Source organism: Micromonospora sp. NPDC049175, assembly GCF_043197345.1.
GTDB lineage: Bacteria > Actinomycetota > Actinomycetes > Mycobacteriales > Micromonosporaceae > Micromonospora.
The window spans coordinates 112,994-166,943 of sequence record NZ_JBICSY010000010.1; the positions used below are offsets into that span (position 1 = coordinate 112,994).

General features: G+C 71.4%; 60 protein-coding genes and 1 tRNA gene (2 of these 61 cut by a window edge). 30 read left to right on the forward strand and 31 right to left on the reverse strand.

The features are described 5' to 3' along the window. A tRNA-Arg gene (locus ACGFH8_RS30325) sits at positions 1-42 on the forward strand (it extends 34 nt beyond the left edge of the window). Between the two features lie 91 nt (positions 43-133). Here ACGFH8_RS30325 and ACGFH8_RS30330 read toward each other — a convergent pair. The 3 genes from ACGFH8_RS30330 to ACGFH8_RS30340 form a co-directional block, all read right to left on the reverse strand. Next, positions 134-625 carry a hypothetical protein gene (locus ACGFH8_RS30330; protein ID WP_393373812.1) on the reverse strand — a complete coding sequence of 164 codons (492 nt, stop codon included), beginning with the start codon at positions 623-625 and terminating at the stop codon, positions 134-136. Positions 626-711: 86 nt separating this feature from the next. Continuing rightward, a complete protein-coding gene (locus ACGFH8_RS30335; protein WP_393373814.1) occupies positions 712-1,209 on the reverse strand; it encodes a DUF4304 domain-containing protein in 498 nt (165 codons plus the stop codon). Positions 1,210-1,318: 109 nt separating this feature from the next. After that, complete coding sequence (locus ACGFH8_RS30340; RefSeq protein WP_393373817.1) at positions 1,319-1,846, reverse strand: hypothetical protein; 528 nt, start codon at positions 1,844-1,846, stop codon at positions 1,319-1,321. Positions 1,847-2,019: 173 nt separating this feature from the next. Here ACGFH8_RS30340 and ACGFH8_RS30345 point away from each other — a divergent pair, with 173 nt between their 5' ends. Then, a complete protein-coding gene (locus ACGFH8_RS30345; protein WP_393373819.1) occupies positions 2,020-3,105 on the forward strand; it encodes a GTPase in 1,086 nt (361 codons plus the stop codon). A 131-nt stretch (positions 3,106-3,236) separates the two neighbouring features. Here ACGFH8_RS30345 and ACGFH8_RS30350 read toward each other — a convergent pair whose 3' ends face one another. Then, positions 3,237-3,521: a MerR family transcriptional regulator gene (locus ACGFH8_RS30350; protein ID WP_393374035.1), complete on the reverse strand. Its 285-nt coding sequence runs from the start codon at positions 3,519-3,521 to the stop codon at positions 3,237-3,239. A gap of 707 nt (positions 3,522-4,228) precedes the next feature. On the opposite strand from ACGFH8_RS30350, the gene ACGFH8_RS30355 reads away from it, so the two are divergent. Beyond that, on the forward strand, positions 4,229-4,726 hold the full coding sequence (locus ACGFH8_RS30355; RefSeq protein ID WP_393373822.1) for a SigE family RNA polymerase sigma factor: 498 nt from the start codon (positions 4,229-4,231) through the stop codon (positions 4,724-4,726). Next, a complete protein-coding gene (locus ACGFH8_RS30360; protein ID WP_393373824.1) occupies positions 4,726-5,775 on the forward strand; it encodes a hypothetical protein in 1,050 nt (349 codons plus the stop codon). Before ACGFH8_RS30355 ends, ACGFH8_RS30360 begins: the two co-directional genes overlap by 1 nt. A 25-nt stretch (positions 5,776-5,800) precedes the next feature. Here the strand turns inward: ACGFH8_RS30360 and ACGFH8_RS30365 are convergent, their stop codons facing one another. Together ACGFH8_RS30365 and ACGFH8_RS30370 are read right to left on the reverse strand one after the other, a co-directional pair. Then, entirely contained in the window at positions 5,801-6,124 is a 324-nt protein-coding gene (locus ACGFH8_RS30365; RefSeq protein WP_393373827.1) for an STAS domain-containing protein, read from the reverse strand. 308 nt (positions 6,125-6,432) lie between these two features. Beyond that, positions 6,433-7,179, reverse strand: coding sequence for a GAF and ANTAR domain-containing protein (locus tag ACGFH8_RS30370; protein ID WP_393373829.1), 747 nt, complete (start codon positions 7,177-7,179; stop codon positions 6,433-6,435). Positions 7,180-7,610: 431 nt separating this feature from the next. Between ACGFH8_RS30370 and ACGFH8_RS30375 the strand changes: the two genes are divergently transcribed. Further along, the gene (locus tag ACGFH8_RS30375; RefSeq protein WP_393373832.1) at positions 7,611-7,934 is read left to right on the forward strand and encodes a plasmid stabilization protein; all 324 of its coding nucleotides are present in this window, start codon (positions 7,611-7,613) and stop codon (positions 7,932-7,934) included. 65 nt (positions 7,935-7,999) lie between these two features. Here the strand turns inward: ACGFH8_RS30375 and ACGFH8_RS30380 are convergent, their stop codons facing one another. Further along, positions 8,000-8,713 carry a GAF and ANTAR domain-containing protein gene (locus tag ACGFH8_RS30380; protein WP_393374038.1) on the reverse strand — a complete coding sequence of 238 codons (714 nt, stop codon included), beginning with the start codon at positions 8,711-8,713 and terminating at the stop codon, positions 8,000-8,002. A 264-nt stretch (positions 8,714-8,977) separates the two neighbouring features. Then, positions 8,978-9,979 (reverse strand): hypothetical protein, encoded by a 1,002-nt coding sequence (locus ACGFH8_RS30385; protein WP_393373834.1) that lies wholly within the window; start codon positions 9,977-9,979, stop codon positions 8,978-8,980. Positions 9,980-10,133: 154 nt separating this feature from the next. Between ACGFH8_RS30385 and ACGFH8_RS30390 the strand changes: the two genes are divergently transcribed. The 5 genes from ACGFH8_RS30390 (at position 10,134) to ACGFH8_RS30410 (ending at position 14,501) form a co-directional block, all read left to right on the forward strand. After that, the gene (locus tag ACGFH8_RS30390; protein WP_393373836.1) at positions 10,134-10,529 is read left to right on the forward strand and encodes a VOC family protein; all 396 of its coding nucleotides are present in this window, start codon (positions 10,134-10,136) and stop codon (positions 10,527-10,529) included. Between the two features lie 117 nt (positions 10,530-10,646). Further along, positions 10,647-11,822 carry a sensor histidine kinase gene (locus ACGFH8_RS30395; RefSeq protein ID WP_393373839.1) on the forward strand — a complete coding sequence of 392 codons (1,176 nt, stop codon included), beginning with the start codon at positions 10,647-10,649 and terminating at the stop codon, positions 11,820-11,822. Then, positions 11,812-13,020, forward strand: a complete 1,209-nt coding sequence (locus ACGFH8_RS30400; RefSeq protein WP_393373841.1) for a hypothetical protein — start codon at positions 11,812-11,814, stop codon at positions 13,018-13,020. Before ACGFH8_RS30395 ends, ACGFH8_RS30400 begins: the two co-directional genes overlap by 11 nt. Beyond that, a complete protein-coding gene (locus ACGFH8_RS30405) occupies positions 12,993-13,706 on the forward strand; it encodes a response regulator (protein ID WP_393373843.1) in 714 nt (237 codons plus the stop codon). Before ACGFH8_RS30400 ends, ACGFH8_RS30405 begins: the two co-directional genes overlap by 28 nt. A 72-nt stretch (positions 13,707-13,778) precedes the next feature. Continuing rightward, positions 13,779-14,501: a hypothetical protein gene (locus tag ACGFH8_RS30410; RefSeq protein WP_393373846.1), complete on the forward strand. Its 723-nt coding sequence runs from the start codon at positions 13,779-13,781 to the stop codon at positions 14,499-14,501. A 30-nt stretch (positions 14,502-14,531) separates the two neighbouring features. Here the strand turns inward: ACGFH8_RS30410 and ACGFH8_RS30415 are convergent, their stop codons facing one another. The 5 genes from ACGFH8_RS30415 to ACGFH8_RS30435 form a co-directional block, all read right to left on the reverse strand. Next, positions 14,532-15,287 (reverse strand): lysophospholipid acyltransferase family protein, encoded by a 756-nt coding sequence (locus ACGFH8_RS30415; RefSeq protein WP_393373848.1) that lies wholly within the window; start codon positions 15,285-15,287, stop codon positions 14,532-14,534. Between the two features lie 84 nt (positions 15,288-15,371). Continuing rightward, entirely contained in the window at positions 15,372-17,432 is a 2,061-nt protein-coding gene (locus ACGFH8_RS30420) for a glycogen debranching N-terminal domain-containing protein (RefSeq protein ID WP_393373851.1), read from the reverse strand. Further along, positions 17,432-17,803, reverse strand: a complete 372-nt coding sequence (locus tag ACGFH8_RS30425) for an SCP2 sterol-binding domain-containing protein (protein WP_393373853.1) — start codon at positions 17,801-17,803, stop codon at positions 17,432-17,434. The genes ACGFH8_RS30420 and ACGFH8_RS30425 overlap by 1 nt, the downstream gene beginning before the upstream one ends. A gap of 206 nt (positions 17,804-18,009) precedes the next feature. After that, positions 18,010-18,426, reverse strand: a complete 417-nt coding sequence (locus ACGFH8_RS30430; RefSeq protein WP_357067067.1) for a CBS domain-containing protein — start codon at positions 18,424-18,426, stop codon at positions 18,010-18,012. Between the two features lie 72 nt (positions 18,427-18,498). After that, entirely contained in the window at positions 18,499-19,221 is a 723-nt protein-coding gene (locus ACGFH8_RS30435) for a TMEM175 family protein (RefSeq protein ID WP_393373856.1), read from the reverse strand. 234 nt (positions 19,222-19,455) lie between these two features. Here ACGFH8_RS30435 and ACGFH8_RS30440 point away from each other — a divergent pair, with 234 nt between their 5' ends. Beyond that, complete coding sequence (locus tag ACGFH8_RS30440) at positions 19,456-20,037, forward strand: nucleotidyltransferase family protein (protein ID WP_393373859.1); 582 nt, start codon at positions 19,456-19,458, stop codon at positions 20,035-20,037. 163 nt (positions 20,038-20,200) lie between these two features. On the opposite strand, the gene ACGFH8_RS30445 is transcribed toward ACGFH8_RS30440, so the two are convergent. The 4 genes from ACGFH8_RS30445 to ACGFH8_RS30460 form a co-directional block, all read right to left on the reverse strand. Beyond that, positions 20,201-20,641, reverse strand: a complete 441-nt coding sequence (locus ACGFH8_RS30445; protein ID WP_393373860.1) for a PPOX class F420-dependent oxidoreductase — start codon at positions 20,639-20,641, stop codon at positions 20,201-20,203. Positions 20,642-20,759: 118 nt separating this feature from the next. Then, positions 20,760-21,785 carry an aspartate-semialdehyde dehydrogenase gene (locus tag ACGFH8_RS30450; protein WP_393373862.1) on the reverse strand — a complete coding sequence of 342 codons (1,026 nt, stop codon included), beginning with the start codon at positions 21,783-21,785 and terminating at the stop codon, positions 20,760-20,762. Positions 21,786-22,043: 258 nt separating this feature from the next. Beyond that, complete coding sequence (locus tag ACGFH8_RS30455; protein ID WP_393373865.1) at positions 22,044-23,381, reverse strand: M16 family metallopeptidase; 1,338 nt, start codon at positions 23,379-23,381, stop codon at positions 22,044-22,046. Continuing rightward, complete coding sequence (locus ACGFH8_RS30460) at positions 23,378-24,667, reverse strand: M16 family metallopeptidase (protein ID WP_393373867.1); 1,290 nt, start codon at positions 24,665-24,667, stop codon at positions 23,378-23,380. The genes ACGFH8_RS30455 and ACGFH8_RS30460 overlap by 4 nt, the downstream gene beginning before the upstream one ends. Before the next feature lie 101 nt (positions 24,668-24,768). On the opposite strand from ACGFH8_RS30460, the gene ACGFH8_RS30465 reads away from it, so the two are divergent. Next, complete coding sequence (locus tag ACGFH8_RS30465; protein WP_393373869.1) at positions 24,769-25,506, forward strand: phosphodiesterase; 738 nt, start codon at positions 24,769-24,771, stop codon at positions 25,504-25,506. Here the strand turns inward: ACGFH8_RS30465 and ACGFH8_RS30470 are convergent. Further along, positions 25,473-25,691 carry a hypothetical protein gene (locus ACGFH8_RS30470; RefSeq protein WP_393373872.1) on the reverse strand — a complete coding sequence of 73 codons (219 nt, stop codon included), beginning with the start codon at positions 25,689-25,691 and terminating at the stop codon, positions 25,473-25,475. The genes ACGFH8_RS30465 and ACGFH8_RS30470 overlap by 34 nt on opposite strands. Positions 25,692-25,965: 274 nt before the next feature. Here ACGFH8_RS30470 and ACGFH8_RS30475 point away from each other — a divergent pair, with 274 nt between their 5' ends. The 3 genes from ACGFH8_RS30475 to ACGFH8_RS30485 all read left to right on the forward strand — a co-directional run bounded on the left by ACGFH8_RS30475 (position 25,966) and on the right by ACGFH8_RS30485 (position 27,926). Next, positions 25,966-27,060, forward strand: coding sequence for a 3-deoxy-7-phosphoheptulonate synthase (locus ACGFH8_RS30475; protein ID WP_393373875.1), 1,095 nt, complete (start codon positions 25,966-25,968; stop codon positions 27,058-27,060). A gap of 414 nt (positions 27,061-27,474) precedes the next feature. Continuing rightward, a complete protein-coding gene (locus tag ACGFH8_RS30480; protein WP_393374041.1) occupies positions 27,475-27,708 on the forward strand; it encodes a hypothetical protein in 234 nt (77 codons plus the stop codon). Between the two features lie 23 nt (positions 27,709-27,731). Next, positions 27,732-27,926 carry a hypothetical protein gene (locus ACGFH8_RS30485; protein ID WP_393373878.1) on the forward strand — a complete coding sequence of 65 codons (195 nt, stop codon included), beginning with the start codon at positions 27,732-27,734 and terminating at the stop codon, positions 27,924-27,926. Positions 27,927-27,981: 55 nt separating this feature from the next. On the opposite strand, the gene ACGFH8_RS30490 is transcribed toward ACGFH8_RS30485, so the two are convergent. From ACGFH8_RS30490 to ACGFH8_RS30500, 3 genes are read right to left on the reverse strand one after another with little or no spacing between them, the layout of a single operon-like run. After that, positions 27,982-28,524 carry a DUF1360 domain-containing protein gene (locus ACGFH8_RS30490; protein WP_393373881.1) on the reverse strand — a complete coding sequence of 181 codons (543 nt, stop codon included), beginning with the start codon at positions 28,522-28,524 and terminating at the stop codon, positions 27,982-27,984. Between the two features lie 53 nt (positions 28,525-28,577). Continuing rightward, on the reverse strand, positions 28,578-28,910 hold the full coding sequence (locus ACGFH8_RS30495; protein WP_393373884.1) for a hypothetical protein: 333 nt from the start codon (positions 28,908-28,910) through the stop codon (positions 28,578-28,580). Then, positions 28,910-29,245, reverse strand: a complete 336-nt coding sequence (locus ACGFH8_RS30500) for a DUF6158 family protein (RefSeq protein ID WP_393373887.1) — start codon at positions 29,243-29,245, stop codon at positions 28,910-28,912. The genes ACGFH8_RS30495 and ACGFH8_RS30500 overlap by 1 nt, the downstream gene beginning before the upstream one ends. Before the next feature lie 131 nt (positions 29,246-29,376). On the opposite strand from ACGFH8_RS30500, the gene ACGFH8_RS30505 reads away from it, so the two are divergent. Together ACGFH8_RS30505 and ACGFH8_RS30510 are read left to right on the forward strand one after the other, a co-directional pair. Beyond that, the gene (locus tag ACGFH8_RS30505; protein WP_393373889.1) at positions 29,377-29,799 is read left to right on the forward strand and encodes a hypothetical protein; all 423 of its coding nucleotides are present in this window, start codon (positions 29,377-29,379) and stop codon (positions 29,797-29,799) included. Positions 29,800-29,824: 25 nt separating this feature from the next. Further along, positions 29,825-30,154 carry a DUF3817 domain-containing protein gene (locus ACGFH8_RS30510; RefSeq protein ID WP_355028951.1) on the forward strand — a complete coding sequence of 110 codons (330 nt, stop codon included), beginning with the start codon at positions 29,825-29,827 and terminating at the stop codon, positions 30,152-30,154. A gap of 124 nt (positions 30,155-30,278) precedes the next feature. Here ACGFH8_RS30510 and ACGFH8_RS30515 read toward each other — a convergent pair whose 3' ends face one another. Further along, the gene (locus ACGFH8_RS30515; RefSeq protein ID WP_393373892.1) at positions 30,279-30,779 is read right to left on the reverse strand and encodes a DUF6232 family protein; all 501 of its coding nucleotides are present in this window, start codon (positions 30,777-30,779) and stop codon (positions 30,279-30,281) included. A gap of 509 nt (positions 30,780-31,288) precedes the next feature. Between ACGFH8_RS30515 and ACGFH8_RS30520 the strand changes: the two genes are divergently transcribed. Continuing rightward, positions 31,289-32,266, forward strand: coding sequence for an NlpC/P60 family protein (locus ACGFH8_RS30520; RefSeq protein ID WP_393373895.1), 978 nt, complete (start codon positions 31,289-31,291; stop codon positions 32,264-32,266). A gap of 71 nt (positions 32,267-32,337) precedes the next feature. Here ACGFH8_RS30520 and ACGFH8_RS30525 read toward each other — a convergent pair whose 3' ends face one another. The 4 genes from ACGFH8_RS30525 to ACGFH8_RS30540 all read right to left on the reverse strand — a co-directional run bounded on the left by ACGFH8_RS30525 (position 32,338) and on the right by ACGFH8_RS30540 (position 36,691). Beyond that, the gene (locus tag ACGFH8_RS30525) at positions 32,338-33,333 is read right to left on the reverse strand and encodes an RNA polymerase sigma factor RpoD/SigA (protein WP_393373898.1); all 996 of its coding nucleotides are present in this window, start codon (positions 33,331-33,333) and stop codon (positions 32,338-32,340) included. A gap of 397 nt (positions 33,334-33,730) precedes the next feature. Then, positions 33,731-34,687, reverse strand: coding sequence for an N-acetylmuramic acid 6-phosphate etherase (gene murQ / locus ACGFH8_RS30530; RefSeq protein WP_393373901.1), 957 nt, complete (start codon positions 34,685-34,687; stop codon positions 33,731-33,733). Then, positions 34,684-35,598: a MurR/RpiR family transcriptional regulator gene (locus ACGFH8_RS30535; RefSeq protein WP_393373903.1), complete on the reverse strand. Its 915-nt coding sequence runs from the start codon at positions 35,596-35,598 to the stop codon at positions 34,684-34,686. The genes murQ and ACGFH8_RS30535 overlap by 4 nt, the downstream gene beginning before the upstream one ends. 76 nt (positions 35,599-35,674) lie before the next feature. Continuing rightward, positions 35,675-36,691 carry an NAD-dependent epimerase/dehydratase family protein gene (locus tag ACGFH8_RS30540; protein ID WP_393373906.1) on the reverse strand — a complete coding sequence of 339 codons (1,017 nt, stop codon included), beginning with the start codon at positions 36,689-36,691 and terminating at the stop codon, positions 35,675-35,677. A 173-nt stretch (positions 36,692-36,864) separates the two neighbouring features. Between ACGFH8_RS30540 and ACGFH8_RS30545 the strand changes: the two genes are divergently transcribed. Then, positions 36,865-37,557 (forward strand): SDR family NAD(P)-dependent oxidoreductase, encoded by a 693-nt coding sequence (locus ACGFH8_RS30545; protein WP_393373909.1) that lies wholly within the window; start codon positions 36,865-36,867, stop codon positions 37,555-37,557. On the opposite strand, the gene ACGFH8_RS30550 is transcribed toward ACGFH8_RS30545, so the two are convergent. Beyond that, positions 37,542-38,213: a thymidylate kinase gene (locus tag ACGFH8_RS30550; protein ID WP_393374043.1), complete on the reverse strand. Its 672-nt coding sequence runs from the start codon at positions 38,211-38,213 to the stop codon at positions 37,542-37,544. The two genes, ACGFH8_RS30545 and ACGFH8_RS30550, sit on opposite strands and share 16 nt — an antisense overlap. Before the next feature lie 183 nt (positions 38,214-38,396). Here ACGFH8_RS30550 and ACGFH8_RS30555 point away from each other — a divergent pair, with 183 nt between their 5' ends. The 5 genes from ACGFH8_RS30555 to ACGFH8_RS30575 all read left to right on the forward strand — a co-directional run bounded on the left by ACGFH8_RS30555 (position 38,397) and on the right by ACGFH8_RS30575 (position 40,829). Next, complete coding sequence (locus ACGFH8_RS30555; RefSeq protein ID WP_393373912.1) at positions 38,397-38,981, forward strand: nucleotidyltransferase; 585 nt, start codon at positions 38,397-38,399, stop codon at positions 38,979-38,981. Continuing rightward, positions 38,978-39,253, forward strand: coding sequence for a hypothetical protein (locus tag ACGFH8_RS30560; protein ID WP_393373915.1), 276 nt, complete (start codon positions 38,978-38,980; stop codon positions 39,251-39,253). Before ACGFH8_RS30555 ends, ACGFH8_RS30560 begins: the two co-directional genes overlap by 4 nt. A gap of 10 nt (positions 39,254-39,263) precedes the next feature. Then, positions 39,264-40,040: a metallophosphoesterase gene (locus ACGFH8_RS30565; protein WP_393373917.1), complete on the forward strand. Its 777-nt coding sequence runs from the start codon at positions 39,264-39,266 to the stop codon at positions 40,038-40,040. Then, entirely contained in the window at positions 40,031-40,174 is a 144-nt protein-coding gene (locus tag ACGFH8_RS30570; protein WP_007464364.1) for a GPGG-motif small membrane protein, read from the forward strand. The genes ACGFH8_RS30565 and ACGFH8_RS30570 overlap by 10 nt, the downstream gene beginning before the upstream one ends. A 160-nt stretch (positions 40,175-40,334) precedes the next feature. Then, positions 40,335-40,829 carry a TspO/MBR family protein gene (locus tag ACGFH8_RS30575; protein ID WP_393373920.1) on the forward strand — a complete coding sequence of 165 codons (495 nt, stop codon included), beginning with the start codon at positions 40,335-40,337 and terminating at the stop codon, positions 40,827-40,829. A gap of 49 nt (positions 40,830-40,878) precedes the next feature. Here ACGFH8_RS30575 and ACGFH8_RS30580 read toward each other — a convergent pair whose 3' ends face one another. Then, on the reverse strand, positions 40,879-41,652 hold the full coding sequence (locus tag ACGFH8_RS30580) for a peptidoglycan DD-metalloendopeptidase family protein (RefSeq protein ID WP_393373923.1): 774 nt from the start codon (positions 41,650-41,652) through the stop codon (positions 40,879-40,881). A 250-nt stretch (positions 41,653-41,902) separates the two neighbouring features. Here ACGFH8_RS30580 and ACGFH8_RS30585 point away from each other — a divergent pair, with 250 nt between their 5' ends. The 5 genes from ACGFH8_RS30585 (at position 41,903) to ACGFH8_RS30605 (ending at position 48,156) form a co-directional block, all read left to right on the forward strand. Then, positions 41,903-43,249 (forward strand): ABC transporter substrate-binding protein, encoded by a 1,347-nt coding sequence (locus tag ACGFH8_RS30585; RefSeq protein WP_393373925.1) that lies wholly within the window; start codon positions 41,903-41,905, stop codon positions 43,247-43,249. A gap of 70 nt (positions 43,250-43,319) precedes the next feature. Next, positions 43,320-44,366: a carbohydrate ABC transporter permease gene (locus ACGFH8_RS30590; RefSeq protein WP_393373928.1), complete on the forward strand. Its 1,047-nt coding sequence runs from the start codon at positions 43,320-43,322 to the stop codon at positions 44,364-44,366. Between the two features lies 1 nt (position 44,367). Next, positions 44,368-45,336, forward strand: coding sequence for a carbohydrate ABC transporter permease (locus ACGFH8_RS30595; protein ID WP_393373931.1), 969 nt, complete (start codon positions 44,368-44,370; stop codon positions 45,334-45,336). Between the two features lie 69 nt (positions 45,337-45,405). Next, positions 45,406-46,452 carry a LacI family DNA-binding transcriptional regulator gene (locus ACGFH8_RS30600; RefSeq protein ID WP_393373933.1) on the forward strand — a complete coding sequence of 349 codons (1,047 nt, stop codon included), beginning with the start codon at positions 45,406-45,408 and terminating at the stop codon, positions 46,450-46,452. Positions 46,453-46,482: 30 nt separating this feature from the next. Then, the gene (locus ACGFH8_RS30605) at positions 46,483-48,156 is read left to right on the forward strand and encodes a glycoside hydrolase family 13 protein (RefSeq protein WP_393374046.1); all 1,674 of its coding nucleotides are present in this window, start codon (positions 46,483-46,485) and stop codon (positions 48,154-48,156) included. Between the two features lie 573 nt (positions 48,157-48,729). On the opposite strand, the gene ACGFH8_RS30610 is transcribed toward ACGFH8_RS30605, so the two are convergent. The 3 genes from ACGFH8_RS30610 to xylA form a co-directional block, all read right to left on the reverse strand. Continuing rightward, positions 48,730-50,184, reverse strand: coding sequence for an MFS transporter (locus tag ACGFH8_RS30610; protein WP_393373935.1), 1,455 nt, complete (start codon positions 50,182-50,184; stop codon positions 48,730-48,732). A 129-nt stretch (positions 50,185-50,313) separates the two neighbouring features. Next, on the reverse strand, positions 50,314-51,741 hold the full coding sequence (xylB, locus tag ACGFH8_RS30615) for a xylulokinase (protein ID WP_393373938.1): 1,428 nt from the start codon (positions 51,739-51,741) through the stop codon (positions 50,314-50,316). 9 nt (positions 51,742-51,750) lie between these two features. Then, positions 51,751-52,938: a xylose isomerase gene (gene xylA / locus ACGFH8_RS30620; RefSeq protein ID WP_393373941.1), complete on the reverse strand. Its 1,188-nt coding sequence runs from the start codon at positions 52,936-52,938 to the stop codon at positions 51,751-51,753. Between the two features lie 78 nt (positions 52,939-53,016). Between xylA and ACGFH8_RS30625 the strand changes: the two genes are divergently transcribed. Continuing rightward, positions 53,017-53,950, forward strand: the 5' portion of a protein-coding gene (locus ACGFH8_RS30625; RefSeq protein WP_393373943.1) for an ROK family protein. Its footprint extends 305 nt past the window's final position; the window shows 934 of its 1,239 coding nt (coding positions 1-934); it begins with the start codon at positions 53,017-53,019; its stop codon lies beyond the right edge, outside the window.

Here is a 53,950-nt window from a genome sequence, read left to right on the forward strand (position 1 = left end):
CTAATCCCAAGGCCGCAGGTTCGAATCCTGCCGGGCGCACCACCCTCACCGCAGGTCAGCGGACCGTGGGACGCCGCCCGCACCCCGCTCGGCGGAGACCTGCCCCCCGGGGAGGCGGATCACCTCGGCGGCGTCAGCGCTGGCCCTGGCGCCTCGCCATCTCGGCGAGGCTCGCGCAGGGACGCTCGGCCCCCTGGTGCCAGGCGCTTCCCGCTACGGCCACGGAATAGCTGACCTCTCTGACCTGCCGGTCGGCGGTCTCGACGGAGAACCGTATCGACAGCGGCTCGCTCCCGAAGGCGAGTGCGCACTCGATGCGCAGCTTGACACTGATCCAGGCGGTGCCGCCGGGGCGCACGAGTCGAGTGTGGCCGGTGTCCTGGACCTGGACACCAGGTCGTTGACCGCTGACCGACTTCACCGTGACGGGCGCGGGGCCGCCGTTGATGACCGCCAGTTGCCCGTCCATCTGGACGACCTCGGTGTCCCCACCCGAACTGCTGCTGGTGGATGCGGGAAACGCCACGAGTGAGACCGTCGCGTTTCGCTGTCGCTCCTCCCGCGACGAACGCAACACACCGACACCGGCACCGCCGAGCACGATGCCGACCGCGAAGGCGGCCACGAGCCGTACGTTCCACGTCCGGCTGGCCGTAGGGCGGGCAGGGCCGGGTCGGTCCGCCGGCTGGCGGTCGGTCTCGACGAGGTCAATTACGTGGTGCTCGGCCGACATTGGGTCAGCCTAGGGCTCTGCGGGACCGGCCGGCCGCCCGTACCTGTTCGAAGGTGTTCGCGGAGAGCGGGAAGGCCGTACGCCTCGATGGCGGTGACGACCTCGCTCGCGACGTCCGCGACCTCAGCGTCCTCGTCGAGGTCCCACCAGACGTCCTCATTCACTGGCATCAGGTGGCCGAGCCGCCAGGACCACACGAAGTCACCGTAGTAGGTGCCCGGCGAGGGCTTCAGGGGTAGCTGGCTCTGCTCACGCCTGCGGGACTCCCAGAGGATCAGGGGTACGGCGCAGAGGTTGACCGTGAACGTCAGGTGCTCTCCGGTGTTGTACCGCGAGGACTGGAAGCCCAGCAGCGCCCAGGACTCCGGGTCCGGCAGGGTGTACCGCGAGCCCGACCCCGTGAGGCCGAGGGCACGCAGAGCGGGAGCGACATCGTCGCGCAGCATCGCTCGATAGGCAGCCTGCACGTCGCCCATGTCCTCACCCGCTCGTGCTCGGAGAGCCGGAACCCGAAGTCAAGCATGGACGACCGGCTAGATCGAGCCGGCGGCCACCGGCAGGTGTCCATCGTCAGGCGCGACCCCTTCAGTCGTCGCACACCGTCTTGGCGTAGCGGGCGAAGCTCCCGAGCGTATGGAACGTCGCGACGTAGCCGCCCTGGTCCTCGCCCTCCCACCGCTTGGTGAGGATCACGGCGGAGCCGGTCCGGCCGCGCAGCTCGCTGATCCGGAACGGGAAGTCTTCCACCGGCCCGCCGTCGCTGTTCCACGAGCGCAGGTCGTAGATCTGGTCGTCGTCCAGCGCGGACGGTGCCAGCTTCGTCTGCCAGCCGTCCGCCGGGTTGAGCAGCACAACTTCCTCTGCCGTGCGGGCGCTGCGGCCGGGATCCCGCTCGAGCTGAATCACCGTGTCGGTGACCCCACCGTCGTCACTGCCGAGAAAGAGGGTGATGTCGTCGGTCCCCTTCTTGCCCTGGCACCAGTCGAACACCCCGACCAGCCGGCCGTCGGCGTCCAGCCGTACCCCGACCGCGCCCTCCTTGACCGGGCTGCAGCCGGTCAGCCCTGCCAGCACCAACGCGCAGATCAGCCCCAGCATCCCCGTCCGTCGCATCCCTTCAGCGTGAGCACCGACGGTCACCAGGTGGTCACGAGGAGAGGACGGCTTGACGGCATCGAGGATCGGCTTCTCGTGGAAGGTGCTGGGGAGGGCGGCACAGCGGCACGCTTGACGTTGTGTGGGACGCTCGCTGTCAGTAGGGATCCGGTTGCACAGACAGGAGTCTGGTGAGCCACAAACCCCCCAAGCAGCGCTCGACCCGGATCCTGGTGGTGGGCCGGACCGGCGTGGGCAAGTCGAGCATCATCAACTCGGTTGTCGGCGCGGCGGTCGCCGAGACCGGAAAATACCGACCGACAACCGCCAAGATCGAGCGGTACGACGCCGAATATCGTGAATCGACGATGGTCCTCATCGACACGCCGGGGTTCGGTGACGCCGGGTGGGACCGGTCCAACGACGAGCGTTATCTGGCGCTGATCGAGCAGGAGGCCGGCGAGATCGATCTTGTCCTGTTCGTCACCAAGCTCGACGACACCCGTGTCGAGCGCAGCGAATACGACACGCTCGGAGCGCTCACCAGAAAATTTGGCCACGGCGTGTGGGACCGTGCCGTCGTCGTGCTCACCCGTGCGGACAAGTTCACCCGCCGCGATTATCCCGAAGAACTGGCCCAGCGGAGCGCGGCGCTGCGCGAAGCGATGGAGAAGGTGGTCGGCGACCGCGCCCACCGGATTCCCTTCGTCCCGGTGACGAACACTCGCGAACGTACCCCTGACCGGTCGCGATGGATGGCAAAGCTCTGGCTCGCCATGTTGGAGCGTGTGAGCGCGCCTGGGTTCGACGCGTTCGTGCTGTCGACCATCTCGCGGGTCACCACCGAGGACGCCTCGGATGAGGGCGACCCTGACCCGCCGCGGAAGCCGACCAAACCCCGACGCGGCAAGGGTGCCGCAGTCGCCCCGGCGCCCACGCCCGCGCCGGCAACCACGCCCACGCCGGCTCCGCGACGGGCGACCACGCCGGATGTCGCGACGCCGGCGGCCGTTGTCCGGCCTGCCGGTCGGCGCCCGACGTCCACCCCACCCACGAAGACCCAGTCGTACGTCTCCGACGGGGTACCCGTTCAACACACGACGATCAACGTGGGGGCTGGTACCGCCAACATCACCGTGAACACTCAGCAGATCAACACCACCGAGTCCGTGATCGCCACGAGAGCGTCGACCGGCCTGTTGGACAAACTGAAGGCTGCCGGCTCCTGGCTTGTCTCTGGAATTGTGGCCGCAGCCGTCAAGTTCCTGGGACAGTAGCGGTCCGCCGCCTTCGATCGATCCGGACCCGACCGAGACCCTCCGGGACGACGAACGGCCCCTGCCCGGGTGGGAGGGACCGCGTGGCGCTCGGCGTCACAGGTGCGGGAGGCCGCATGCGTGGGGTGTGTTCAGCCCTGCTGGTAGCGCTCGTTGCGTCGAAGGGCCTCTTCGAGTTGGTCCTCGAGAATGATGATCCGGCAGGCCGAGGCGATGTCGGTGCCCTGGTCGCACATCTCCCGGGCGCGCGCGGCCAGGCGCAGCTGATAGCGAGAGTAGCGGCGGTGCCCGCCACTGGAGCGCTGGGGGTCGATCAGTTTGGCGTCGCCGAGCCGACGGAGGAAGTCCTGCGAGCAGCCGAGAATTTCGGCGGCGCGACCCATGGTGTAGGCGGGGTAGTCCTCGTCGTCGAGCATGTCGTCGGATTGGGTCAAGAAAACCTCCATCACGAGGGCCCCGGTGCTCGAAAGCACCGGGGCCCAAGGGTTGTGGGTCAGGAACACCATCTGCCGACAGAACGTCGGTTTGTCTTGTCCGCACCGGCCGTCGACGACGGCATCGGGTGCGAGGATCGCATAAGCGTGACCGGAGACCACCTCTCGTTCGATGGAAACTGCGGTGTCCGCATCCAGCCCACGAGTGCGGCTGGCAGCGGGCGATCCAACGGTGTAATGCCCTCCCTTGCCTCTGATTTCCTCTGTCATTCCTCGTGCTGTCCGTCGGTGTCCGAGCCCCACGCGACTTCATGGCCCTGACACGTACGACGAACCTTGCTTACCTCGGGTGAAGCCCTGAACGAGCCTCGGCCTCACCCGCGACTTCTCGTGCGTAAAACCAACTGCGACAGAACCGAGCGGGCCACGAACTTCCTGGCCTAGCTCCTTCGCCCTCGGGTGGGGCGGTCACGTCAGCGTCTTTACGTGCTCCGTCTTCGACCTCAGGAACGTTACCCCACGGCGGCAAGAATATCTAGCGCTTCGCGCAGAGATTTTCTCTGCCGCCGAGAGCAGCCCGTCGGCCGTGCGGAGAAGGGCGACGCCGCCGGGCCGGGCCGACGCCGCGCAGCCGACGGAAAGGCCCGGCGGATGTCTACGGGCCGGCCGAGCTACGGCGTTAATAGGGCGTGACGTTCGAGGAGTACGCGTTCGCTCGCACTTCGGCGCTGATCCGGCTCGCCCGGCTGCTGACCGACGACGAGCACCGAGCCGAGGATCTCGTTCAGGAGGTCCTCGCCAAGGCGTACGCCCGGTGGGGGCGCATCTCCCGGACGGACCGACCGGATGCCTACGTCCGACGGATGCTCGTCAACGCCCACAACTCGTGGTGGCGTCGGCGCAGCAGCCGGGAGGTCTCGGTCGCCGCCGTGACGGACCGGGCGGGCAGTGCGGACGAGGCCGCCGTGGTCGCCGAACGCGACGCGCTGTGGCGGCTCGTCCGTGAGCTGCCGACCCGTCAGCGCACCGTGATCGTTCTGCGCTACTACGAGGATCTGGACGACGTGCTGATCGCCGAGATCCTGGCGTGTTCGGCAGGCACCGTTCGCACCCACGCGAAGCGTGCCCTGGCGACGCTGAGGAAGCGGCAGGAAGCCACGATCCCCGTCCGGACAGGAGGGTTCTGATGTTCAGCGACCTCGATCAGCGGCTCACCGCGACGCTCACGCAGCGCGCGGGTGGCGACATCGACCCGACACCCATCGTGGAACAGGCCCGCCGTCGGGGTCGACGGCTTCGACGGCGTCGCCGTGGGTTCGTCGCCGGGGGTGTGGCGGCGATGTGCGTCGCCCTCACCGCGGCGGTGCTGACGATGCCGATCGACGGGAGCACCGATGACCCGATCGTGCCGGCCTCGGCGCTCATGCTGCCGGAAGCGGCGGGGCAGCTCGGCGCCACCGCACGCCCCGAGGACGTCGGCGCCGATCCTGACACGGTGCACTTCTCGACCGACTCCCTGGTCGACGGCGCCGAGTACGCGACCTGGAGTGCCGGGCGCGGCGTCGAGAGCGTCGAGTTTCGGGGACCGACCGGTCAGGCCCGGTTCGCGTTGGCGCGCACGGTGGCGGCGTTGGACGAGTTGCAGCAGACGTTGTCCTCGGCCGGGCGGCCGCAGGCCCGCACCGACGTGCGAGTCGGTGACCGCCCGGGGGTCGCCTGGTTCGACACGTCCGGTGACCAGAAGCTCTGGTTCGTGCGCTGGCAACCCGGCGACGGGCTCTGGGCCCAACTGGACACGTACGCCGGCAGCCGCGACGAGGCGACAGCCACGGCGAGCCGGGTCCGGTTCGACGCGGCCCACCGCTGTGTCGTGCCGTTCCGCCTGGAGTCGCTGCCTCCCGGCGCACGGGTGCGCGAATGCTCGGTCACGTTCGGCCGGTCGGAGCATGGCAACTTCGTCAAGGGCTCGCTCGTCGTCGGTGACGATGGCGGTCGCTGGCTGACCGTCCGGGCGCAACTCGCCCCCGACGGCGACAAGGCCCGGTCCGGGGATCTCGTCGCGGGCCCCTACCGGGCTCGCCGGCAGGGCAGTGACGTCCTGGAGATGACCGTGAAGCCCTGCGTCGTCGAGGCGTTCCGCAAGGGTTGGGGTCAGGGCTACGGTGAGTCGGACGGCCTGGTGGTCCTCGGCGGTTACCGGCCGACCCGCGACCTGGACCGCCCCGACACCTGGTGACGCCACCGCAGCCGTGGACCCAGCCTCATTCGGGGCCGATGAGCAGAGGCGCCACCCCGGTGATCCGCAGCACCCGCATCGTGACTCCGCTGGCGCCTCGGATCGTGAAGCGGGAACCGACCCGCTCCGCCCGGTCGAGCGCCAGGAGGAGGACGTGCACACCCGCGGCGCTGAAGAAGCCGACGCCGGTCAGGTCGCAGCAGACTTCGGGGTGGCTGTCGACCGCGTTGAACAGTGCCGTCGCCAGGCGTGGCGCGGTGTCCATGTCGACGTATCCGACCGGGGCGACGACCATCCGGTCGGCGGAGATGGTCGCGCTCAGGTCGATGGGCTCGGTGAAGCGAGTCACCTGGAACGACTGCTCAGCGGGGGCAGCAGTCGGGCGGATGCCGAGTGTCCCTGGGGCGGCCCGCCCCGGGCTGATTGCCGCAGGGGGACGGGCGAACTGGGTCGGAAAAAGTGAGCGACGTTCAATCATAGGCTCGCGCCTCCTGTCAAGATCTGTAACAGGATGGGCGCGTGGCTTGACCCGAACTCAACGGTAATAGCAAGGGCCGACGACCGCCAGTCGACTCGTGCACCGGTGCCGAATTCAGCCGGAACCACCCGTGTCCGACCGCCGTGTCGGGGCTGCGCCAGCGGCCCGTCGTCGAGGGTTCACGGCAGGAATCCCGCGTCACCGCGATCACGCTTGGGGCTCGCCGGTCGGGCGGCCCTCTCGACAAGCGCGGCCGCGACGTCGCGCAGCTTGCGGTTGGAGTCCTGGGAGACCTTCGCGAGGACGGCGAACGCCTCGTCCGGGGTACAGCGGCGTTCGCCCATGATGATGCCCTTCGCCTGTTCGATGACGGCGCGGCTCTGCATGGCCGACTGCATCTGCGCGGCCAGGTTGACTGTCGTGTCGTACAGGTGCGCGTTGGCGAGGGCGACGGCGGCGTACCCGGCGAACGTCTGCGCGAGAGTGACCGCCTCGTCGTCGAAGGCGCCCGGTTCGATCCCGTAGATGTTCAGCGCGCCGAGCACGGTCTCCTGGATGGGGAACCCGATCGACAGGGAACTGAGCGCTCCGTCCTGCACGGCCCGGGCCGCCCACTCCGGCCAGCGAGCCTCCTGAGCCATCTCCGGAACCGACACGACGGTGGCCCGTCTGGCCGCCTCCAGACACGGACCCTGGTCGAACTCGTACTGCAGCTCGTCGAGTCGGAGCGCCATCTCGCCGCTGAACGCGGCGGTGTGCGCCCCCTCCTGCTTCAACAACGTCACCGACACCTCCTCCGCGCCGGGGATCGTTCGCCGCGCGAGCCCGGAGACCTGGGTCAACACTCCGGACAGGTCGGTCTCGCCCAATTTGATCTGGCCGAGTTCGACGATCGCCGCATTGGGATCAATGCGCTGCTGTGCCATGACTTCAAAGTCCTCGTGCCCGGGGCGCGTACCGGTTGCAGGAAGGCGACGGCAGCGCGCGTGGTGATGGCGCACCGCGAGCACGGGACGCCGCACAGGCTCGCCAACCGAGCCCGGCGCCCGCTGCTGGACGCTGAGTGGCCGACGCCCAGGCGTCGGCTGCGGCAACAACTATACGACGCCACCTGGGGCGGCGGCGAAGGCGCAGCCCATCGTTCCCAGCGCGGGCACTCCGACGACGGGTTACGTGGACGGCATGCGGCGTACCGATCGGGCCGGAGCCTTCGCGTCAGTCGTTTGAGCACAGTGGCGACTGGGCATGGTGGCCGGAGAAGCGTGAGCGCGACGACCCGGTCTGGGCTGTCTCGAACGCACCTCGGGCGTGCGAGCCGGGTCTCGACCTCACCCGACAGCGGCTGCGGGAGGCACCGATGCCAGCAGGATCAAGCCCCAAGAGGGAGCGGCAGTACGAGCACATCAAGGAGAGCGCGCAGGAGCGCGGCGCCTCCACCGGCCGGGCCAAGGAGATCGCCGCCCGCACGGTGAACAAGGAACGGGCCCGCTCGGGTGAGGCGCGCACGTCGAGCCGGTCGTCGCGAAACGACGTGTCGTCCGGGCATCGCGGCGGTAAGCGCTCACACAGCGGCGCGCAGGGGCGCACCAAGGAGCAGCTCTACAACGAGGCGAAGCAGCGCGGCATCAAGGGGCGCTCCTCGATGTCGAAGTCGGAGTTGGAGCGCGCCCTGTCGAAGTAGCGAGCCTTCGGGGTGGGCGGCGCCGGCGCACGTCGGCTGCCGGCGCCCCACCACGGTCGGGTCCGTCAGGCCTCGGACGTCCCGGCCGCCCGGTCGACGAGGGCCTGGGCGACGTCGCGGACCTTGCGGTTGGAGTCCTGTGAGACCTTCGACAGGATCGCGAACGCGTCGGCCGGGCCACAGCGCCGCTCGCCCATGATGATGCCCTTGGCCTGCTCGATGACCGCCCGGTTGGCCATCGCCTCGCGCATCTGTCGGGCGAGGTTCGCGGTGCTGTCGTAGAGCTGCGCGTTGGACAGGGCAACCGCGGCGTACGAGGCGAACGTCTCCAGCACCGTCACGGTCTCGTCGTCGAAGGCCCCGGGTGTGTGCGCGTAGACGTTCAGCGCTCCGACGACAGCTTCCTGGATCGGCAGGCCGATCGACAGTGAACTGCCCAGGCCCTGCTGCCGCGCGCGGTCGGCCCACTCGGGCCACCGGTCCTCGCCGGCGAGATCGGGGACGGACACGACGTCGCCACTGGCCGCGGCTTCCAGGCAGGGACCCCGCCCCTGGGCGTACTGCCGCTCGTCCATCTCGCGGGCCACCTCGTTGGTGAACGCCGCCGTGTGTCCGACCCCACCGCGGATCAACGTGACCGACGCCTCCACCGGCATGGGCAGGACACGCTTCGCGAGTTCGGCGACCCGCTGCAGGACCTCGTCGAGACTGACCTCGGAGAGCTTGATGCCTCCGAGTTCGGCAAACGCGCCGGCAGGGTCGATCGGCAGGCGGGGCATGTGCACCAGGTCCTCGGGGCCGGCGCGCCCGCCGGGCAGCGGAGCAGGTGGGCGCGCGGATGGCAGCACGCGTGGCGCGCTGCTGCACAGATCCTCGGATAGACCTGGGACTGACGCCGCTTTCTTGACGTCGGCTCGCCTCGCCCCACGGGGGGTGTGGGCTACAGAATTTTCACCCTACCCCCCTGGCCGCCAGGCGTCCCACGACAGCGCCCCGACCGAGGGCGCGGCGGGTGCCACCCGACGGGGGCCCGGCGGGCCGGCTCAGACCGGCCCCAACAGGGCCGCCAGCGCGTCGTCGCCCTGACCGAGTTGCCCGCCACCTGTCGACGCCGTGACCAGGAAACGTCGGCAGCCGTCGAGTTCCACGTACCGGTCGGGGCCGGTGCCGCCGTCCAGTGGGCGCAGCACCGCGAAGCGGGACGCCGGGGTGGCGCAGTCGGCCACCGCCCGGCGATTGGACAGCGCCCGCAGCACACCCGCCTGACGCTCGGCGGGCAGCGGCCCGCCGTACACGAAGTCGCCTGCCGGTTTGCCACCGCCCCGCTGTGCCGGGGGCACCTCGTAGACGCAGAGGCGCAGCGGCCCGGCGGCCGGCGAGGTGGCCGGCGCGGCTGGCCTGGGCCGGCCGTCGCGGGTTTCCACAGACACCAGGTCCGTCCACCGCTGCGCGCACCCGGCGGCCTCGGCGGCCGGGTCTTCGACCTGCTCGACAACCCGGCTGTCCACGGTGGTCGTGGACAGCTCGGCAAGCGCGGCCAGCACCTCCGGGCGTGGCTTGCCGCAGCCGCCCGACGGCAGGTACGGCCGCAGCCAACGGCCCCGGTCGTCGAGCAGGGCCAACCACGGCGGGACGAGCATCTCCAGGCTGCAGGCGGTGTCCCGGCCGGATTCCTGATCGGGCAGACGCAGCGCGGCGACGAGCGAGTCGATCTGCGTGGCGCGTCGCTCGGTGGCGACCTGGTCCCGCCCTCCGCCGGCGCCCGGACGGATCTCCCGCCCGCAGAGCACCGCCGCGACCGGGGTGAACGCGGAATCGATGCGCCCGATCCTCGGTTCGACCCCGGCCGGTGTCGGCGCCCCGGTGGTCGGCACGGACAGGATCGCGCCAGCCTGTGGTGCCGCTTCGGCGCAGGAGGTCCACTTCTCGACGATCTGCGCCGGGCCGGGCCTGTCACCGCCGCCCGGCCCGTTGTCCGTGCCACCGCAGCCACTCAGCGCCACGCCGAGCAGTGCCACCGTCAGTGTCGTTCGACCCGAGCGCATCCGGCTCACCACCTTTCCACCCGGGGATCAGACGAGCGACCGGCGCGCTCGGTTCCGACCACCTGGTCGCGACGGCATGCCGTCGGGCGTGACGCGGGTGACCGGCGGGGACGCCGCCGGGCAGAGGGGTGACGTCCGCCGGCATGATGACCGAATGGCACATCTGGGACTTGTCGCGCTGCTGGTCAGGGAGTACGACGAGGCGATCGACTTCTATGTCGGCGACCTCGGTTTCGAGTTGCTGGAGGACACCGCTCGACCGGACGGTTCCCGCTGGGTGGTGGTGCGCCCGGCGGGCGCCCGGGAGACGGCGTTGCTGCTGGCCCGGCCGAGCACGGCCGAGCAGCGGGCCCGGGTCGGCGACCAGACCGGTGGTCGGGTCGGGCTGTTCCTCTACACCGAGGACTTCGCGCGCGACCACTCCCGGATGGTGGCTGCCGGGGTGCGTTTCCTGGAGGAGCCGCGGCACGAGGCGTACGGCTCGGTGGCGGTCTTCACCGATCTCTACGGCAATCGGTGGGACCTGCTGCAACCCCGCAGCACGCCGTGACGCATCGGCGATATTGCACGTACAGTGGGTTACGCTCCACCTAGCTCGTGCTATTCTCCGATGTCGATTTCTGCCGCGCGGACCCCTACCGGGTCGTTGTCGGAAGGACACTTCCCGATGCCGGCCGTTGCCGCCCCCGCCGTGCCGCCCACGCTGGACAATCCGGCCGGTGGCGCGCTGGGCCTCATCTTCACCACCATCCCGGCGTTGCTGCGCCTGACCTGCGGCGTGATCGGCGGGGCCGTGGCGCTGTCGGTGCAGGCCCCGCCTGTCGATCCGGCCGTGCTGCTGCCCGTGGTGGCCACGCTCACCGGCTGGTCCCTCTGGTACGCCTACCGGGCGATACGCCACGGCATCACCGGGCACCTGGTCGCGGCCGACGTCGCGCTCACCGCGGTGGCCTGCCTTCTCATCCCCGTGCTTGTCGCGCCCGGTGTGCTGCCCGGCGAGGGCAGTTGGATAGCCGTGCTGGCCAGCACCACGGTGATCAACGCACAGGCCGCCGCCCCGGCGCGCTGGTCGATCCCGGCCGGGCTGCTCGTCACCGCCACGTACGCGACGGGCGCGCAGGCGGCCGGTGATCCCACCGAGGCTCGGGCGCACGCGGCCACCCTGCTGGTGCAGACCGCCTGCACGGCGATGATGGTGGCGGTGATGCGTCGACGCATCGGTCGTGCCGACCGCGCGTTCGTCGAGCACCAGCGGCTGACCCGGGAGGCGCTCGTCGCGCGCGCCGCCCGCGACGCCGAACGCCAGCAGAACCGCGACCTGCACGACACGGTGCTCGGCACCCTCACCATGGTGGGCCTCGGCGCGGTGGCCGGGTCCTCGGCCAGCTTCCGCGACCGGTGCGGCGGCGACCTGCGTACCCTCGTCGCGCTCAGCGAGGTCGGCCCGGTGGCCGGCGACGGGCCGGTGCCGCTGGACGGACGGTTGCGGGCGGTGGCGGCCCGCCTGCCCGAGCTTTCCGCGCACCTGGACCTGGCGCCCTGCACGGTTCCCTCCGGTGTGGCCGACGCGATGAGCGAGAGCGCCTACGCGGCGCTGTCGAACGTGGTCCGCCACGCGCCGGGCGCGCGCGTCAGGCTGCGGTTGAGCCGGGACGCGATCGGCGTCGCGGTCGAGGTCGACGACGACGGCCCCGGCTTCGACCCGGCCACCGTCCCACCCCACCGGTACGGTTTGCGCGAGTCGATCCACGGCCGGATGGCATCGGTCGGCGGGCGGGCCGACGTGCGATCGGCACCCGGGGCTGGCACCCGGATCCGACTGGAGTGGCCCGGTGTCGGCTGATCTCGGCGCTCCGGCGCCCCCCACCGTCGCGACGGAGGCGCCGGACCGGACCAGCGTGCCCCCACCCCGGGAGCCGGCGACCACGGCGGGCGTCGCCGCGCCGGCCGCCGTGGCGCAGGCGTCCGACCGGGGCGCCCGGATCGCCGCCGTGGCCATCGCACTGGCCTGGCACGTCGCCATCGGGCTGCCGGCGGTGCTGGCCGCCCGCGCGGAGTTCACCGCGCCGGCTGTGGTGCTCGGCGGCTGGGTGGTGGTCGCGGTGGCCGGCGCGGTGGCCGGAGTGCGGTTGCTGCGCGGCTCACCGCTGCCGCCGTGGCCGCTGGCCGGGCTGCTGCTGACCGTCGACGTGGCCGTCTTCGCCGCGGTCGGCGAGGGGCAGTTGTTCACCGCCGCCAACTGGGTCTGGGGCACGCTCGGCTGGTTCTTCGTGCTGGCGCTCTGGGGCCGGCGGGTGCCGGGGCTGGTCGCGCTGCTGAGCACGCACGCGGCGATCGCGCTGCTCGCGGTGCTCGGGCACGGCCCCGACCCGGCCGACGTGGCCCGCTACGTGATGTACGTCTACGGCACGTTCTCCCTGCCGGTGGCGGTGTTCGTGGGCAGCGCGACGATCGTGAGCCTGGCGCGCGAACGGGCGGCCGTCTCCGCCGCCGGCCACGCGATGGCGGCGGAGCGCGACGCCGCCGAGCGTGGCCTGCGGGAACGCCGGGACCGGCTCGCCCTGGTCGGCTCGACGGCCGGGCGTGTGCTCGGGGAGTTGGCCGCCGGCCAGGCCGACCCGGACGACCCCGAGGTGCAGCGGCGCTGCGTGTTGGCCGCCGCCCGGCTGCGCCGACTGATCGCCGAGTCCGACGACGTGCCCGACCCGCTGCTGCACGAGCTGCGAGCGGCCGCCGACCTCGCCGAACGCGGCGGCCTGCCGATCGACCTGGTCACCATCGGCACGCCGCCGCCGCTGCCGGTGGAGATCCGACGTCGGCTCGCCGACCCGCTCACCGGCGTCCTCGCCGACGCCCGCGACTGGGCCCGGCTGACCGTGGTCTCCGGTCCGGACGAGGTGGTGGTCAGTCTGGTCACACCGGACCGGGAGGGTCCGGACGCCACGGGTCCACCCCCGGGGGAGCACGACGACGGACGGGTGGAGCACCTCTACGAACGGGACGGAAGCATCAGATGGGCGCAGACCCAGTGGCGGCGGTGACCGGCGACCGGCCGATCGGGGTGGCGATCGTCGACGACCATCCGGTGGTGGTCGAGGGGGTCCGCGCCTGGCTCGCCACCGAGCCGCGGCTGACCGTACTGGCCACCGGGGACGACCCGGACGAGGTGCTGCGGACGGCGCCGGACGCCGACGTCATCCTGCTCGACCTGCGGCTGCACGGGCGGATGGCGCTGGACAAGCTGGCCGAGCTGAGCGCCGCCGGGCGGCGGGTGGTGGTCTACTCGGAGCACACGGACCCGCCGACGATGCTCGCCGCCCTGGACGCCGGGGCGGTGGCGTTCCTGGCCAAGCACGAGGGCCGGGAGCACTGCGTGGCGACGGTGCTGGCCGCCGCGAGCGACCGCCCGTACGTGCCGCCCGCGCTGGCCGGGGCGATGGTCGGCGACCCACGGCCGGACCGGCCGATGCTGTCCGACAAGGAGCGTGAGGCGCTACTGCTCTGGTTCCAGTCGATGTCCAAGGCGTCGGTGGCCCGCCGGATGCAGATCAGCGAGCACACCGTGAAGCAGTACGTCGACCGGGCGCGGATCAAGTACACCCGGGCGGGGCGGCCGGCGGCCACGAAGTCGGCGCTGCTCGCCCGCGCGATCGAGGACGGCCTCGTCCGCCCGGAGGAGATCGGCATCTACCGGTCACACGCGACACACGACCGGCCGACCCCCTAACAGGCGTCATGACAGCGTCCCTCCGATCCGCCAGGCTGCTTACACAAGCCAGCTGACCGGAAGGTCGTGACGATGCACGCCGACACGTCCCCCTTCTTTATCGGTCCCCACCGGTTCGACGCTCTGGACGACGATGTGGGGCCAATCCTGGATCGCCGCTACGACCTGCGCCCCGCGCCCGGTGAGCGGGTGCTCGGGCGGCACCGGCTGCTGGTCGCGGGCTACCTGCTCGGGCCGAGCGAGGCACGGCGCCGTTGGCAGCTACCCGGGCCGGTCTCGGTGACCGTCACCGACCAGCGGATCTGTTGGGTGGGCAGCGGCGCCCAACTGTCGCTTGTCGTCGACGACACGCCCCGGGCACGGCCGCCCGCGCGGTTGAACGGCCTGATGAGCGGGCAGATCCGCTGGCAGTGGCCGTCCCGGTTGGAGTTGCCGACGGCCGAGCCGGACGCGCCGACACAGTTGTTCGTCGTGTGCGACGCGTTGCGCACCATCCAGCAGCCGGCGCTGGCCCTCGGTGGGCCGTCCGCGGCGGTGGCGGCGCTGGCCCGGCAGGTCCGCCGGGCGGTGGCCGAGTTCCGGCTCACCCGTCCCCAACTTGTCGACCTCTCCGCCCAGGAGCGCGACGTGCTGCTGCTGCGGGCCGGGCCCGGCCTGCTGGCCGGGGACTCCCGGGTCACGCTGCCCGGTTCGCTCCCGGTGGAGTTCTACTCCCGAGACGACTACTACCGCTCCGGGCCGGACCCGGCACCGTGGGGCGGGCTCGCAGGCGGCGCGGCATCCGGGCAGCGGTGAAGCCGACGGCCGGATCCGGCCACCGTGACGTCAGACGCTCGTGGCGCGTCGCTGCTCCTCGGCGGCCTCCAGGGCGGCGGCCTCCTCCGGAGTGGGGGCGCTGCCGCCCAGGTGCGCGGGCAGCCACCAGGTGTCGTCCGGGCCGGCCGGCGCGTCCGGGTATTCCCGCTGGGCCCGGTCGACGAGCGCGCCGAGCCGGGTGTTCAGCTCGGTGGCCAGCAGGTTCGGGTTCGGGAAGTCCGCCGGGTCGATCGGCTCACCGATCAGGATGGTGATCGGCGTGTGCCGGCGGGTGAGAGTGCGCGGGCGGCCCTTGGTCCAGAGCCGCTGGGTCCCCCACAGCGCGACCGGCAGCACCGGGACCTTCGCCGAGCGGGCCATCCGGACCGTGCCGCTCTTCAACTCCTTGACGGTGAACGACTGGCTGATCGTCGCCTCCGGGAAGACGCCCACGATCTCGCCGCGCTTGAGGGCGGCGACGGCGGTGCGGAACGAGGCCGCGCCGGCGTCCCGGTCCACCTCGATGTGCCGCATCCCGCGCATCAGCGGGCCGGAGACCCGGTGCGTGAAGACCGACTTCTTGGCCATGAAACGCACCAGCCGACCCGACGCGTTCGCGCCGAAACCGGCGAAGATGAAGTCGAGGTAGCTGATGTGGTTGCCGGCCAGCACCGCCCCGCCGGTACGCGGCACGTGGTGGGCGCCCTCGATGGTGATCTTCAGATCGAGGAGACGGAACATCGTCTTGGCAGCGGCGATAACGGGCGGGTACACGAGCTCCGGCATCCGCAGAATCTACCCTGCCCGGCTGGGTGGCGGACCGGCGGCGGCGCGGGTCGCGCGCCGCCGCCGGCTCGGCGGGCCGGTCGGTCAGTCGGCGAGCTTGTCCAGGTCCAGTCGGCCCCGGGCGAACGCGTCCACCCGACCCCAGCGACCAGGGATGTCCAGCACCTCGATCCGCCCCATGCCCACCGGCAGTCGTGGCTCGACCGCCAGGTGACCGTCGTGCGGCTCCAGACCGAGCATGGTCCGCAGCAGCAGCAGCGGGGTGCCCGTCGACCAGGCCTGCGGGCTGCACGCTGTCGGATACTCCACCGGGAACTTGGTGAGCTCCCGCGGGTAGCCGCCGAACGCCTCCGGCAACCGGCCGTCGAAGTACGTGGCCGCGTCGAGGATGCCGTTGGCGATGGTGGCGGCCTCCTCGGCGAAGCCGTACCGACGTAGGCCCCAGGCGATGAACGAGTTGTCGAACGGCCAGATGGTGCCGTTGTGGTAGCCGATGGGGTTGTACCGGACCTCCCCCTCGGCGAGCGTCCGCACGCCCCAACCGGAGAAGAGCCGCGGCCCCACCAGGTGCTGGGCGAGTTTCTCCGCCCGCTCGGGTTCGACGATCCCACTCCACAGCAGGTGGCCGATGTTGGAGCTGAGGATGTCGCACTGGCGGCCGTCCGGGTCCAGGGCCAGGGCGTAGAACTCGCCGTCGGCCACCCACCAGTCCCGGTTGAACCGCTCCTTCAGCGCTGCCGCCTCGCGCTCCAATTCGTCGGCGAACTCCGGGTCGCCCCAGAACTGGCGGGCCATCCGGGCCGCGCGGACCTTCGCGTCGTACGCGTACCCCTGCACCTCGCAGGTGGCCCGCGGGAACGGTGGCAGCGTGCCGTCGGAGTAGGAGATGGAGTCCCAGGAGTCCTTCCAGCACTGGTTCTCCAGGCCGGTGTCGGTGTTGCGCCGCTCGTACCAGATGTAGCCGTTGCCGACCAGGTCGGCGTAGTTGTCGATCCAGCGCAGCGCCGCGCGGGCCTCCTGCTCCAACTCCTTGACCAGCGCGACGTCCCCGGTCCACCGCTCGTACTCGTCGAGCAGCACCACGAACAGCGGCGTCGCGTCCACCGAGCCGTAGTACGGCGAGTGCGGCTGCTCCTCGAAGGCGGCGGTCTCGCCGTACCGCATCTCGTGCAGGATGCGCCCCGGGTCCTCGTCGCGGAAGTCGTCGAACCGGCTGCCCTGCAACGAGGCGAGGATCCGCAGCGTCGTCTTCGACAACTGCGGGGTGAACGGCAGCGTCTGCAGGCAGGTGAAGATGCTGTCCCGACCGAACATGGTCATGAACCAGGGCAGGCCGGCGGCCGGCAGGGTGGCGCCGCCCAGCGACAGGGGCGAGAAGCGCAGCGCGGCCAGGTCGATCAGGCTGCGCCGGTAGGTGCTGGCCACCCGACCGTGCTGACTGTTGACCTTCGGAGCGTCGGCGATCCACTGCTCCAGGTCGTGCTGGAGGGCGAGCCGCTCGTTGCCGTGCACGCGCAGCCCGAACCGCAGGTCCCGGCCGCCCGGACCCACCGCGTGCGTCTGGACGTCGATCGAGGCTTCCCACTGCTCGTTGGGCTCCAGGTGCACGGTGTACGCGAAACCCTCACGGTCGTACCGCGCCGACATCGACGAGGAGATGACCGTCTCCCGCCGGAAGTTGCCCCGGCGGTAGCCCAGCCGAAGCCGGTCGGACTCGACCTCGGTGTAGATCTCGCCCTTCTTGTTGAGGATCTCGTCCTTGACCTGGAACAGGTCGGCGAAGTCCGACGCCGCGTCCATCCGGACTTCCAGATCGACAGGCTTCTCGTCGTGGTTGAGGATGGTGAGCTGCTCGCAGAAACTGCCGCCCACCGCGCGCTCGCGGATGATCGACAGCTTCGCGTCCACGTAGTGCGTGGCCATCCCCGGGACGAGGAAGAACCGGGACTCGAAGTACTGGAGATCGTCGTAGGAGAGCGAGTTGAGCCGCTCACCGTTGACGGTCAGCACCCAGGTGGACAGGAACCGGGTGTCGAGGGAGAAGAGCCCGGTCGGCTCGCTCGGAGTCGCCTCGATGTCGCCGGTGTCCTCGCAGACGACGAACGTGTTGCCGTCCAGGATCCGGACCGTGTTGGACTGCCCCATCAGTACCCCTCCCCCGCGAAGCGTCGACGGGGCCCCCGGGCGTCCGGTGAACTCGGGAAGATCCGCTCCACCTGCACCACCAGCCGGGCGTCACCGGTCACCGTCATGTCCCCCCGCAACAGCGCGGCGAGGCCGTGCTCGCGGCCCGCGGCGATGTCGTCGAAGAGGACGGGGCTCGCGCCGATGACCGTGTCGGCCTCCCGGTCCTCCTGGCTCACGTCGACCCGGCCGTGGTCGATTCTCAGCAGCCAGTGCCGGGTCTGCGCCCCCTCGTGCAGGTCGATACGCAGTGTCCCGGAGGTCTTCGCCAGCAGGGGTTCGTACCCCCGCCGGTCCAGGTCCTCGAAGAACCTCGTGGTCGCGTCCACCATCGAGTCCACTCCTCCCAGTTGCCGGGCCCCAGATCCCGCACCGCGCTCGCGCGTCGCGCGGCCGGCCGGCGTTGCACGTCCCCGCACGGGTCCCCGCCGCTCCTCCGGTCAACCTCGCCCGGATCGGGTGAGCGGCGGCGTCGTCCCGGCAGCGCAACGCCGGCCCTCCCGCGAGGGGAGAGCCGGCGCGCGCCCGCGGCGGACGGTCAGTTGTTCGGATCGTCGGCGCTGATGTCCGCGAGCACCGACTGCGGTTCGCGTTCGACCGCGAGGTCACCCATCGAGATCAGACCGACCAGGCGCCCGTCGTCGATCACCGGAAGCCGGCGTACGGCGTACGTGCGCATCAGGTCCGCGGCGGCCACCACGTCGTCGTACTGACTCACGGTGATCACATCGCGGGTGGTGATCTGGCCCAGTCGTGTCGAGCCGGGTTCCATGTTCTCCGCGACACCACGCACCGTGATGTCCCGGTCCGTGACGATGCCGACGACGTTGTCGCCATCGGTCACCACCACATCACCAATCGCACTGTCGCGCATCTCCTGCGCGGCGGCGATGAGCGTCTCGTTGCCGTCCATCGTCACCAACCGGGTCGTCATGAACTCTCCGACCGTTGTCATGGTGCTCCCCTCTCGGTGTCGGCACGGCCGTCTACCCGCCGCCCGGGAGGGGGTAACGCCGACCGCCGGTGTCTATCTGCGCGGGTGCCGCGGGTCCGGGTGCCGCGGGTGTGAGTGCCGCGGGTGCCGCAGGCGCCGCAACTCGTACAGGCCGCTGCTGGTCAGCGAGAAGAAGATCGGCAGCAGCAGGAAGACCACAAGCGCGAGCAGCGGGTTGACCAGGTATCCGACGAGAACCGCCAGCCCGTACCCCAGGACGCCGGCCGCGGCCCGTACCCGTTCGCTGGGAAAGAACGAACCCGTCACGGCCTCGTCCAACAGATCGTGATGTCGGGCCAGGTAGTGGTACAGCCCCAGCCAGGTCACCGAGAGAAACGCGCCGGCCAGACCGTAGAGGACCACTCCGGTCCGCTGGTCCGCCCGGTCCCCCTCCCGCAGGGCCTGCGAGAGCACCGAGGTGGCGAACGGCAGCAGCGCGGTGCTGAACAGCACCCCGAGGTTGTACCACTGGAGGCCCTTGCCACTGCTTGTCACCCGATTGAAGGTGGCCCGGTGGTTGATCCAACTGACCGCCACGATGACGTACGACGTGACGTAGGCGAGGTACGCCGGCCACTGCTCGACAAGCGCGTGCAGCAACTGACCGCGCCCCACCCGGGGTGGCTGGAGGTCGAGCACCAGCAGCGTGATGATGATGGCGAAGACACCGTCGCTGAACGACAGCAGACGGGACGTTTCCCGACGCAGGGTCGGGCCGCCGGGGCGGGTCTCGTCACGTGTCGTGTCGTCACCCATCCCACTCCTGCTCCTTCCTCGCGTTCCTGCTCTTCCGCCTTCCCGCGTGGCTGCCCTTCGTGCCTCCCTGCCCTGTCGCCTTGCCGCGCGCCTGCCCTTCGTGCCTTCCTGCCCTGTCGCCTTCCCGCGTGCCTGCCCTTCCGCGAGTGGGCGCGGCAGCGCGTTATACCCGTCGGCGGGCGGCACACCCGCCCGTGGGCGACACTCCTCGGCTCCGCCGCCTACCGTGGGCGGGTGATACCGGGCGAGGGGGAACTGCGGGAACTTGTCGACGACAGCCGTTGGCTGACCCGGGCGCTGGGCGTGGTACGTGACTCCGGGCTGCCGGACGCCTGGATCGGCGCGGGCGTCCTGCGCGACCTGGTCTGGGGCGAACGTTACGGCGAAGGGTTCGACCCCACGACCGTCCGGGACGTGGACGTGGTCTTCTTCGACCCGGCGAGGCTGACCCGCGACGACGACCACGAGGCCACCGCCCTCCTCGCGCGGGCGTGGCCGCAGCCGCCGTGGGAGGCACGGAACCAGGCGGCGGTGCACACCTGGTACGCGGCGACGTTCGGCGGTGACCCGATCGCCCCGTACCGCAGCGTCGCCGAGGCGATCGCCACCTGGCCGGAGTACGCGACAGCGGTGGCCGTCCGCCTGGACTCGGCCGATCGACTGGAGGTGTGCGCCCCGTACGGTCTGGCGGATCTGCTGGGCGGGATCTGGCGGCACAACCCGGCCCGGGTGGACGTGGCCGGGTCTCGACAGCGGTTGGCCCGGCACCGGCCGGCGCGGCGCTGGCCCGGGGTGACCGTGATCGAACCAGGCTGACCAGCAGCGACGGGGGCATCAGCCACGATGACGAGCGCGTCGACCCACCGCGACGGGCGTGGGTAGCCCACCGCGACGGGCGCGGGTAGCAGCCCACCGCGACGGGCGCTGGCAGCCCCGGCCCACCGCGACGGGCGCGGGAGCCGACCGCGACGGGCGCGCGTCAGCCCCGGGGCGGAATTCCGTAGATCCGCTCCACGTGCAGGCGCAACACCAGCCGCCCGTCGTCGACCATGGCCTGGCGGTACTCGTCCCAGTCCGGGTGCTCGCCGCTGAGCGCCCGGTAGAGCGCCACCAGCTCCTCCACCGTCTCGTCGCCGGGCTCGGCGGCGGGCGCGGTCAGCTCGGCGCGCCCCTCGACGACGGCGTACGCCCAGCCGTCCTCGCTGCCGACGTGGAAGCTGGCGCGCGGGTCCCGGCGCAGGTTGGCGGTCTTGGCCCGGCCGGCGGTGACCGAGACCCGGATCAGGCCGGCGTCCCGGTCGAAGGAGTAGACCACTGTGGACAGCTGCGGCCGCCCGTCCCGCTTGATGGTCGCCAGCACGCCCATCGAACGGCCGGAGATCAGGTCGGTCAGCGCCTGTTGGGTGCGGTCATCCGGCACGGTCTCCTCCAGGGGGTCGGCTTCGTCCCATCAAAGCACGCCGGTCCGACCGCCGCTCCGCCCGAACACGACCGAGCCCTCGCCGGTCGGCGGCGAGGGCTCGGGGTGACCGCGACGGTCAGCGTCGCTCGGCGGCGACCAGCTCGGCGAGCTGCACCGCGTTGAGCGCGGCGCCCTTGCGCAGGTTGTCGTTGGAGCAGAACAGGGCCAGCCCGTACTCGACGGTCTCGTCGGCGCGGATCCGACCCACGTAGGTCGGGTCCTGCCCGGCGGCCTGCAACGGCGTCGGCACGTCGGTCAACGCCACCCCGGGCGCGTCGGCCAACAACTCGTGGGCGCGCTGCGGGGTGAGGGCCCGGGCGAACCGGGCGTTGATCTGCAGCGAGTGGCCGGTGAAGACCGGCACCCGGACGCAGGTGCCGGAGACCCTGAGGTCGGGGATCTCCAGGATCTTGCGGCTCTCGTTGCGCAGCTTCTGTTCCTCGTCGGTCTCGAACGAGCCGTCGTCGACGATCGAACCCGCCAGCGGGAGGACGTTGAAGGCGATCGGCTGGCTGAACGAGCGCGGCGCGGGGAACTCCACGGCCGACCCGTCGAAGGCCAGCCCGGCGGCGTGCTCGGCGACCTTGCGGACCTGCTCGTCCAGCTCGGCGACGCCGGCCAGCCCGGCACCGGAGACCGCCTGGTAGGTGGAGACGACCAGACCGACAAGCCCCGCCTCGGCGTGCAGCGGGCGCAGCACCGGCATCGCGGCCATCGTGGTGCAGTTGGGGTTGGCGATGATGCCCTTGGGACGATCGAGGGCCGCGTGCGGGTTGACCTCGGCGACCACCAACGGCACCTGCGGGTCCATCCGGAACGCCGAGGAATTGTCGATCACCACGGCGCCGGCCTGGGCGACTCGGGGGGCCAACTCCCGGGCGGTGCCCTTGCCGGCCGAGAAGAGCACGATGTCCAGCCCGGAATAGTCAGCGGTCGCGGCGTCCTCGACTGTCACCTCACCGTCGCGCCACGGCAGCGCCCGCCCGGCCGACCGCGCCGAGGCGAACAACCGCACCTGCTCCGCCGGGAACTCCCGTTCCGCCAGCACCTGCCGCATCACGCCACCGACCTGGCCGGTGGCCCCCACAATGCCGATCCTCATGCCCGCGAGGCTACCGACCCCACCCCCGAACCCGGCACCCCTTTCCCACCGCCGGGCCGCACATCACAGAACCCCACCCCCCACCCACCCACTCACTCACCCACCCCCGGCCCACCCGCCCACCCCCGGCCCACCCGCCCACCCCGGTTGATCATGAGGTTATAGCCGCGACACGCCGCGGCGCGTGACGATAACCTCATGATCAACGAGGGACGGAGCGCGGAGCGCGGAGCGCGCGAGGGGGCGTGGGGCGGCGGGTTAGGGGAGCAGGTCGCCTAGGGATGCTGCGGTCAGGTCGTCGCGGATGACGGCTGCGTCGCCCTCGATGACCAGGGTCAGCGCGTCCGGGTGCAGGTGGGTGGCCGCCGCCGCGGAGACCTGGTCGACGTCGGCGGCGAGCAACGACTCCCGCAGTCGGGCGTGGTAGTCGTCCGGCAGGTCGTGCACCACGAGCGTGGTCAGCGCGGACGCGATCGCCCGAGGGCTCTGCAACTCGACCGAGAGCTGCCCGGCCCGCCAGGACCGGGCCACCGCCAGCTCGTCCTCGGTCACCCCACCGGCCTGGGTACGGCTGATCTCACCCACCGCCTCGACCAGGGCCGGCACGGTGACCGCGGTCTGCACGCCGGAGCTGACCCCGAACCGACCGAAGCGGCGGGACGAGGCGAAGTCACCCCGGACGCCGTAGGTGTAGCCGTGCACCTCGCGGAGCAGGTGGTTGAGGCGGGAGGTGAACGCCCCGCCGAGGACCGTGCCGGCGAGCGTCATCGGCACGTGGTCGGGGTGCGCCCGGTGCGGCGACGGGTGGCCCAGCCGCAGCGTGGACTGCACCGAGCCGGGTCGGTCCACCAGGATGATCCGCCGTCCGGCGTGCAGCGGCACGTCGATCGGGCCACCCCGCTCGGCCGGGCCGCCACCGGTGCCGGCGAACGCCGCGGCGGCCAGCGCGTCCAGGTCGATCCGGTCCAGGTCGCCGGCGACGATCAGGGTGCCGGGACGCAGGAACCACTCGGAGTGGAAGACCGTCATGTCCTCCACGTCCAGCGCGGCGACCGACTCCGGGTCGCCGTACATCGGCCGGCCCCACCGGTTCTGTGCGCCGAACAGGTCACCGCGCAGCGCGGCGTCGGCGCGGGGACCCGGGTTGGCCCAGTCCATCCGCAGCGCGGTCGCCTCGTCGTCCCGGACCCGACGCACGTCGGCGGGGTCCAGCCTCGGCGTCCGGACCGCTTCGGCGAGCAACTCCACGGCGGCGCTGAGCCGGTCCACCGGGACCACCACGCTGGCCTGGAACGAGTCCCAGTCCAGCCCGGTCGACAACGCGGTGCCCAGCCCTTCGACGGCGAGCGCGTACGCGGCGGCGTCCCGCTGCGCGGTCCCCTCCTCCAACGCCTTGGCCAGCACGCCGGACAGGCCCTCCTTGCCGACCGGCTCCTGGCTCGCGCCCACGTCGAGCAGCAGCAGGGCCACGGCGAGGTTCTGCCCCGGCAGGTGCGCGGCGACGACCTGGCCACCGGCCACGGCGCGGCGGACCACCGGCGGGAACCGGTACGGACGGGCGGCACCCGGGGCGGGACGGTCGGCGATCAGCGTCATGAGGTCTCCTCGGGCAGGTAGGTCAGCAGCACCCGGTCGGTGGCGAGCACGTCGGCGGCGGCCTCGGCGACCTGCTCGGCGGTGACCGCGAGCAGACCCGGCAACTGGTCGGCGATGCGGGCCGGGTCACCGAACTGCGTGGCGTACCGGCCGAGCAGATCCGCGCGGCCGTCCACGGTGGACAGCTGACGCCACCATCCGGTGCTGAGCATCGCCTTGGCCCGATCCAGCTCGGCGGCGGTGACCGGCACGGTGGCCAACTCGTCGACGACCTCGGCCAGCCCCTCGGCCAGTCGCTCGGCGCTCACTCCGGGGCGGGCGGTGGCGGTGGCGATCAGCGGTGCCGGGGCGTGCGCGAGGTCCACCCCGTACGCCCCGACCAGGTCCGGCTGCGCGATCCGTTCACCGTCGGCGAGGCGCTGGTAGAGCCGACTGCCCCGACCGCTGCCGAGGACGGTGGCCAGCACGTTGACCACGTGGTATTCCGGGCTGCCGAACGGGTAGGTGCGGTGGGCGACGTACACCCGGGGCGCCGGCACGTCGGCGCTTACCGACTCGATCGCCGTCTGCCCGGTCGCCGGGACGTTGCGACCGTCCGGGGCGGCCGGGATGTCGTCGCGTGCCGGCAGCGCGCCGAAATACTTGTCGGCGAGCGCGAACACGTCGGACGCGGTGGCGTCGCCGGCCACGGTGAGCACCGCGTTGTTCGGCGCGTAGTAGGTCTGGTGGAACGCCTGGAAGGTGGCGAGGTCGGCGGCGTTCAGGTCGGCCATCGAGCCGATCGTCGCGTGGTGGTACGGGTGACCCGCCGGGTAGAGCAGCGGCAGCAGACGCAGCCAGGCGTCGCCGTACGGCACGTTCTCGTACCGCTGCCGGCGCTCGTTCTTGACCACGTCCCGCTGGTTGTCGAGCGTCTCCTGGGTGAGTGCGGGGACCAGGCCGCCCATCCGGTCGGCCTCCAGCCAGAGCGCCAACTCCAGGTGCTCGGTCGGGACCGTCTCGAAGTAGTTGGTCCGGTCCGGGTTGGTGGTGGCGTTGAGCGAGCCGCCGGAGCCCTGGATCAGTTTCATGTGCTCGGTCTTCGCCACGTTGACCGAGCCCTCGAACATCAGGTGCTCGAAGAGGTGGGCGAAGCCGGTCTGCCCGGTCGGCTCGTGTCGGGAACCGACGTCGTACCAGAGGTTGACGGCCACGGCGGGCGCGGTGCGGTCCTCACTCACCACCACGCGCAGGCCGTTGTCCAGTCGGGACGTCTCAATGGGCCAGGGGTAACCACTGTCGGGCATACCCCGACGCTATCCGATCTCGCGGGCGGAAAGGTGACGTGTGGTGGGTCGAGCGCGCCGACCCCGGGCATCGAGGCCGCCGTCCGGGGTACCGGAGGGCCATGACCGTCACCCCGCCTCCGTCCCGGTCCGCCGCCGTCGTCGAACGTGCCAGCGCCGCGCTCGGCCGGCTGCGCCACGGCCGGCTGCTGCATCCGGCCGGTCGCTCGTTCGTCGGCGAGGTGGTGATCTGGGGTACGCCCGGACCACCCATCGGGGTCGGCCTGCTCGACGACCCCGGCCGGTACCGGGCCACCGTCCGGTTCTCCAAGGGCACCCCCACGCCCGGCGGTTGGCCGGACGTGCTGGGCGTCGCGCTGCGCCTGCACCGGGACACCGGTCGACCGTTCGACCTGCTGGTCAGCTCCAGCGGCGCGGCCCCGCTGATGCGGAACCTGCCGCTGCCCCGACGCTGCTTCACCGGGACGTACAGCACGATCGTGGGTTACCGCGTGGGCCGGCGCCGGCTCTGGCTGGCCGCGCTCGCCGACCCCGACTCCATCGACCTCGGGCGCAGCCTGCGCACGGTGGCCGCCGCGACCAGGACGGACGCGCCACGCCTGGTGCTGGCGGTCGCGTCCGCCGTCGGGCCGTGGCGGCCGGTGGGGCAGGTCGAGTTCGGTGCCCCGCTCAGCGCCGAGGAGGACGCCGCGCTCGCGTTCGACCCGGTGCGGAACCTGCCACCCGAACTGCGGGCGGCAGGTCCGCTGGCCTGGCTGCGGGAGCACACCTACCGGGGGTCCCGCCGGGCACGCGGGGCCGCCGCTCAGTCCGGCGGCTCGACCGCGACGACCGTCTGATCCGAGGTACGACGTTCCAGCACCGTGTCGGGCGCCGCGTTCTGGTCCGCCTCCCGGATGTCCGACTCGGCGAGGATGGCCTCGGCCTGCGCCTCCGGGTCGTCGCTGCCCACGGCGGCCTCCTCGGGCAGGAGGTGGTGGGCGCGGGACTCCACCCGTTCCTGATCGCTCTGCTCGTCAGTCATGGCACCCCTGTTACCCCGACCCCGCCCCTGGCACGCGGTCTCCGCCCCGCATCTTGGGACGACGGGCCGGCGGTTCCCGTCCGGTCGGGTAGGCTGGCCCCCGTGACGCGTTCCTATCGATGGTTTAGGCAGCCGGCTCGCACGCCGGTGACTTCACCATGAACTGACGTCACCACGGACCGAGCCGGCTGGGCAGGAGCTGTCGTTCCTGCCCTTTTGCGTACGAGCAGCCGGCTCGTCCCGGGCACCGGCCCCGGGCACGGTCGGCGGAAGGATGCCCACCGTGACGACCCCGGAGACCGATCGGGTCAGCGATCAGCGAATCGACCGTGTCGTGCCGCTGACCACGCCCGCCCTCTTACACCACGAGTTGCCCCTGGACGCCTCGCTCGCGTCGGCCGTGCTGACCGGTCGCCGCGCGGTGGGTCGCGTGCTCGATCGCGAGGACGACCGCCTGCTGGTGGTGGTCGGCCCCTGCTCGGTGCACGACCCCGCCGCTGCCCTCGACTACGCGCGGCGTCTGCGTACGGCAGCCGACCGGCTGGCCGACGACCTGCTGATCGTCATGCGGGTCTACTTCGAGAAGCCGCGTTCGACTGTCGGTTGGAAGGGCCTGATCAACGACCCGGGCCTGGACGGCAGCGGGGACGTCAACACCGGTCTGCGGCTGGCCCGGGCGCTGCTGCTCGACGTGCTGCGCGTCGGCCTGCCGGTGGGCTGCGAGTTCCTCGACCCGATCACGCCGCAGTACATCGCGGACACGGTGGCCTGGGGTGCGATCGGCGCCCGTACCGTGGAGAGTCAGGTGCACCGCCAGCTCTCCTCGGGTCTGTCCATGCCGATCGGCATGAAGAACCGCCCGGACGGCAGCATCAGCACCGCTGTCGACGCGATCCGCGCCGCCGGGGTGCCCCACGTCTTCCCCGGCATCGACTTCTCCGGCACCCCGGCGATCATGCACACGCGGGGCAACACCGACGGCCACCTGGTGCTGCGCGGTGGGGGCGGCCGGCCCAACTACGACGCGGATTCGGTCGCCGGAGCGCTCGACCTGCTCCGCGCGGCCGGGTTGCCGGAGCGGCTGGTGATCGACGCCAGTCACGCCAACAGCGGCAAGGATCACCGCAACCAGCCGCGGGTCGCCGCCGACGTGGCCGCCCAGCTGGCCGCCGGCCAGCGCGGGATCACCGGCGTGATGCTGGAGTCGTTCCTGCTGCCCGGCCGGCAGGATCTCGACCCGACCCGGGAGCTGGAGTACGGCCGGTCGGTCACCGACGCCTGCCTCGGCTGGGACGACACCGTCGAGGTGCTCGACCACCTGGCCTCCGCCGTGCGGGCCCGGCGGGCCACCCTGCCCGCGACGGTGTGACCGCCGCCACTGCGGCGCGTGGAACACGGGCGGGGGTCGACTCGTTGACCGAGGTGTCGGTGTGTCATGTGTCCCCGGGCCTCACCTAAATAGCCTTCGCGGAATACCGTCCGGCTGGAGCCGCGTAGTGCCACTCGCCGAGAGGCGACCTGCACACCGACACCAGCGCCGCCCCCGGCCCACAAGGCCGGGGGCGGCGCTGTCTCTGTCGGTCTGCCCGAACTCCGAGCAGACCGGACAGGCCGAGTCGACCGACCAGCAGCAGCAGCGTCCTTTGCTCTGCACCCACCCGCGCGCCGCCTACGGCGGGTGACTGTCGCATGCGCGGGTGCAGAGCAAAGGGAACTTCACAGCGCCATCGCCCGGCGGCGCAGACGAGTCAGCGGTGCGTTTGACCGATTCCGCCCCGGGTAGCTGATCGAGGTGACCGACGACGCATTCGTGACCGACGAGCCGGACACCCGGGCCCTCGACGACCTGCTGAACGACGTCTACCGGGCGCAGGAGCGGGTCACCCAGGCGGAGATCTACCGACAGGCGGTGGCCGCCGAACTTTCGCCGGATCTGCTCGCCCGAATCGACGCGCTGCCCGAGGGCGAGTACTCGGTGGACGAGGCCAGCGACCTGCTGGGCGGTTCCATCGGCTGAGTCACCGCAGAAGGGACACCGACATGACGCACCACGAAGACCACGACGAGAAGGTGCCGGCGCTGGGCCAACCGCCGAAGGGCAGGGACACCACGCCCGAGCCGGACTTCGCCAACGAACACGACCGCACCGCCGTGGACCGGGACGTCGTCACCGGGGCGGACGAGGACGAACGCGAGCCGGAGTCGCCGCACGGCTGGTCCGGCATGGAGCGCTGAGGCAGGTACGACGAAGGGGCCGGCGTCTGCCGGCCCCCTTCGTGCGTCTGTTCGATCAGTCGTCGTCGTGGTGCCCACCCTCGGCCGCCTGCTGTGCCGTCGCGTACGCCATCTGGAGGAAGTCGGACGCGGCGACCGCCGTCAGCGCGGTGGCCACCAGCCGGGTCAGCCGGGGTGCCAGCACCAGGCCCCCGGTCAGCCCGGTGGCCACCCAGACCGCCAGGCAGAAGGGGCAGCTCAGCAGCTCGCCGATGGCATGCCGGGTCGGGCTGCCCGAGTCACGGACCTGCTCCATCACCTCACCGCTGCCGATCGGACGGTCGTAGCGGGTGAACGGCGCGCGGAGAGGGCTGGTCACGGCGTCCTTGGAAAGCAGCCGGCTCAGCTTGTGCGTGGCGATGGAGAGCAACACGACGTCGGACGGGGCGGGACGCTCCGGCACCTGTCGACCTGTCACCTTGACCAGACCGGCGAGTGCCCCGGTCACTCCGGCGTAGGCGCCCATCGCCACCAGATAGCCGCCGAGCGGCCGGTGTTCGTGCGGCGCGTACGCCCGGCGCAGCCGCGCCGCCTTCTGTCGCAGGCCAGTGTCGCTCACCCGGTCTCCTTACATCTCGTGGTGGTGTGGGAGCGGCGTGCCGCGGGGCCGCCTCAGCCGGCCTGAAGGTTGTCGGCGACCTCGCGTGCCAGGTTGGTGAGCGCCTCGTCGGCCAGTTGGTCCGGACCCGAACCGTCCGAACCGTCGGCCAGGTCAAGCTGGATCCGGGCGCCGCCGGAATCAGCCGACTCGACCCGGATCTCGGCGGACCAGTCGGCGTCGCCACCCCACCGGGCTCGCAACTCCGCACCGTTGATATCCGCGGCGGGGGCGCCGCCTCCGCGCAGCGGTTCCGGCAGCCAGGCAGCGGCCCGGTTGGGGTCGGTGGCGGTGTTGAAGACCACCTCGGGTGGCGCGGACATCCCGCGCACGGCGCGCGCCGGCATCAGGAGTCCCGCAGACGGTTGGGGTCGACCTCCCGGCCCGGGTGACGCGCCAGGTATTCGGTCTCGAGTTCCGCCGTGCGCCGCAGGTGGTTGGCGAGCGCGGAGTCCGCCGCGTGCCGCAGGGTGTCCAGGCGGGTGCGGTGCAGGCTGTGCATCTCGCGGATCAGGTCCTCGTCGGTCAACTCCGTCGGGTCGATGCCGAGCAGGTCGCCGTCGAGAGCGCCCGCCGGGTCGGCGAGGTGATCGCCACCCCACTCGGGCACCCGCTGCTCCGGGCTCATATCCGTGCTGCCGTTGGACGCAAAGCCGTCCTCACGTACCGATCCGGTCATCATCGCCCCCCTTGATCTCGTTTGGGCTGGCGTCTAGACGATTGCCCAGGCGTGGTGACGCCAAACCCTCCCGGCCGCGCGACAACTACGACACGGTGTCGGAGACCGGCGGCGCCCCCGGTACTCTCGGTGCCATGAGGCGGCTCTGGACCCCGGCGTGGATCGCACGTCACGTGGCCATGGTCGTGCTGGTCGTGGGCTTCCTCGGGCTGGGCTGGTGGCAGATCAGCCGGGCCGCCGCCGGCAACAGCCTGAGCTGGGGGTACGCGGTCGAGTGGCCGATCTTCGCCGGCTTCGTGGTCTACGTCTGGTGGCGTGAGGTGAAGCTGGCCCGTCGCCGGGCGACCGCCACCGACGTGCCCTCGGCCGAGCCGGCCGCCGAGCCCGCCCCGGCGGTCACCGCGGGGTCCCGACCGGCGGTACGCCGACCGGTGCGGGTGTCTCGGACGCCGTCCGGCGGCGACGCCGTCGAGGACACGGACCTGGCCGCCTACAACAACTACCTGTCATGGTTGAGCGCCAATCCGGGCGCCCGACCCGGTGACTATCCCGGCTGAGCCGGGCTCGGAAGGACGGACGACTGTGGGCGCTGCCCTTACCCGCTACCGCGCGATCGCCTGGATCGTGGGCGTCGTGCTGATCCTGTTGGTCGTGATCGGCATGCCGCTGAAGTACGTGTTCGACAACGCGGTCGTGGTGGAGACGGTGGGGCCCGCGCACGGGTTCCTCTACATGATCTATCTGGTGGCCGCGTTCGACCTGAGCCGTCGGGCCGACTGGCCGCTGAAGCGGATGCTGCTGGTGATGTTGGCCGGCACCGTGCCGTTCGTCTCGTTCTACGCCGAGCGCCGGGTCAGCGCCTGGGTGGCCGCGCCGCAGGAGACGCGGGCCCCGGAGCCGGTCGCCCGCTGAGCGGCTGGGTGCCGACGCCCGCTGAGCGGCCGGCGGACCGACGCCGCTGAGCGGCTGGTGTGCCGACGTCGTTGAGCGCCCGGTGTGCCGACGCCCAGCGAGCGCGGGCCCACCGTTCGTCGACTCAGCGGCTGGGCCGCCACGGCTCGGCGGAGGCGAGCGGGTCGACCCAGCCGCCGTACCTGTTCACCTCCCGGGCCCGCAACAGCGCCCGGGTGACCTGGCCGAACTGCCGCTCGTCGTCGGCACTGAACAGCAGCACCTCCGCTCCCCCGTACCACCCCCACAGCTCGTGCGGCGGTGGGCGCCAGCGATCGCCGACCAGGGCCAGCGCAGCCGGCAGCAGGAACACCGCACCGAGGATGAGGTAGGCCCCGGCGGTCAGGCGGTGCAGCCCGCCGGTGAAGCCGAGCAGCAGCCCGACGCCGCCGAGCATGCTGGCGGTGACGATCACGGCCCGGACGGCGATCCGGTCGTGCGGGCCCCGGGTGGTGCGCAGATGGGTCAGGTCGGCGACCCGGTAACTGGTTCGGCCGACGGTGAACCTGTCGACGGTCACGATGATGCCGGGCCGGGCGTACAGCAGGGTGGACCGGCTGCCCGGCACCGTTCGCGGCGGTCGCACCCTTGCGCCTTCACGATTCACGGTTCCTCCCGCATGGACGCTTGGCCGAGGTGCCCGACGGTGACGACTACCGCTGTCTGCCGACGGGATTCCCGACGTCAGCACCCATTGTGTTTGTGCACCGCCAGCCGACCTGGGCAGTTACCGGTTCTCGACAGCTCACCCCGACGAGGGACATCGCCCAGAAACAGCATCCATTTCGCCTTTTATCGGTTATGGCCAGCCATCATCCGACGGCATACGCCCGGAACGACGAAAGTCATATATCCGTCAGTAGGCGTAAAAGGGGGCGCTACCCAGCCGCAGCAGGTGTCCGCAGCGCCACCCAGCGCAGGAACACGAGCAGCCACTCGCCCAACTTTCGCCCCTGCTTCAACTGCGAGCGACATCCGTCCCGGGTTAGGTTGGGTGCGCCGGTCCGGCCCAGTGCCGTCCGCCCGGGTGGCCCCGGCCGGTGTCGCCGAGGGCGTCAGCAGCCCCGGCGGCCGTGGGAGAGGGGCCTTTCGCTCTTGTCATCCCTGAGAAACCTGCTGCGTACCGTGGCGCTGGCCGGCATGTCGGCCGCGCTTATCGCCCCGACGGCGGTGGCGCACGCCGAGCCGTCCCCCGCCGACCTGACCCGCCGGATCGAGACATCTTCGGCCGAGTTGGAACGGGTGGTGGAGTCGTACAACAAACTGCGTGAGGAGATCAAGGCCAACGAGGCCTCGGTGGCCCGATTGAAGGCCCGCATCGGCCCGCTGGAGCAGCAGGCCGAGCAGAGCCGGGCCGACGTGACCGAGTTGGCCACCACGGCGTACAAGAGCGGAGGCCTACGGACCGCGGACGCCCTGCTGCGTGCCGGCGGCTCCGCCGCCCTACTGGATCGGCTGGGCACGCTCGACCAGCTCACCCGCCAGCGGCAGGAGAGCATCTCCGGCTTCACCGCCGACCAGCGACGACTGCTGGACGAGAAGGCCAGCCTGGACGCCACCCTGGCCCGGCAGGCCGCGCGGGCCCGTCAGCTCGCGACGGGTAAGAAGCAGATCGAACAGGACCTGGCCAAGCTGTACGAGCTGCGTCGGCAGGCGTACGGGGCGGCCACCGAGCGCCCCGAGCCGAAGGCCGCGGCCACCGTGGCCAAGGACGTGCCCGCGGTGGCCGGTGACGCCGGCGCCGCCGTGCGCTACGCGTTCGGCGCGGTGGGCAAGCCGTACGTCTGGGCAGCCGACGGGCCCAACGGCTACGACTGTTCCGGGCTGACCTCGGCGGCTTGGCGGGCGGCCGGCAAGTCCCTGCCGCACAACACCCGGATGCAGTGGGGTGCCGTCGCACACATCGGGCGGGGCGACCTGCGGCCGGGTGACCTCGTCTTCTACAGCGGGCTCGGGCACGTCGCCCTCTACGTGGGCGACGGCCAGGTGATCGACGCGCCGAGCGCGGGCCGCAACGTGCTCAAGCGGGGCATGAACATGATGTCCATCCAGGGCTACGGCCGGGTCCGCTAGCGGACCCGGCAACGGCGAACGGCCGGCGTCCCCCTATCGGACGCCGGCCGTTCGCCGTCATTACTACCAGGTCAGGCTGCCTGCAGCCCCTCCGCCCGGGCCAGCTCACGCAGCCGGCCGAGGGCCTGGATCTCCAACTGCCGGATCCGCTCACGGGACAGCGAGAACCGGGACGCGACCTCGGTGAGCGAGTGCTCCCGGCCGTCCTCCAGCCCGTAGCGGGCCCGCATGATGCCGGCGGACCTGTCGTCGAGGTGGTTGAGCAGCCCCTCGATGCGCTGCCGCTCCAGGCCGCTGAGGACGATGTCCTCCGGCGACGGCGCGTCGCTGTCGGCGACCAGGTCGCCGAGGCTGGTGTCGCCGTCGTCGCCGACCGGGGTGTCCAGCGAGACGGTGTCCTGCGACCAGCGGCGCAGTTCGTTGACCCGCTCGACGGTGACGCCGAGGGAGGCAGCGATCTGCTCCGGCTCCGGGTCGCTGCCCAGCTCACGGGTCAACTGCCGGGCCACGTTGCGCATCCGGTTGACGTCCTCCACCAGGTGCACCGGCAGACGGACGGTGCGCTCCTGCTGGGCGATCGCCCGGCTGATCGCCTGGCGGATCCACCAGGTGGCGTAGGTGGAGAACTTGTAGCCGCGCTCGTAGTCGAACTTCTCGACCGCCCGGACCAGGCCGGTGTTGCCCTCCTGGATCAGGTCCAGCATGGGCATGCCCGACCGCACGTAGCGGCGGGCGATCGACACGACAAGTCGGAGGTTGGCGCGGATGAAGAGATCCTTCGCGCGCTCCCCCTCGACGACCAGCCACTCCAGGTCAGCCCGATCCCGGTCGGTACCGCCGGGGGCGGCATCCTCACCGAGCAGGTGCTCGGCGTAGAGGCCGGCCTCGATCGCCTTGGAGAGATCGACCTCCCGGGCGGCGTCCAGCAGTGGCGTCCGAGAGATCTCGTGCAGGTAGACGCCGACCAGGTCGCGCTCCTCGGCCACCTGATCGGTGCGCATGCCGATGTTCTTGTCCACGTTGCCCACGGTCCCCTCGCTCGCGCCGGTTGCCCGGTTCCTTGCCATACCCCACGTCCGTCAACCCCTGGTAACTTCTGCTGTGCCATCGGTGCTGACACCTACACAACAGATGAGACGTGTCGGGGATTCCGTGTGGTGAGTCGAAAGTGTCACGAATGCCTGAGTCTTAGCTGAGAGCACGGTCCACGTTTGCTGTCAGCATCCCGTCGGATGGCTCGCCGCTGGGCACCACGCACGGGTCACACACCATGGCAACACCGCCCGCCGTGGGGGCACAGCGACCCGGGTCACCACCACGCTGCGATCCTGGTCACTGCCAGATACGCGTCGAAGGACCGGTCGGTTCATCCTCGGGGGAGTATTACCCCCCGGCCAGATGAACAATCCGAAGCCCCGTTCGCTTCCCGGGGCGCGGTGAGCCTAGGCCTGTGTCGTCGAGGCCCTAGGGGGTGAGCAGGGCGAGGGCACCGCGTACCTGGTCGGCGGAGCGGGCCAGCGCGGCCCGGGCGGCGTCCACCTCGGCTCCGGAGACCAGGGAGACGAGCGCCGTCTTCAGGTCACCGTCGGCCTCGGCGAGCGCCTGCCGGGAAACCTCCTCGGAGCAGCCGGTGGCCTCGATGAGAATCGAGATCATTCGTCCGCGGAGCTTCGCGTTGGTGGCCACCATATCGATCATGAGGTTCGAGTAGACCCGCCCCAGGCGCACCATGACGGCTGTCGAGAACGTGTTGAGCACCAACTTCTGTGCCGTGCCCGCCTTCATCCGGGTCGACCCGGTGACCACCTCGGGTCCGGTGTCCACCCCGATGAACACGTCCACCGACCGCGCGGCCTCCGCCTCCGGATTGGCGCAGAGCAACACCGTCGAGGCGCCCTTGGCGCGGGCCGCGGCGAGCGCCCCGAGCACGTACGGCGTGCGTCCGCTCGCCGCCAGACCCACCACCAGGTCGTCGGTGCGTACACAACTGGCCGCCTCGACCGCGCCGCCCCGGTCGTCGTCCTCGGCGTCCTCCACGGCCCGCCACATGGCGTCCGGGCCACCGGCGAGGTGGGCGCAGAACCAGTGCCGGGGCGAGTTGAAGGTGGGAGCGAGTTCGGCCGCGTCGAGGACGCCGAGCCGACCGGAGGTGCCGGCCCCGAAGTAGTGCACCCGGTGGCCGCCGCGTAGCGCCTCGACCGCCAGGTCGACGGTGGCGGCGATCTCGTCGAGCACCGCGGCGACCGCCGCCGGCACCCGCCGGTCCGCCTCGTTGATCACGGTGAGCACGTCCCGGGTCGACATCAGGTCGAGGTCGACGCTCAGCGGGTTGCGGCGTTCGGTGGGTGCGCCCACCCGGACCGTCGGGCGGGCGTGCGGTGCGGGCAGGTCCTCGTCCGGTTCCACCGCACCGGGCGTCACGGCCGCCTCCGGTTGGCACCCACCCGGTGCGACTGGACCGCCTCGGCGGTCGACTCCAGGGCCTTGCGCGCCCGAGCCCGGTTGCGGGCGGCCACCCCGACGAAGAGACAGTCGACCACGGTGAGCTGGGCCAGCCGGCTGGCCGTCGCCCCGGAGCGGTAGGTGGTCTCCCGGGCCGCCGTGGTCAACACGAAGTCCGCCACGTCGGTGATCGGCGAGCGCGGGAAGTTGGTGAGCGCCACGGTGACGGCACCCCGCGTACGCGCCTGCTCCAGCACCTCGATCACGTCGGAGGTCGTGCCGCTGTGCGAGATGCCGATCGCCACGTCGCCCCGGCCCAGGAGGGCGGCCGAGGTCAGCGCGGTGTGCACGTCCGGAAAGTAGAAGGCGATCCGGCCGATGCGGTGCAGCTTCTGCTGGAAGTCCGATGCGACGAACCCGCTGGCGCCAGCACCGTAGATGTCGATCCGACCGGCGCTGTTGATCGCCTCGACCACCTGCTCACAGATGGCGGGGTCGAGCTGCTCGGCAGTCTCCTCGACCGCACGGGCGTCGTTGAACGCGATGGTGGCGATGATCTGGGCGAGGTCGGCGCCGGGCGGGATGTCACCGCCGACCACCCGGGCGTCCGGTGGCTCGATCCGGCGGGCGGCCTCGGCAGCGAGCCGGATCCGCAGTTGGGGGTAACCGTCCATGCCGACCGAGCGGCAGAATCGGATGACCGTCGCCTCCGAGGTCTCCGCCGCGGTGGCGAGGTCGGTGATGGTCCGCCGGGACGCGGCGGCCGGGTCGGAGACGACCAGCCGGGCAACCCGCTGCTCGGCGGGAGACAGCGACGGCAGCAGCCCACTGATGTGGACGATCAGCCCACCGGGCTCCTGACTCGCAGAAATCTTCGGACTCTTCGCCACGGATGAAACTTACTTTCACCTGGCGTGAGCGTCAACCATGACCGGCCGGGACGACGAAAACACCTCGACGGCCGGATCACCGGTCCCGCACAGCCTGCCACTCCCGCAGCACCGCCGCCTCACCCGCCGGGTCCAGTCCCCCCTGCCGGACGGCGGCCGGGTCCGCTGTCATCCAGGCCGCCGTCGCCCGAACAGTGTCGGACAGTGGACGGACCGCCAGCCCGGCGCCCAGGGCCGGTCGCGCGTCCCGGTCCATCAGGCCACCGGACTCCGGCAGCCGCACCCACAGCGGCAGGGCCCGCTCCCCCGACCACTCGCGGACGTCGTGGGCCAGCAGGAACTCCTGGTCCACCCAGGTGAGGACCGGATCGGCGACTCCCAGCCCGGCGGCCACCCCGTGCAGCAGGTCGGCGCGGGACATCGCCGGCCCGGTGCCGTCGTACGTGCCGGCGAGGCGGGTGCCGGCGGCGTGCAGCAGCCAGCCGGCCAGATCGGCCACGTCCACGAACTGCACCCGGTCGGTCGGCCGGCCGGGCGCGAGCACCTCGCCGCCGGCCGACAGCCGCCGCACCCAGTACGGAAAGCGGTCGCTCGGATCCTCCGCGCCGACGATCAGCCCCGCCCGGCAGATGAACGAGCGGTCCACACCCATCCGCTCCCGGACCAGCCGCTCGATGCTCACCTTGCACTCGCCGTACCAGCGGTTGTCCGGGTCGGGCAGGCCGTCCACCTCCGGTGGGGCCGGCGGCAGCACAGGTGCGTCCGACGCGGTCTGACCCGGGGTGGTGTTGTCCGCGTACACCGAGATCGTCGACACGAAAGACCAGTGTCCGACCCGCTCGGCAAGGGCGGTGAGCGCGTACCGGGCGTGACTGACCTGGCGGGTCACGTCGACCACGGCGTCGAAACCGGCGTCGGCGAGCGGCGCCAGCGCCCCGGGGTCGTCCCGGTCCACAGGCACGAACCGGACGCCGGCCGGCGCGGCTCCGGACACGCCCCGGGCCGCGCAGGTCACGTCGTGCCCCCGCGCGACGGCGAGTCGAGCCACCGCCCGGCCGAGAAACCGGGTACCGCCAAGAACGAGGATCCGCATCGGCCGATCCTGCGCCCTCAACCTCCGAACGCCCCAACGAATCTGCCCACCGCAGACGGTGATCATGAGGTTGTTGCCACTCCGATCGGCGTGTCACGGCAATAACTCCATGATCGACGGAGCGGTGGGGTGGGGGTGGGGGGTGGGGTGGGTGGGGGCAGTAGGTTGGGGGTATGGCGGGGCGGAGTGTGTTGGTTACCGGGGGTACCGGTGGGCTTGGCGGGGCCGTGGTGGGCGCGTTCGTCGAGGCGGGCTGGCGGGTGGTCGTACCGGAGCGGACCGCCCGGCCCGGGTCGGGCCCGGCGGCGGACGACCTGGTCCGACTGGTCGCGGACCTGACCGAGCCGGCGGGCGCCGCGCGGGCGGTCGAGGCCGCCGCCGGCGAGTCGGCCGCGCCGCTGCGGGCGGTGGTCAACCTGGTCGGCGGGTACGCCAGCGGTGGCCTGGTGCACGAGACGCCGGTCGAGGACTTCGAGCGGATGCTCACCGTCAACCTGCGACCCACCTACCTGGTCACCCAGGCCGCGTTGCCCCACCTGGTGGCGGCCGGCGGCGGCGCGGTGGTCTGCGTGGCGGCCCGCGCGGCGGTCGCCCCGTTCCCCGGCGCCGCCGGCTACGTGACGGCCAAGGCGGCGGTGTTGGCGCTGGCCAACGCGATCGCGGTGGAGTACCGGTCCCGCGACGTGCGCTGCAACACGGTGCTGCCAAGCGTCATCGACACCCCGGCGAACCGGGCCGCCCAGCCCGACGCCGACCACTCCCGCTGGGTGGCCCCGGCCGAGATCGCGTCGGTGATCCGGTTCCTCGCGTCGGCCGAGTCCGCGCCGACGAGCGGTGCCACCGTGCCGGTCTACGGGCGGGCCTGAGCCACCACCGGGTCACCATCCCCCTCCGCCGCCCGGGGGGACGCCGGCAGCCAGGTCCCCAGGTGCGCCTGGATCTGCTCGGTCACCTCCTCGGCCGGACGGCCCGCGTCCACGAGCACGAAGCTCGGATATTCGGGCAGGGCCCGGTAGGCGGTGTCGGCCGCGGTCAACCAGCCCATCGTCTCGTGGTCGGTGCCGCGCTCCTCGATACGCCGGTACGCCTCCGCCGGGTCGACCGCGAGCAGGAACGTCACCTGCGGGGTCGGGAACAGTCGGTAGCCGGCTCGGGCCAGCCGCTCCCAGCGGTGTCCGCCGTGGGCGCGGATGCTCGCGTACTGGCAGGCCGAGTAGCGGTCCATCACCGCCGTCCGGCCGGTGAGCAGGCAGGTGACCAGGGCTACGGCGATGGCGAGCCAGCGCAGCACGGACTCCACCGCCAGCATGCCGTCACGCCCGACGAGCCGCTGCGCGTCCGGCCGGCCGAGCCGGTGGGCGACGCGGCCGAGCCAGCGGCGCCCGCTGGCGTTGCGGCGGTAGGTGGCGGGGCTCCCGGCGGCCGTCAACGCGTCGGCCAGCCGGTGCGCCTGCGTGGTCTTGCCCGAACCGTCGATGCCGATCAGGGCGACGGTGCGCAACCGGGCCCTGCCGCGTCGCATCCCCGATGATCTGGCCACCCTCCACAGATTATCCGACCGGCGCACCGACCCCGCGAGGTTTGTGCTGTTTCGGCCCTGTTGACGCCCGACCGAGTCCCCAGCAGGTGTGGCCGACCGGAATGCCGGGTACGGGAGTCTGAAACCCAAACCGCCGGTCCACCAACACGACGACGGGAGATCCAGATGGCTGAGCGCGGGGACGAGAGTCTGGTGCACACCCTCAAGAAGGTCGCCGCCGTGCTCAAGCAGTCCGAGATCCCGTTCGCCCTGGGTGGCAGCTTCGCCGTCTACGCCCACGGGGGGCATTCCAGTGAGCACGACGTCGACTTCCTGATCCGGGAGGCCGACGTGGAGCAGGCCCTGGAGGCCCTGGTGGCCGCCGGCTTCGTCGCCCAGCGACCACCCGAGGACTGGCTGGTGAAGGTCTTCGACGACGGCCGGATGGTGGACCTCATCCACCGGCCGATCGAGACACCGGTGACCGAGGAGACGTTCGCCGACACGGTCATCCGGCCGGTGGACGCGATCCACATGCCGGTGCTGTCCGCCACCCAGCTGATGGTGCACAAACTGCTCAGCTTTTCCCAGCACTACTGCGACTTCGCCCGCGGCCTGCCGCTGGCCCGGTCACTGCGGGAGCAGATCGACTGGGAAAGGGTACGCAAGGAGACGCAGCACTCGCCGTACGCCGAGGCGTTCCTGGTGCTGCTGGACCGGCTGGAGGTGGTGCCGGCGGTCGGCACCCAGCCAGGAGAGGGGACACCGTGACCCATCATCACGACATCGGCGCCGGGCCACCGGACGAGTACGTCGAAGCCGAGATCCAGCGCCTGCTCGCCGAGGACCCCGCCGTCGCCGAACAGGGCATCACGGTGGTCCGGCGAGACCGCGCCCTCGTGCTCTACGGCGAGGTGGAGAGCCCGCACCGGCGCGCGGAGATCCTGCGCCGGGTGTCCGAGCGCTTTCCTGACGTACCGATCGCCAGCGACATCGGGGTGATCCGCGCCCAGGCGCCAACGGAGATCGAGCAACTGCCCTGAGGGAGGTTCCATGGTGATCCGGATCGCCGCGGTGGGTGACGTGCATCTGGACGAGGACGTGGTCGGACGGTTCCGACCGGCGTTGGAAGAACTGCCGGAGTGCGCCGACGTGCTGCTGCTGGCCGGGGATCTGACCCGGCACGGCACCGAGGCCGAGGCGCGCTGCGTGGCGCAGGAGTTCGGTGGGTTGGCCGTACCGGTCGTGACCGTGCTGGGCAACCACGACCACCAGTGTGACCAGGTGCCCCAGGTGGTCAAGGTGCTCGAGGACGCGGGCATCACCGTGTTGGAGGGCAACGGCGTGGTGTTGGACTGCGCGGGCGGCCGGCTCGGCATCGCCGGGGTCAAGGGCTTCGGCGGCGGGTTCGCCGGGCGGTGCGCGAGCGACTTCGGTGAGCCGGAGATGAAGGCTTTCGTACGGACCACCACCGACAGCGCGGACCGCCTCGGCGCCGCGCTGCGCTCGCTCGACTGCGACATGCTCGTCGCCCTCACCCACTACGCGCCCGTGCCGGACACGCTCGTCGGCGAGCCGTTGGAGATCTACCCGTTCCTCGGGTCGTACCAGTTGGGACAGGCGATCGACTCGGCGCCCACCGCGCTGGCCCTGCACGGGCACGCGCACGCCGGCAGCGAGCGCGGCACGACCCCCGGCGGGGTACGCGTCCGCAACGTCGCGCACCCGGTGATCAAGCAGGCGTACAGCGTCTTCCATGTCGGCGATCAACTTGATACCGACCAGGTTTCCACGCTCGGACCGTCGGGTATTCAGAGGTCATGGAGCTGATTCTTTGGATTCTCGCAGTCGTACTCGTGGTCGCCGGCATCCTCGCGCTGTTCCGCCGGCAGATCCTGTGGGGCATCGTCCTCATCGTTGTCGGGCTGTTGGTCGGCCCGGGTGGTGTCAGCATCTTCAATTAGCGTTCGCACGACGTCATAACCGGGACCCGTCGGGGTCGCCGCGACCGGAGCTCCGTCCTCCCGACAGGAGCACCGGCCGCGGCGATCCCGGCGCTTTTTTGTGGGCGTTCGTGCCACCGTCGGCGGTTTGAGCTGCCGCCGAAGGGAAACTATCTCGACCATGGAGATATCTCAGGACGCGCCGAGGACCTCCGGCCGGCGACGGTGGTGCGCCCTCGTCGGCTTCGCCGCGGCCGTCTTCGTCGCGGCGGCGATCGGCGGGCTCGGGGTGCAGGGCACCACCGACGAGTACGCGAGCCTGCGGCAGCCCAACTGGGCGCCGCCCTCCTGGCTGTTCGGCCCGGTGTGGTCGCTGCTCTACGCGCTGATCGCCGTGGCCGGCTGGCTGGTGTGGCGGCGGGTCGGCTTCTCGACCGCGCTCTGGGCGTGGACCGCGCAACTGGTGCTCAACGCCATCTGGACCCCGCTGTTCTTCGGCGCGGGGCAGTACGGGCTGGCGTTCGCCGAGATCGTGGTGATGTGGCTGGCGATCGGGCTCACCGTGGTGCTGTTCGCCCGGGTGTCCCGGGTGGCGGCCGCGCTGCTGCTGCCCTACTGGGCCTGGGTCACCTTCGCCGCCGCGTTGAACCTGTCGATCTGGCGGCTGAACTCCTGACCGACAGGTCCCGGCGGCGCCGACCGCCGGGACCGTTGCCGTTTCCGGGTCAGCAGCGAGGGACGCCGGGGATGTATCCGTCCGAACCGGTGTACACGTACGCGTCGGCGATGTACCTACCGGAGCCGATGCGGTCCCAGATCGAGCTGGTGCCGTACGTGCCGGTGACACTGGTGCCGCTGGTCTGGCAGGCGATGGTCACCCGGGTCCCGTCGGCGACGGTGCCCACCGAGGCGTACCCGGTGCCGGGGCCGGAGCGGACGGTCAACGCGGTGCCGCTGGTGTCGACGGTGCCGTTGCCGCTGCCCGAGGAGCACCCGTTGTCACTGGTGTAGGTCTTGGTGCCCCAGTAGAGGCCGAGGGTGCCGTTGAAGCGGACCTGGACGTCGCCGCCGTTGAGGCGCTGCTCGTAGTGCAGGTGGGGGCCGGTCGAGCCACCGGTGCTGCCGACCCAGCCGAGCACCTTGCCGTAGCCGACCGTCTGCCCGACCGAGACGTTGAAGCCGTTGAGGTGGGCGTAGTAGGTGTTGTAACCGCCACCGTGGTTGATTCGGACGTACTTGCCGTAGCTGGTGCCGCCGAGATCCGTCACCCGATCGACGGTGCCCGGGGCGCTGGCCACCACGGGGTCGCCGACGTCGTCGGTGCGGTTGAAGTCGACGGCGTACGCCGGGCTGTGGTCCGACCTCGTCTGGCCGGACCAGGACTGGCCGCACGGGAAGGGCACCTTGAAGGTCGGCGCGGCCAGCGCCGGGCTCGCCGGCACCAACGCTCCCCCGACGAGCAGGCCCGTCACCAGCAGGCTCATCCACCGCTTGCGCATACAGCTCCTCCCATGTCGAAAACCTTCGATCCGATGCGCTCAGCCTGACAGATATCGTCAAACTTCGAAAGGGCCGAAGATCAGTCCCGGCAGCGCGCTCACCAGGCAGACCGCAGGTTTCGGGATTGTTACTCGCTCGTGTCTGACTGGGGGTGGACCGGAGCGAATGCAAGCGCTTACATGTGTGCACGCCCAATCGGACCGGCGACGGGTCACCAGCACGACCGCGCCGGCTAGGAAGGAGGACGGCATGGCGGTCTTTACCAGACCACGCCAGGCCTTCGTGATCGCCGGCGTACTCGGGCTGGCGCTCAGCGCCACCGCCTGCGGTACCGGCGACGACAAGAAGAGCAACAACGCGGGCTCCGCCGAGTGCGCCGCATACGACAAGTACGAGGGCCACGACGGCAAGAAGGTCTCGATCTACGCGTCCATCCGTGACGCCGAGGCCGACCTGCTGGAGCGCTCGTGGTCGGACTTCACCAAGTGCACCGGCATCGAGATCGACTACGAGGGCAGCGGCGAGTTCGAAGCGCAGCTCCCCGTGCGGGTCGACGGCGGCAACGCCCCCGACATCGCCTTCGTACCCCAGCCGGGCCTGGTGAAGCGCTTCGCGGACGCCGGCAAGCTGAAGAACCTGAGCGCCGACACCAAGGCCCTCGCCGAGCAGAACATGCCGGCCGACTGGCTGAAGTACGGCACCGTGAACGGGACGCTCTACGGCGTGCCGCTCGGCGCCAACGTGAAGTCCTTCGTCTGGTACTCGCCGAAGACGTTCAAGGAGAAGGGCTGGGAGGTTCCGACCACCTGGGACCAGCTCATCGCCCTGAGCGACAAGATCGCCGCCAGTGGCATGAAGCCGTGGTGCGCGGGCGTCGAGTCCGGTGACGCCACCGGCTGGCCGGCCACCGACTGGATCGAGGACGTGGTCCTGCGGACCCAGGGCCCCGAGGTCTACGACCAGTGGACGACCCACGCCATCCCGTTCAACGACCCGAAGATCGTCGACGCGGTTGACCGCGCCGGCAGCATCCTCAAGAACGACAAGTACATGAACGGCGGCTTCGGCGGCGTCAAGAGCATCACCACCACCGCCTTCCAGGAGGCGGGCCTGCCGGTGACCACCGGCAAGTGCGCGATGCACCGACAGGCGTCGTTCTACGCCAACCAGTTCCCCGAGGGCACCAAGGTGGCCCAGGACGGCGACGCGTTCGCCTTCTACTTCCCGGCCATCGACGCCGCCAAGGGCAAGCCGGTGCTGGGCGCGGGCGAGTTCGTCGTCGGCTACGCCGACCGTCCCGAGGTCCAGGCGGTGCAGACCTACCTGGCTTCGGCCGAGTACGTCAACAGCCGCGCGAAGCTCGGCAACTGGGTCACGGCGAACAACAAGCTGGACATCGCCAACGTCGCCAGCCCGATCGACAAGTTGTCCGTCCAGATCCTGCAGGACAAGACGGGCACCTTCCGCTTCGACGGATCGGACCTGATGCCGGCTGCCGTCGGCGCGGGAACGTTCTGGAAGGGCATGGTCGAGTGGCTGAACGGCAAGCCGACCGCCCCGGTGCTCCAGGGCATCGAGAGCAGCTGGCCTAAGTGATCCCGGCGGTGGCCCGGTCCGCGATCGCGGGCCGGGCCACCGGCCGAGGTGGACCCGGAAGGGAGGGTTGATGAAGTTCGACTTCGCCGATCAGCAGCCGAAGTTCCTCATGCTGATGTACGGGCTGGTCGCCTTCGTGGTGGTCGTGGGTGGTCTGCTCCTCTTGCTCGACGTGGTGCCGGCCTGGTTCGCCCGCAGGCGGGAGGCCCAGCTCGTCGCGGCCTCCGTGGGCGGGGGCCCGCTGCCCCGCCGACGCAAGCAGCGGGAGGGGCTCTTCGCGTTCTTCTTCCTGCTGCCGACGCTGCTGCTGCTCATCATCGGCCTGGTCGTGCCGGCCATCCGCACCACGCTGCTCTCCCTGATGGACGGAAGCAGCACCAACTGGGTGGGTCTGCGCAACTATGGCTGGATGTTCTCCGACGACTCGATCGTCCGGGTCCTGATCAACACCCTGGTCTGGGTGCTCCTCGTCCCGTTGGTGGCGACCGGGTTCGGCCTGATCTACGCCGTACTCGTGGACAAGGCCCGGTTCGAGGCGGTGGCCAAGTCACTGATCTTCCTGCCGATGGCCATCTCCTTCGTCGGCGCCAGCATCATCTGGAAGTTCGTCTACGCCTACCGGGGTGACGGCGACCAGATCGGTCTGCTCAACCAGATCGTGGTCAGCGTCGGCGGTGAGCCGAAGCAGTGGCTGCTGGAATCACCGCTGAACACGCTGCTGCTGATCGTCATCATGGTCTGGATCCAGGCCGGTTTCGCCATGGTGGTGCTCTCCGCCGCGATCAAGGCCATCCCCGGCGACATCGTGGAGGCCGCCCGACTCGACGGGGTCACCGCCTGGCAGATGTTCTGGCGGATCACCATGCCGAGCATCCGGCCGGCGCTGATCGTCGTGGTGGTGACGCTCACGATCGCCACGCTCAAGGTCTTCGACATCGTCCGGACCTCGACGAACGGCAACTACGACACGAGCGTGATCGCCAGCGAGATGTACAACCAGGCGTTCCGGTACGGCCAGAACGGGCAGGGTTCCGCACTCGCGGTCTTCCTCTTCATCCTGGTCATCCCGGTCGTGATCTACCAGATCCGCAACCTCCGTCAGCAGCGGGAGGGCTGAGATGACCACCGCAACGCCCACCGTCGCCGCCGGCACCCAGAAGACCGACGGCACCCCGACCACCGCTGCCGGACGGGTCCGCAAGCGGCTGAACAGCCGCACCGCGACCCTCGTCTCGGTCATCATCGCGGTGGTCTGGACCATCCCGACCTTCGGCCTGCTCGTCTCGTCCCTCCGCCCCGAGGACGAGATCAAGACCACCGGTTGGTGGACCGCGTTCACCAACCCGCAGTTCACCTTCGAGAACTACCAGCAGGTCCTGTTCGGGCGGTCGTCGTCCTCCGGGCAGCTCGCCGGGTCCTTCATCAACTCCCTGGCGATCACCATTCCGTCGGTGCTCTTCCCACTCGCCTTCGCGTGCCTGGCCGCGTACGCGCTGGCCTGGATCAACTTCCGCGGCCGGGACTGGGTCTACATCGCGATCTTCGCGTTGCAGATCGTGCCGTTGCAGATGGCCCTGGTGCCACTGCTGAAGTTCTTCTCCACCGGCGTCACCCTCGGCGGGGTCACCCTGATGCCGGCCTGGGACCTGGTCGACGAACAGAAGTTCGTCCAGGTGTGGTTCGCCCACACCTGCTTCGCGCTCCCGTTCGCCGTCTTCCTGCTGCACAACTTCATCTCGCAGCTGCCCGGGGACCTGATGGAGGCGGCCCGGGTCGACGGGGCCACCCACCCGAAGATCTTCCGCAGCATCGTGCTGCCGCTGATCACCCCGGCGCTCGCGGCGTTCGGCATCTTCCAGTTCCTCTGGGTCTGGAACGACCTGCTCGTCGCGCTGATCTTCGCCGGTGGCGGCAACGAGACCGCCCCGCTCACCGTCCGGCTCGCCGAGATGGCCGGTACCCGGGGCAACGAGTGGCAGCGCCTCACCGCCGGCGCGTTCGTCTCCATCGTCGTACCGCTCATTGTCTTCCTGTCCCTGCAACGCTTCTTCGTGCGAGGTCTGCTCGCCGGCAGCGTCAAGGGCTGACCCGCTCGCCCGCCGCCGCCTGGCCCCTCGGGCGGCGGCGGGCGCGTCGGGCACCGAGCGGGGGATACCGTGACGAGGATCGATGATGTGGCCCGGTTGGCCGGCGTGTCCACGGCCACCGTCTCGCGAGCCCTGCGCGGGCTCCCGACGGTCTCCGCCGCCACCCGGCACCGGGTGCTCGCCGCCGCCGAGCAACTCGACTACGCGGTCTCACCGAGCGCGTCCCGGCTCGCCGGTGGCCGGACCGGCACCGTCGCGGTGGTGGTTCCCCGGATCACCCGCTGGTTCTTCAGCACCGTCGTCGAGGCGGTCGAGGAGTACCTCCACCAGTCCGGCTACGACCTGCTGCTCTACAACCTGGGCGGCCGGGAGCAGGTCCGCCAGCGGGTTCTCCGCACGGCCAACCTGCACAAACGGGTGGACGCCATCATGCTCGTCGCCACGCCACTGCGGCCGGCCGACCTGACCGCGCTGGCCACCCTGGACCTGCCCGGGGTCACCATCAGCTCGGGCAGCAGGGTTCCCCACTGGCCCTGCGTACGGATCGACGACGTCGCGGCCGCCCGGGCCGCCACCCGGCACCTGATCGACCTCGGCCATCACCGGATCGCGCACATCTCCGGCGACCCGGACGACGAGTTGGCCTTCACCACCCACCTCGACCGACGCCGTGGCTACCGGGCGGAGCTGCGGGCCGCCGGCCTGCGGCCCGACCCGAGCCTGGATGTCGAGTCCACCTTCACCATCGACGGCGGTAACCGGGCCACCGCCGAGTTGCTGGCCAGTGGCGAACCGCCGACCGCGATCGTCGCCGCCTGCGACGAGATGGCGATGGGGGCGATGACCGCGGTACGCGACGCCGGGCTGCGGGTGCCGCAGGACGTCAGCGTGATCGGCATCGACGACCACGACCTGGCCGGTGTGCTGGGACTCAGCACCATCGCCCAGCCCGCCGCCGAACAGGGACGACTCGCCGCCCGCATGCTGCTCGACCCGCTCGGGGCACGCCCTCCGGGCCCCATCCTGAGTCAACGGAACGCCGGCCGCGACACACCGGTGATCCTGCCCACCCGCCTGGTGGTCCGGGACTCGACCGCACCACCCCGGGCACACTGAAATCCACACACCGCACCACGGGAGACGACCCTGAACACCGATCCGACGCAGCAGAACGCCTCCGGCCACCCGGTCACCGGCTGGTGGACCGAGGCGACCATCTACCAGATCTACCCCCGCTCGTTCGCCGACTCGGACGGCGACGGGATCGGTGACCTGCCCGGCATCACCGCCCGCCTCGACCACCTGGTCGAGCTGGGCGTGGACGCGGTGTGGCTCTCCCCCTTCTACCCGTCGCCGCAGGCCGACGCCGGCTACGACGTGGCCGACTACCGCGACATCGACCCGCTGTTCGGCACCCTCGCCGACGCGGACAAGCTGATCGCCGAGGCCCGGTCCCGCAGCCTGCGGGTGATCGTCGACCTGGTTCCCAACCACACCTCGTCCGCGCACCGCTGGTTCCAGGCGGCGCTGCCCGCCGCGCCCGGCAGCCCGGAACGCTCCCGGTACATCTTCCGGGACGGTCGCGGACCGGCCGGCGACCAGCCGCCGAACGACTGGCAGAGCGTCTTCGGCGGCCCGGCCTGGACCCGGACGGTGGACGCCGACGGGCAACCCGGCCAGTGGTACCTGCACCTGTTCGACACCGGCCAGCCGGACCTCAACTGGGACAACCCGGAGGTGCACGCGGAGTTCCTGGACGTGCTGCGGTTCTGGCTGGACCGTGGGGTGGACGGCTTCCGGGTGGACGTGGCGCACGGCCTGATCAAGCAGGCCGACCTGGCCGACTGGCAGGAACCACAGGAGATCCTCTCCGGCAACGAGATCGACAAGCCGCGCCCGCCAATGTGGGACCAGGAGGGCGTACACGAGATCTACCGCCAGTGGCGGCAGGTTCTCGACAGCTACCCCGGCGAACGGGTGCTGGTCGCCGAGGCATGGGTGGAGCCGGCCGAGCGGCTGGCCCGCTACGTCCGCCCGGACGAGATGCACCAGGCGTTCAACTTCGAGTACCTGCTCGCCGCGTGGACCGCGCCGGCCCAGTACGCGGTGATCACCCGCTCGCTGGAGGCGACCGACTCGGTCGGCGCGCCGACCACCTGGGTGCTGTCCAACCACGACGTGGTGCGGCACGCCTCCCGGCTCGGCCTGCCGATCGGCACCGTACGGCCCAACGGCATCGGCATCGGCGACCCGCAGCCGGACGCCGCGCTCGGCCTGCGCCGGGCCCGGGCGGCCACCCTGCTGATGCTCGCCCTGCCCGGCTCGGCCTACCTCTACCAGGGTGAGGAGTTGGGGCTGCCCGAGCACACCACGCTGCCCGACGAGGCCCGGCAGGACCCGACCTGGGCGCGCAGCGGGCACACCCAGCGCGGCCGGGACGGCTGCCGGGTGCCGATCCCGTGGGAGGCCGACTCCCCCTCGTACGGCTTCGGACCCACCGACGCGAGCTGGCTGCCGCAGCCCGCGCTCTGGGCGGAGTACGCGCTGGACCGCCAGCGCGACGTTCCCGGCTCGACGTACGAGCTGTACCGCACGGCGCTGCGACTGCGCCGCGAGCACGGGCTGGGTCGCGGCACCCTGGAGTGGGTGTCGTCCGGCGACGAGTCGCTGACCTTCCGCAACGGCGAGCTGACCGTGCTGACCAACTTCGGTACGGCGTCGGTGCCGGTGCCGGCCGGTGCCGAGGTGCTGGCCACCAGCGCACCGCTGGACGACGACGGGGCGGTGCCCACCGACGTCACCGTCTGGCTGCGGGGCTGAGCCTGAGCCGTCCGGCCCGTCCCGCGGTACTCGCGGACGGGCCGGACGGGCCGGACGGGCCGGACGGGCCGGACGGGCCGGACGGGCCGGACGGGCCGGACGGGCCGGACGGGCCGGACGGGCCGGACGGGCCGCGCCCCTCGCCGAGGCCGACGCGGTCGTCTCGCCGCGCCCGTAGCCTCAAGATCGCGCAATATCAATGATGGAGTGGCCTCAAGACCGCGGGATAGCACTACCTCAATGACAACGCCGTTGTGTCAGGGCGAGCGGTTGTTCGTCAATGGGCACTGTCTCGCCGATCATGCTGGTGTGCCGGGGTGGTCTTGTCCTTCGACCCAGTTGGTCGGCCAGGGGTACGTGGGGCGCCGGTCGGCGGGGCAGGCACTGCGCTGGATAACGGACTCCTGGGGGTGCAGTAGGTCAGGGCGTGTCTCGCGAGAAGTTCGCGCCGATCTTGCATTTTCGGTTGTTCATATAGGTGATATGCCCCTTGTGTCGGGACAGGAAGTGCAAGATCGCGGAGCAGGGCGGTGCGAGCCCGGCAATCACCCAGTGCGGTCGCGTGGTGCGGGGTTAGAGGCGGTTGGCGCGGGTGTGCAGCAGGTCGTGCACGTTCTCGATGTCCGCCGGTGAGGTTCGTGAGGCGAGCCAGTACATGACGCCGGTGGGGATGAAGAAGAGCTGGAACGCGGCCAACCCGACGGCGAAGTTCAACGGCGGCGGGAATGCCACCCGCAGGCCCTGGAAGGCCACCCCGACCAACCCGTTGCCGGCCGCACGACCGACCCCGTTGACAAGGTTGCCCAGGCTGTAGACGGTGCCCCGGTGCTCCGGCGGGTTCACGTCGGCGATCAGCGCGAACCAGTTCGGCGAGTTCGCCGAGGTCAGCGCGAGCGCCACGATCGCGGTGAGCAGGCTCAGGCCCACCGACGGCTCGGTGACCACACTGGTCAGCACCGCGCCCACGACCGCGCCGCCGCTGGCGCCGTCCGGCACGTCGATGGTCACCGGGACGAAGAACAGCACCAGGTAGAACGGCAGCGCGGCGAGGATGCCGACCGCGGCGACCAACGCCCGACCCCGAGGGGTACGCCGCTGCGCCGCGTCGCCGATCAGACCGCCCACGATGGAGAGCACCCCGCCGAGCTGGAACAGCGTGGCGAAGACGCTGCCCACCACCACGGCCGTCGACGTCGAGTAGCCCTGGGCCTCGGCCCGTTCGGCGAAGAGCACCGGCAGCCACACGAGTGAGCCGAACGCGGCCTGCGCGGTCAGACCCTGCAGGATCAGCCACCTGTTGGTCCGTCGGGCCAGGATGCGCGGCAGGTCGGCGCGGCTGATCCGATAGTCGTACTCGGCGCCGGCGTCCAACCGGTCGGCCAGCTCCGGCTCGCTCTGGCCACGCCGGACGTCGTACGTGAACAGGTAGGCCACGGTGGCGGCCAGGCCCACGCCGGTCAGGATCAGGAACGGTCGGCGCCAGTCGGTCGCCCCGAGCAGCCCACCGACGAGCGTGCCCGCCAGGGTGCCGATCCCCTGGGAGAGGCCCCAGAAGCTCATCACCAGCCCGCGCCGGGTCGGTGAGATCAGGTCGGTGACCACGGAGAACCCGACCGAGCCGACCGCGCCGAGGCCAACGGCGGCGACCAACTGTGCGGCCAGGAAGGTCAGGTAGCCGCCGGCGAGCGCGCTGCCGCCGGTGCCGGCCGCCCAGAGCAGCGTGCCCACCATGAGCAGCCGCTTGCGGTTGGTCCGGTCACCGACGTACGCCCAACCGACCGCGGCCACGGCGCTGACCAGGAAGCTGACCGCGGTGACCAGACCCAGCAGCCGCCCCGACACGGCGAACGCGTCGGAGATCGGGCCGTAGAGCGGCGGGACCAGCCCGATCGCCACGTTGTCCAGGGAGGCGAGCAGCACGAACACCACGACGCTGTACAACCGGTGCGCCGGACCGCCGCCCCGGCCGGGCGGGCGTGAGTCGGGCGTCGCCCGACCCCGGTCGGGGCCGCCACTGCTCACCGTCATGACCGGCAGCCAACCAGACCCCACCGACGGGGCCGTCACGCGGGTGGGTGCCGGTCGGCTTGCGCTGGCACCCACCCGCGTCGATCCCGACGCTCAGGCCGATCAGGGACCGCCGGGCGAGCCACCCGGTCAGCGCCTGTCGAGCACCAACCCGCGAGCCGCCGCGTACTGGTCGCGCACGGCGGGGACCGGCTCGGCCGCGTACTCCTCGGTGCCCTCGACCGCCCAGTTCGGCGGCGTCGGGCCGCCCAGGGCGACCCAGGCGGCCTGCCGGGCGGCGCCGTCGGCGACGTACTCCCCCGCCGGCGGCACGACGACCGGGCAGCCGAAGACCTGCGGGGCGATCCGACGCACGGCGGCCGACCGGGCTCCGCCGCCGACCAGGATGACCCGGCGGACGGTGGCACCCTGCGCGGTCAGCGCGTCCAGGCCGTCGGCGAGCGCGCAGAGCATGCCCTCCACGGCGGCCCGCGCCAGGTGCGCGGGGGTCGACGTGCGCAGGGTCAGCCCGTGCACCGCGCCGGTGGCGAGCGGCCGGTTCGGCGTCCGCTCGCCCTCCAGGTAGGGCACCATGACCAGCCCGTCCGCGCCGGCCGGCGCGGAGAGCGCCAGGTCGGCCAGCTCGTCCAGGCTGACGCCGAGCAGCGCGGCGGCGGCGTCCAGCACCCGGGCCGCGTTGAGCGTGCAGACCAGCGGCAGGAATCGACCGGACGCGTCGGCGAAACCCGCCACGGCACCGCTCTCGTCGGCGGCCGGCACGTCGGCCACGCTGAACACGGTGCCGGACGTGCCGATCGAGACGACCACGTCGCCGGGGCCGGCACCGACGCCGAACGCGGCGGCGGCGTTGTCCCCGGTGCCCGCGCCGAGCAGCGCGCCGCCCGACCCACCCAGCTCGTCGGCCAGCTTGCCGGCCGACTCCGCCGGACCGAGCACCTCGGGCAGCACCAACTGCCGGCCGAAGGCCCGTTCCAACAGGTCCGGTCGGTAGTCGCCGGTCGCCGGCGACCAGTAGCCGGTGCCGCTGGCGTCACCACGGTCGGTGCGCAGCGCGCCCAACCCCGGTGCGCCGGCCAGCCGCCACGTCAGCCAGTCGTGCGGCAGGCAGACGGCTGCCACGCGGGCTGCCGCCTCCGGCTCGTGGGTGGCCAGCCACCGCAGTTTGGTGATGGTGAAGCTGGCCACCGGGACACTGCCTGCGGCTTCGGCCCAGAACCGACGCCCGGCCGCGCCGCCGCCGGCCTCCTCGACGAGGTCGGCGGCGGCGTCGGCGGATCGGGTGTCGTTCCACAACAGTGCCGGGCGGACCACCCGGCCGTCCTCGTCGAGACACACCATGCCGTGCTGCTGGCCGGCGACGGAGATCGCCGCCACGTCGGCCAACCCGCCGGCCTGGTCGACGGCGCTTCGCAGCGCCTGCCACCAGGCTTCCGGGTCGACCTCGGTGCCGTCCGGGTGCGGTGCCCGGCCCTGCCGCAGCAGAGCGCCGGTCTCCGCGTCCCGGATGACCACCTTGCAGGACTGGGTGGACGAGTCAACGCCTGCGACCAACGGCATGGCGGGGCCTCAGCGGGCGCCGAGCAGGTGCTCGACGGCGAGCTGGTTGAGCCGGACGAAGGCGAAGCCCCGCTCGGCCACCGCGTCGACGTCGACGTCCTCGAACGCGGACCGGTCGGCCAGGAACTCCTCGTAGCTCTCACCCGCGTTGAGCGTCGGCGTGTTCAGGTCGCCGACCTTGCTGGCGGCGAGCGCCTCCACCACCTCGGGGTCGGCGCGGAACGCGGCGGCCCGCTCCTTGAGCAGCAGGTACGTGCTCATGTTGGCCGCCGCCGACGCCCAGACACCGTCCATGTCCTCGGTCCGGGAGGGCTTGTAGTCGAAGTGCCGCGGCCCGTCGTAGGCCGGCCCGCCGTTGGGGCCGCCGTTCTCCAGGAGGTCCACCAGGGCGAACGCGTTCATCAGGTCACCGTGGCCGAAGACCAGGTCCTGGTCGTACTTGATGCCGCGCTGGCCGTTGAGGTCCAGGTGGAACAGCTTGCCCTGCCAGAGCGCCTGGGCGATGCCGTGGGCGTAGTTGAGCCCGGCCATCTGCTCGTGGCCGACCTCCGGGTTGAGGCCGACCAGCTCCGGGTGGGCCAGCTGGGAGATGAAGCCGAGCGCGTGCCCGATGGTCGGCAGCAGGATGTCGCCGCGCGGCTCGTTGGGCTTGGGCTCCAGGGCGAACCGCAGGTTGTAGCCCTTGTCGATGGAGTACTGGGTGAGCAGGTCGACGGCCTCGCGGTAGCGGTCCAGGGCGGCGCGGACGTCCTTGGCGAGGTCGTACTCGGAGCCCTCGCGGCCGCCCCACATCACGAACGTGCTGGCGCCCAGCTCGGCGGCCAGGTCGACCTGGCGCAGCACCTTGCGCAGCGCGAAGCGACGGACGTCGCGGTCGTTGCTGGTGAAGCCGCCGTCCTTGAAGATCGGGTGGGTGAAGAGGTTCGTGGTGACCATCGGCACCACCAGGCCGGTCTCGTCGAGGGCCTTGCGGAACCGGGCGATGTGCTGGTCCCGGGTGGCGGCGTCGACGCCGAACGGGATCAGGTCGTCGTCGTGGAAGGTGATGCCGTACGCGCCCAGCTCGGCGAGCCGGTGCACCGCCTCGACCGCGTCGAGCTCGGGACGGGTGGCGTCACCGAACGGGTCGCGAGCCTGCCAGCCCACGGTCCAGAGGCCGAAGGAGAACTTGTCGGCGGGGGTGGGACGGGGTGCCATGAGCGACCTCCGGGGTGGTGTTGTCCGCTATTTGTTCAGCGATTGAATTATTTGCTCACCCTATGGCACTGTCAAGGGGTGAGCCTCACCCACGCCCCGGCCGGCGCAGTCCGTCAGGGCAGTCTGCGCGAGCTCAACCTCGCCCTGGTCCTGGGCCGGATCGCCACGGCCGACCGACCTCCGTCCCGGGCCGACCTGGCGACCGCGACCGGCCTGACCCGAGCCACCGTGTCCGCGGTGGTCGAGGACCTGCTCGCCGGGCAGTTGGTGAGCGAGTCCGAGCCCGCGCCCCGCGCCGGCGCCGGCCGACCGGCCCGTGGTCTCGTCCTGGCCGACCAGGGGCCGGCGGGGCTCGGCCTGGAGGTAAACGTCGACTACCTGGCGGTCTGCGTGGTGGACCTCGCCGGACAGGTCCGGCACCGCACCGTACACCGGGCCGACCTGCGCCCGGTGGCCCCCGCGGACGCCCTCGCCCAGCTGGTCGAGATCGCCGGGACGGCCCGCGACGTCGCCGCCGGCGAGGGCCTCACCCTGGTCGGTGCCGCGCTCGCGGTGCCCGGCCTGGTGGACGACACCGGGCTGGTCCGGCTCGCGCCGAACCTCGGCTGGCGCGACGTGCCGGTGCCCGCGCTGCTCGCCGAGCACCCTCCGCTCGTCGAGCAGGTGCCCGGCATCCCGGCGCTTGTGGTGGACAACGAGGCAAACCTCGCCGCGCTCGGCGAGCTGCACTCCCGGCCACCCGGTCCGGCCAGCTTCCTGCACATCTCCGGAGAGGTGGGCATCGGCGCCGGCATCGTGCTGGACGGCGCGCTGTTCCGGGGCGTCCGCGGGTGGAGCGGCGAGATCGGGCATCTTCCGGTCCACCCCGAGGGCCGTCCGTGCCGCTGCGGCGGCCAGGGCTGCCTGGAGCAGTACGCCGGCCAGGAGGCGATCGTGACCGCCGCCGGGTTGGCTCGGACGGAACTCCCCGCGGACACCGCGACAGCGCGCCTGGCCGAGCTGGCCGAGGCCG

Excerpts from the sequence above, each read along its gene's own strand:
- ACGFH8_RS30340 (WP_393373817.1), bottom strand. The coding sequence starts at position 1,846 with ATGCGACGGACGGGGATGCTGGGGCTGATCTGCGCGTTGGTGCTGGCA.
- ACGFH8_RS30420 (WP_393373851.1), bottom strand. The coding sequence starts at position 17,432 with ATGGGGCAGTCCAACACGGTCCGGATCCTGGACGGCAACACGTTCGTC.
- ACGFH8_RS30580 (WP_393373923.1), bottom strand. The coding sequence starts at position 41,652 with ATGCGCAAGCGGTGGATGAGCCTGCTGGTGACGGGCCTGCTCGTCGGG.
- ACGFH8_RS30385 (WP_393373834.1), bottom strand. The coding sequence starts at position 9,979 with ATGCGCTCGGGTCGAACGACACTGACGGTGGCACTGCTCGGCGTGGCG.
- ACGFH8_RS30335 (WP_393373814.1), bottom strand. The coding sequence starts at position 1,209 with ATGGGCGACGTGCAGGCTGCCTATCGAGCGATGCTGCGCGACGATGTC.
- xylB (WP_393373938.1), bottom strand. The coding sequence starts at position 51,741 with ATGCCGTTGGTCGCAGGCGTTGACTCGTCCACCCAGTCCTGCAAGGTG.
- ACGFH8_RS30595 (WP_393373931.1), top strand. The coding sequence starts at position 44,368 with ATGACCACCGCAACGCCCACCGTCGCCGCCGGCACCCAGAAGACCGAC.
- ACGFH8_RS30570 (WP_007464364.1), top strand. The coding sequence starts at position 40,031 with ATGGAGCTGATTCTTTGGATTCTCGCAGTCGTACTCGTGGTCGCCGGC.
- ACGFH8_RS30395 (WP_393373839.1), top strand. The coding sequence starts at position 10,647 with ATGCCGGCCGTTGCCGCCCCCGCCGTGCCGCCCACGCTGGACAATCCG.
- ACGFH8_RS30505 (WP_393373889.1), top strand. The coding sequence starts at position 29,377 with ATGAGGCGGCTCTGGACCCCGGCGTGGATCGCACGTCACGTGGCCATG.
- ACGFH8_RS30575 (WP_393373920.1), top strand. The coding sequence starts at position 40,335 with ATGGAGATATCTCAGGACGCGCCGAGGACCTCCGGCCGGCGACGGTGG.
- ACGFH8_RS30585 (WP_393373925.1), top strand. The coding sequence starts at position 41,903 with ATGGCGGTCTTTACCAGACCACGCCAGGCCTTCGTGATCGCCGGCGTA.
- ACGFH8_RS30390 (WP_393373836.1), top strand. The coding sequence starts at position 10,134 with ATGGCACATCTGGGACTTGTCGCGCTGCTGGTCAGGGAGTACGACGAG.
- ACGFH8_RS30450 (WP_393373862.1), bottom strand. The coding sequence starts at position 21,785 with ATGAGGATCGGCATTGTGGGGGCCACCGGCCAGGTCGGTGGCGTGATG.
- ACGFH8_RS30475 (WP_393373875.1), top strand. The coding sequence starts at position 25,966 with ATGCCCACCGTGACGACCCCGGAGACCGATCGGGTCAGCGATCAGCGA.
- xylA (WP_393373941.1), bottom strand. The coding sequence starts at position 52,938 with ATGGCACCCCGTCCCACCCCCGCCGACAAGTTCTCCTTCGGCCTCTGG.
- ACGFH8_RS30550 (WP_393374043.1), bottom strand. The coding sequence starts at position 38,213 with ATGCGACGCGGCAGGGCCCGGTTGCGCACCGTCGCCCTGATCGGCATC.
- ACGFH8_RS30465 (WP_393373869.1), top strand. The coding sequence starts at position 24,769 with ATGACCGTCACCCCGCCTCCGTCCCGGTCCGCCGCCGTCGTCGAACGT.
- ACGFH8_RS30540 (WP_393373906.1), bottom strand. The coding sequence starts at position 36,691 with ATGCGGATCCTCGTTCTTGGCGGTACCCGGTTTCTCGGCCGGGCGGTG.
- ACGFH8_RS30405 (WP_393373843.1), top strand. The coding sequence starts at position 12,993 with ATGGGCGCAGACCCAGTGGCGGCGGTGACCGGCGACCGGCCGATCGGG.
- ACGFH8_RS30375 (WP_393373832.1), top strand. The coding sequence starts at position 7,611 with ATGCCAGCAGGATCAAGCCCCAAGAGGGAGCGGCAGTACGAGCACATC.
- ACGFH8_RS30495 (WP_393373884.1), bottom strand. The coding sequence starts at position 28,910 with ATGCCGGCGCGCGCCGTGCGCGGGATGTCCGCGCCACCCGAGGTGGTC.
- ACGFH8_RS30430 (WP_357067067.1), bottom strand. The coding sequence starts at position 18,426 with ATGACAACGGTCGGAGAGTTCATGACGACCCGGTTGGTGACGATGGAC.
- ACGFH8_RS30590 (WP_393373928.1), top strand. The coding sequence starts at position 43,320 with ATGAAGTTCGACTTCGCCGATCAGCAGCCGAAGTTCCTCATGCTGATG.
- ACGFH8_RS30460 (WP_393373867.1), bottom strand. The coding sequence starts at position 24,667 with ATGCCCGACAGTGGTTACCCCTGGCCCATTGAGACGTCCCGACTGGAC.
- ACGFH8_RS30610 (WP_393373935.1), bottom strand. The coding sequence starts at position 50,184 with ATGACGGTGAGCAGTGGCGGCCCCGACCGGGGTCGGGCGACGCCCGAC.
- ACGFH8_RS30525 (WP_393373898.1), bottom strand. The coding sequence starts at position 33,333 with ATGGCAAGGAACCGGGCAACCGGCGCGAGCGAGGGGACCGTGGGCAAC.
- ACGFH8_RS30485 (WP_393373878.1), top strand. The coding sequence starts at position 27,732 with ATGACGCACCACGAAGACCACGACGAGAAGGTGCCGGCGCTGGGCCAA.
- ACGFH8_RS30415 (WP_393373848.1), bottom strand. The coding sequence starts at position 15,287 with ATGCCGGAGCTCGTGTACCCGCCCGTTATCGCCGCTGCCAAGACGATG.
- ACGFH8_RS30350 (WP_393374035.1), bottom strand. The coding sequence starts at position 3,521 with ATGCTCGACGACGAGGACTACCCCGCCTACACCATGGGTCGCGCCGCC.
- ACGFH8_RS30370 (WP_393373829.1), bottom strand. The coding sequence starts at position 7,179 with ATGGCACAGCAGCGCATTGATCCCAATGCGGCGATCGTCGAACTCGGC.
- ACGFH8_RS30555 (WP_393373912.1), top strand. The coding sequence starts at position 38,397 with ATGGCTGAGCGCGGGGACGAGAGTCTGGTGCACACCCTCAAGAAGGTC.
- ACGFH8_RS30425 (WP_393373853.1), bottom strand. The coding sequence starts at position 17,803 with ATGGTGGACGCGACCACGAGGTTCTTCGAGGACCTGGACCGGCGGGGG.
- ACGFH8_RS30380 (WP_393374038.1), bottom strand. The coding sequence starts at position 8,713 with ATGCCCCGCCTGCCGATCGACCCTGCCGGCGCGTTTGCCGAACTCGGA.
- ACGFH8_RS30360 (WP_393373824.1), top strand. The coding sequence starts at position 4,726 with ATGTTCAGCGACCTCGATCAGCGGCTCACCGCGACGCTCACGCAGCGC.
- ACGFH8_RS30500 (WP_393373887.1), bottom strand. The coding sequence starts at position 29,245 with ATGATGACCGGATCGGTACGTGAGGACGGCTTTGCGTCCAACGGCAGC.
- ACGFH8_RS30565 (WP_393373917.1), top strand. The coding sequence starts at position 39,264 with ATGGTGATCCGGATCGCCGCGGTGGGTGACGTGCATCTGGACGAGGAC.
- ACGFH8_RS30470 (WP_393373872.1), bottom strand. The coding sequence starts at position 25,691 with ATGACTGACGAGCAGAGCGATCAGGAACGGGTGGAGTCCCGCGCCCAC.
- ACGFH8_RS30435 (WP_393373856.1), bottom strand. The coding sequence starts at position 19,221 with ATGGGTGACGACACGACACGTGACGAGACCCGCCCCGGCGGCCCGACC.
- ACGFH8_RS30545 (WP_393373909.1), top strand. The coding sequence starts at position 36,865 with ATGGCGGGGCGGAGTGTGTTGGTTACCGGGGGTACCGGTGGGCTTGGC.
- ACGFH8_RS30410 (WP_393373846.1), top strand. The coding sequence starts at position 13,779 with ATGCACGCCGACACGTCCCCCTTCTTTATCGGTCCCCACCGGTTCGAC.
- ACGFH8_RS30455 (WP_393373865.1), bottom strand. The coding sequence starts at position 23,381 with ATGACGCTGATCGCCGACCGTCCCGCCCCGGGTGCCGCCCGTCCGTAC.